The sequence below is a fragment of the Enterobacter sp. AN-K1 genome, from assembly GCF_020971765.1.
Taxonomy (GTDB): Bacteria; Pseudomonadota; Gammaproteobacteria; order Enterobacterales; family Enterobacteriaceae; genus Enterobacter; species Enterobacter hormaechei_C.
Map to the genome: position 1 here is coordinate 2745329 of NZ_CP087390.1, position 57671 is coordinate 2802999.

Annotated in this window: 49 protein-coding genes and 1 pseudogene (1 of these 50 cut by a window edge); 26 read left to right on the forward strand and 24 right to left on the reverse strand. The window is 57.4% G+C overall.

All coding sequences use genetic code 11. From position 1 onward, the window contains the following. Positions 1-480 carry the 3' portion of a LacI family DNA-binding transcriptional regulator gene (locus tag LOC22_RS13160; protein WP_015572495.1) on the forward strand. Its footprint begins 579 nt before the window's first position, so the window shows 480 of its 1059 coding nt (coding positions 580-1059); its start codon lies beyond the left edge, outside the window; the stop codon is at positions 478-480. Here LOC22_RS13160 and msrA read toward each other — a convergent pair whose 3' ends face one another. Next, positions 481-1122 (reverse strand): peptide-methionine (S)-S-oxide reductase MsrA, encoded by a 642-nt coding sequence (gene msrA / locus LOC22_RS13165; RefSeq protein ID WP_006810351.1) that lies wholly within the window; start codon positions 1120-1122, stop codon positions 481-483. Between the two features lie 224 nt (positions 1123-1346). Between msrA and tamA the strand changes: the two genes are divergently transcribed. From tamA to LOC22_RS13180, 3 genes are read left to right on the forward strand one after another with little or no spacing between them, the layout of a single operon-like run. Further along, positions 1347-3080 (forward strand): autotransporter assembly complex protein TamA, encoded by a 1734-nt coding sequence (tamA, locus tag LOC22_RS13170; RefSeq protein WP_017694656.1) that lies wholly within the window; start codon positions 1347-1349, stop codon positions 3078-3080. Continuing rightward, complete coding sequence (gene tamB, locus LOC22_RS13175) at positions 3077-6853, forward strand: autotransporter assembly complex protein TamB (protein WP_032608368.1); 3777 nt, start codon at positions 3077-3079, stop codon at positions 6851-6853. The genes tamA and tamB overlap by 4 nt, the downstream gene beginning before the upstream one ends. Before the next feature lie 2 nt (positions 6854-6855). Then, positions 6856-7200 carry a gamma-glutamylcyclotransferase gene (locus tag LOC22_RS13180; RefSeq protein ID WP_017383925.1) on the forward strand — a complete coding sequence of 115 codons (345 nt, stop codon included), beginning with the start codon at positions 6856-6858 and terminating at the stop codon, positions 7198-7200. A gap of 157 nt (positions 7201-7357) precedes the next feature. On the opposite strand, the gene ppa is transcribed toward LOC22_RS13180, so the two are convergent. Continuing rightward, a complete protein-coding gene (ppa, locus tag LOC22_RS13185; protein ID WP_006810347.1) occupies positions 7358-7888 on the reverse strand; it encodes an inorganic diphosphatase in 531 nt (176 codons plus the stop codon). Between the two features lie 309 nt (positions 7889-8197). On the opposite strand from ppa, the gene ytfQ reads away from it, so the two are divergent. The 5 genes from ytfQ to LOC22_RS13210 all read left to right on the forward strand — a co-directional run bounded on the left by ytfQ (position 8198) and on the right by LOC22_RS13210 (position 14446). Continuing rightward, positions 8198-9154 carry a galactofuranose ABC transporter substrate-binding protein YtfQ gene (gene ytfQ, locus LOC22_RS13190; RefSeq protein ID WP_039271932.1) on the forward strand — a complete coding sequence of 319 codons (957 nt, stop codon included), beginning with the start codon at positions 8198-8200 and terminating at the stop codon, positions 9152-9154. A 103-nt stretch (positions 9155-9257) separates the two neighbouring features. Further along, positions 9258-10760 (forward strand): galactofuranose ABC transporter, ATP-binding protein YtfR, encoded by a 1503-nt coding sequence (gene ytfR / locus LOC22_RS13195; RefSeq protein ID WP_047728131.1) that lies wholly within the window; start codon positions 9258-9260, stop codon positions 10758-10760. Between the two features lie 10 nt (positions 10761-10770). Next, a complete protein-coding gene (gene ytfT, locus LOC22_RS13200) occupies positions 10771-11796 on the forward strand; it encodes a galactofuranose ABC transporter, ATP-binding protein YtfT (protein WP_017694652.1) in 1026 nt (341 codons plus the stop codon). Beyond that, positions 11783-12784 carry a galactofuranose ABC transporter, permease protein YjfF gene (gene yjfF, locus LOC22_RS13205; RefSeq protein ID WP_017383921.1) on the forward strand — a complete coding sequence of 334 codons (1002 nt, stop codon included), beginning with the start codon at positions 11783-11785 and terminating at the stop codon, positions 12782-12784. Before ytfT ends, yjfF begins: the two co-directional genes overlap by 14 nt. A 93-nt stretch (positions 12785-12877) precedes the next feature. Further along, on the forward strand, positions 12878-14446 hold the full coding sequence (locus LOC22_RS13210; protein ID WP_015572503.1) for a methyl-accepting chemotaxis protein: 1569 nt from the start codon (positions 12878-12880) through the stop codon (positions 14444-14446). Positions 14447-14483: 37 nt separating this feature from the next. On the opposite strand, the gene fbp is transcribed toward LOC22_RS13210, so the two are convergent. Next, positions 14484-15482 (reverse strand): class 1 fructose-bisphosphatase, encoded by a 999-nt coding sequence (fbp, locus tag LOC22_RS13215; protein WP_003856070.1) that lies wholly within the window; start codon positions 15480-15482, stop codon positions 14484-14486. Positions 15483-15661: 179 nt separating this feature from the next. Here fbp and mpl point away from each other — a divergent pair, with 179 nt between their 5' ends. Beyond that, positions 15662-17035, forward strand: coding sequence for a UDP-N-acetylmuramate:L-alanyl-gamma-D-glutamyl-meso-diaminopimelate ligase (mpl, locus tag LOC22_RS13220; RefSeq protein ID WP_017694649.1), 1374 nt, complete (start codon positions 15662-15664; stop codon positions 17033-17035). Between the two features lie 105 nt (positions 17036-17140). Here mpl and yjgA read toward each other — a convergent pair whose 3' ends face one another. Then, the gene (gene yjgA, locus LOC22_RS13225; protein WP_017383918.1) at positions 17141-17692 is read right to left on the reverse strand and encodes a ribosome biogenesis factor YjgA; all 552 of its coding nucleotides are present in this window, start codon (positions 17690-17692) and stop codon (positions 17141-17143) included. 95 nt (positions 17693-17787) lie between these two features. Between yjgA and pmbA the strand changes: the two genes are divergently transcribed. Further along, positions 17788-19140: a metalloprotease PmbA gene (gene pmbA, locus LOC22_RS13230; RefSeq protein ID WP_015572506.1), complete on the forward strand. Its 1353-nt coding sequence runs from the start codon at positions 17788-17790 to the stop codon at positions 19138-19140. Positions 19141-19184: 44 nt separating this feature from the next. Next, positions 19185-19571, forward strand: a complete 387-nt coding sequence (gene cybC / locus LOC22_RS13235) for a cytochrome b562 (protein ID WP_010427378.1) — start codon at positions 19185-19187, stop codon at positions 19569-19571. Between the two features lie 70 nt (positions 19572-19641). Here cybC and LOC22_RS13240 read toward each other — a convergent pair whose 3' ends face one another. After that, a complete protein-coding gene (locus tag LOC22_RS13240) occupies positions 19642-19797 on the reverse strand; it encodes a Hok/Gef family protein (RefSeq protein WP_017383916.1) in 156 nt (51 codons plus the stop codon). Positions 19798-20212: 415 nt separating this feature from the next. Here LOC22_RS13240 and LOC22_RS13245 point away from each other — a divergent pair, with 415 nt between their 5' ends. The 10 genes from LOC22_RS13245 (at position 20213) to LOC22_RS13290 (ending at position 28877) form a co-directional block, all read left to right on the forward strand. Next, positions 20213-20551: a PRD domain-containing protein gene (locus LOC22_RS13245; RefSeq protein ID WP_026080657.1), complete on the forward strand. Its 339-nt coding sequence runs from the start codon at positions 20213-20215 to the stop codon at positions 20549-20551. A 10-nt stretch (positions 20552-20561) separates the two neighbouring features. Further along, entirely contained in the window at positions 20562-20924 is a 363-nt protein-coding gene (locus LOC22_RS13250) for an SFCGS family glycine-rich protein (RefSeq protein WP_006810339.1), read from the forward strand. 2 nt (positions 20925-20926) lie between these two features. After that, the gene (locus LOC22_RS13255) at positions 20927-21226 is read left to right on the forward strand and encodes a DUF4312 family protein (RefSeq protein WP_006810338.1); all 300 of its coding nucleotides are present in this window, start codon (positions 20927-20929) and stop codon (positions 21224-21226) included. A gap of 22 nt (positions 21227-21248) precedes the next feature. Then, a complete protein-coding gene (locus LOC22_RS13260; protein ID WP_006810337.1) occupies positions 21249-22025 on the forward strand; it encodes a DUF4311 domain-containing protein in 777 nt (258 codons plus the stop codon). A gap of 13 nt (positions 22026-22038) precedes the next feature. Then, positions 22039-22680 carry a DUF4310 family protein gene (locus tag LOC22_RS13265; protein WP_015572508.1) on the forward strand — a complete coding sequence of 214 codons (642 nt, stop codon included), beginning with the start codon at positions 22039-22041 and terminating at the stop codon, positions 22678-22680. A 42-nt stretch (positions 22681-22722) separates the two neighbouring features. Beyond that, positions 22723-23856, forward strand: coding sequence for an amidohydrolase/deacetylase family metallohydrolase (locus tag LOC22_RS13270; RefSeq protein WP_039271920.1), 1134 nt, complete (start codon positions 22723-22725; stop codon positions 23854-23856). Further along, entirely contained in the window at positions 23840-24958 is a 1119-nt protein-coding gene (locus tag LOC22_RS13275) for a DgaE family pyridoxal phosphate-dependent ammonia lyase (protein WP_017383914.1), read from the forward strand. Before LOC22_RS13270 ends, LOC22_RS13275 begins: the two co-directional genes overlap by 17 nt. Then, positions 24955-25695: a 2-dehydro-3-deoxy-phosphogluconate aldolase gene (gene dagF / locus LOC22_RS13280; protein ID WP_015572511.1), complete on the forward strand. Its 741-nt coding sequence runs from the start codon at positions 24955-24957 to the stop codon at positions 25693-25695. Before LOC22_RS13275 ends, dagF begins: the two co-directional genes overlap by 4 nt. A 115-nt stretch (positions 25696-25810) precedes the next feature. Continuing rightward, complete coding sequence (locus tag LOC22_RS13285) at positions 25811-26947, forward strand: lactonase family protein (RefSeq protein ID WP_023295815.1); 1137 nt, start codon at positions 25811-25813, stop codon at positions 26945-26947. 19 nt (positions 26948-26966) lie between these two features. Beyond that, complete coding sequence (locus LOC22_RS13290) at positions 26967-28877, forward strand: BglG family transcription antiterminator (RefSeq protein ID WP_017383912.1); 1911 nt, start codon at positions 26967-26969, stop codon at positions 28875-28877. Between the two features lie 32 nt (positions 28878-28909). Here the strand turns inward: LOC22_RS13290 and nrdG are convergent, their stop codons facing one another. From nrdG to LOC22_RS13315, 5 genes are all read right to left on the reverse strand, one after another. Then, entirely contained in the window at positions 28910-29374 is a 465-nt protein-coding gene (gene nrdG, locus LOC22_RS13295; protein WP_045344392.1) for an anaerobic ribonucleoside-triphosphate reductase-activating protein, read from the reverse strand. A gap of 105 nt (positions 29375-29479) precedes the next feature. Then, a complete protein-coding gene (nrdD, locus tag LOC22_RS13300; protein ID WP_230238955.1) occupies positions 29480-31618 on the reverse strand; it encodes an anaerobic ribonucleoside-triphosphate reductase in 2139 nt (712 codons plus the stop codon). A gap of 368 nt (positions 31619-31986) precedes the next feature. Further along, positions 31987-32559: a PTS sugar transporter subunit IIA gene (locus LOC22_RS13305; protein ID WP_015572515.1), complete on the reverse strand. Its 573-nt coding sequence runs from the start codon at positions 32557-32559 to the stop codon at positions 31987-31989. A gap of 1 nt (position 32560) precedes the next feature. After that, positions 32561-35158 (reverse strand): glycoside hydrolase family 38 C-terminal domain-containing protein, encoded by a 2598-nt coding sequence (locus tag LOC22_RS13310; RefSeq protein ID WP_047637811.1) that lies wholly within the window; start codon positions 35156-35158, stop codon positions 32561-32563. Positions 35159-35168: 10 nt separating this feature from the next. Beyond that, positions 35169-36566: a PTS fructose transporter subunit IIC gene (locus LOC22_RS13315; RefSeq protein WP_071842881.1), complete on the reverse strand. Its 1398-nt coding sequence runs from the start codon at positions 36564-36566 to the stop codon at positions 35169-35171. Positions 36567-36745: 179 nt separating this feature from the next. Here LOC22_RS13315 and LOC22_RS13320 point away from each other — a divergent pair, with 179 nt between their 5' ends. Then, positions 36746-37405: a MurR/RpiR family transcriptional regulator gene (locus LOC22_RS13320; RefSeq protein WP_049134350.1), complete on the forward strand. Its 660-nt coding sequence runs from the start codon at positions 36746-36748 to the stop codon at positions 37403-37405. An 8-nt stretch (positions 37406-37413) separates the two neighbouring features. Here LOC22_RS13320 and LOC22_RS13325 read toward each other — a convergent pair whose 3' ends face one another. The 4 genes from LOC22_RS13325 to treR all read right to left on the reverse strand — a co-directional run bounded on the left by LOC22_RS13325 (position 37414) and on the right by treR (position 42495). Further along, positions 37414-38160, reverse strand: coding sequence for an oligogalacturonate-specific porin KdgM family protein (locus tag LOC22_RS13325; RefSeq protein WP_017694639.1), 747 nt, complete (start codon positions 38158-38160; stop codon positions 37414-37416). 134 nt (positions 38161-38294) lie between these two features. Then, the gene (gene treC, locus LOC22_RS13330; protein WP_017694638.1) at positions 38295-39950 is read right to left on the reverse strand and encodes an alpha,alpha-phosphotrehalase; all 1656 of its coding nucleotides are present in this window, start codon (positions 39948-39950) and stop codon (positions 38295-38297) included. Positions 39951-40001: 51 nt separating this feature from the next. Beyond that, complete coding sequence (gene treB / locus LOC22_RS13335) at positions 40002-41420, reverse strand: PTS trehalose transporter subunit IIBC (RefSeq protein WP_020480548.1); 1419 nt, start codon at positions 41418-41420, stop codon at positions 40002-40004. 127 nt (positions 41421-41547) lie between these two features. Beyond that, complete coding sequence (gene treR, locus LOC22_RS13340; RefSeq protein WP_017383908.1) at positions 41548-42495, reverse strand: trehalose operon repressor TreR; 948 nt, start codon at positions 42493-42495, stop codon at positions 41548-41550. 386 nt (positions 42496-42881) lie between these two features. On the opposite strand from treR, the gene mgtA reads away from it, so the two are divergent. After that, positions 42882-45590, forward strand: coding sequence for a magnesium-translocating P-type ATPase (gene mgtA, locus LOC22_RS13345; protein WP_020480537.1), 2709 nt, complete (start codon positions 42882-42884; stop codon positions 45588-45590). Positions 45591-45790: 200 nt separating this feature from the next. Then, complete coding sequence (locus LOC22_RS13350) at positions 45791-48175, forward strand: beta-N-acetylhexosaminidase (protein ID WP_047364815.1); 2385 nt, start codon at positions 45791-45793, stop codon at positions 48173-48175. Between the two features lie 85 nt (positions 48176-48260). Here LOC22_RS13350 and gbpA read toward each other — a convergent pair whose 3' ends face one another. The 5 genes from gbpA to LOC22_RS13375 all read right to left on the reverse strand — a co-directional run bounded on the left by gbpA (position 48261) and on the right by LOC22_RS13375 (position 51852). Beyond that, positions 48261-49709, reverse strand: coding sequence for an N-acetylglucosamine-binding protein GbpA (gbpA, locus tag LOC22_RS13355; protein ID WP_230238956.1), 1449 nt, complete (start codon positions 49707-49709; stop codon positions 48261-48263). A gap of 137 nt (positions 49710-49846) precedes the next feature. Continuing rightward, on the reverse strand, positions 49847-50233 hold the full coding sequence (gene ridA / locus LOC22_RS13360) for a 2-iminobutanoate/2-iminopropanoate deaminase (protein ID WP_003863373.1): 387 nt from the start codon (positions 50231-50233) through the stop codon (positions 49847-49849). Positions 50234-50306: 73 nt separating this feature from the next. After that, positions 50307-50768 carry an aspartate carbamoyltransferase regulatory subunit gene (gene pyrI, locus LOC22_RS13365; RefSeq protein ID WP_003863370.1) on the reverse strand — a complete coding sequence of 154 codons (462 nt, stop codon included), beginning with the start codon at positions 50766-50768 and terminating at the stop codon, positions 50307-50309. Positions 50769-50780: 12 nt separating this feature from the next. Beyond that, entirely contained in the window at positions 50781-51713 is a 933-nt protein-coding gene (gene pyrB / locus LOC22_RS13370; protein ID WP_003863368.1) for an aspartate carbamoyltransferase, read from the reverse strand. 34 nt (positions 51714-51747) lie between these two features. Then, the gene (locus LOC22_RS13375) at positions 51748-51852 is read right to left on the reverse strand and encodes a pyrBI operon leader peptide (protein WP_022646880.1); all 105 of its coding nucleotides are present in this window, start codon (positions 51850-51852) and stop codon (positions 51748-51750) included. On the opposite strand from LOC22_RS13375, the pseudogene LOC22_RS13380 reads away from it, so the two are divergent. Continuing rightward, positions 51832-51949, forward strand: a pseudogene (locus LOC22_RS13380) (hypothetical protein). The gene LOC22_RS13375 and the pseudogene LOC22_RS13380 sit on opposite strands and share 21 nt — an antisense overlap. 3 nt (positions 51950-51952) lie before the next feature. Here the strand turns inward: LOC22_RS13380 and LOC22_RS13385 are convergent. The 5 genes from LOC22_RS13385 to arcA all read right to left on the reverse strand — a co-directional run bounded on the left by LOC22_RS13385 (position 51953) and on the right by arcA (position 57228). Then, on the reverse strand, positions 51953-52432 hold the full coding sequence (locus tag LOC22_RS13385; RefSeq protein ID WP_003863366.1) for an arginine repressor: 480 nt from the start codon (positions 52430-52432) through the stop codon (positions 51953-51955). A gap of 80 nt (positions 52433-52512) precedes the next feature. Next, on the reverse strand, positions 52513-53916 hold the full coding sequence (locus LOC22_RS13390) for a YfcC family protein (protein ID WP_230238957.1): 1404 nt from the start codon (positions 53914-53916) through the stop codon (positions 52513-52515). Between the two features lie 46 nt (positions 53917-53962). Beyond that, positions 53963-54967 carry an ornithine carbamoyltransferase gene (gene argF / locus LOC22_RS13395; protein WP_003863360.1) on the reverse strand — a complete coding sequence of 335 codons (1005 nt, stop codon included), beginning with the start codon at positions 54965-54967 and terminating at the stop codon, positions 53963-53965. A 118-nt stretch (positions 54968-55085) separates the two neighbouring features. Continuing rightward, positions 55086-55997 (reverse strand): carbamate kinase, encoded by a 912-nt coding sequence (gene arcC / locus LOC22_RS13400; RefSeq protein WP_045141856.1) that lies wholly within the window; start codon positions 55995-55997, stop codon positions 55086-55088. A 10-nt stretch (positions 55998-56007) separates the two neighbouring features. After that, positions 56008-57228, reverse strand: a complete 1221-nt coding sequence (gene arcA, locus LOC22_RS13405; RefSeq protein ID WP_017383903.1) for an arginine deiminase — start codon at positions 57226-57228, stop codon at positions 56008-56010. Between the last annotated feature and the right edge of the window lie 443 nt (positions 57229-57671).

Here is a 57671-nt window from a genome sequence, read left to right on the forward strand (position 1 = left end):
CTCTATGCCCGGCTGGATGGAATTAAAGAAGCGTACCGGCATTTTCATGTGGCGTTTGAGCCGCAGCGGGATTTACTGGTCACGGAGTGGTTTACCGCTGAAGAGGCTGAGCGCGAGCTGGATGCGTGGCTGTTACGTCACGACAGAGCGCAGTGGCCTGAGGTCATTTTTCCCAACAGCACCAGCATGACCGAGGGTGTGCTGAAGGCGTTACAGCGGCATGGGCTGCGCGTGCCGGAAGACATCTCCATCATCACCACCGATTTTGCGTGGAATTTAGCAAACCGGCTTGAAAAGCCCATTACGGGGATCACGGTGCCCTGTCGGGATTTGGGTATAGAAGCGGTGCATTTGCTGCAAACGCGGCTCAACCGACCACAGGCGCCAGTGTTTAACCTGCTGTTGCAGGGGAAAGTCATTGATTACGGCTCGGTGAGTAATGCCACGCGCCACGCGGCTCGCGTGGCGCTGATGCAGTAATCAGGCCTGCTGGGGAGGCAGGCAAACGCCAATGCCGCCGATACCGCAGTAGCCGTACGGATTTTTATGCAGGTACTGCTGGTGGTCGTCTTCGGCATAGTAGAACGGTTTCGCGGTAGCGATTTCCGTCGTGACCTGACGTTTATCACCGGCCGCCTGCATCGCTTCCTGGAAACGCGTCAGGCTGGCGTGGGCGGCGGCCTCCTGCTCTGGGGTGAGCGGGTAGATGGCCGAACGGTATTGGGTGCCGTGATCGTTACCCTGACGCATGCCCTGCGCCGGGTCATGGTTTTCCCAGAACACCTGGAGCAGCTGTTCATAGCTAATGACGCTCGGGTCATACACCACACGCACCGCTTCAGCATGACCGGTCTCACCGGAACAGACTTCGCGATAGGTTGGGTTAGGCGTATATCCTCCGGTGTAGCCCGCAGCGGTGCTGTACACGCCCGGCAGTTGCCAGAACAGGCGTTCTACGCCCCAGAAGCAGCCCATGGCAAACAGGGCGATCTCCATTCCATCAGGAACGTTTGTCATTGAATGGTTGTTTACGGCGTGTAATGTTGCCACTGGCATAGGGGTGTTGCGTCCCGGTAACGCATCGGCTTGTGATACCAGATGCTTTTTATCGAATAAACTCACGGTGGGGCCTCCCGGGTAGCGTTGTTTCGGTTAAGGTTGTCACGAAGCGTTTAATTGAACACAATAAATGCGATGAATGAGTCTAGATTTAATCATAAGAAATATTTGGGTGTTACACCCTTTTTCAACCCGTAATTTGGGTTTTTGGCTTTCAGGCCGTATTTTGCCGCGGAGCGGCACTGCATTTGCTTCCAGGGTGGAAACAGGGATATTCAGGAGAAAACGTGACAAAGATCCGCCAGTTATGTTTAGTCAGTTTAATGCTGACCAGCGGGATTGCCAGCGCGGCGAATGTCCGTTTGCAGGTTGAGGGGTTATCCGGGGCGCTGGAAAAAAACGTGCGTGCGCAGCTTTCTACCATCCAGAGCGATGAGGTCACGCCGGATCGGCGTTTTCGCGCGCGCGTGGATGACGCCATCCGCGAAGGCTTAAAGGCGTTGGGGTACTACGAACCCACCATCGATTTCGATTTACGCCCGCCGCCGGCGAAAGGACGCCAGGTGTTGATTGCCCGCGTCTCGCCGGGCGAACCCGTCCTGATTGGCGGCACGAACGTGGTGCTGCGCGGCGGTGCGCGCACCGATCGGGACTACCTGGATCTGCTCAGCACCCGTCCGAAAGTGGGCACCGTGCTCAATCACGGGGATTACGATCGTTTTAAAAAATCCTTAACCAGCGTTTCGCTGCGCAAAGGCTACTTCGACAGCCGGTTCAACAAAAGCCAGCTGGGCGTTGCGCTTGAGCGACGTCAGGCATTCTGGGATATCGATTACGACAGCGGCGAGCGCTACCGGTTTGGCGATGTGACCTTCGAAGGATCGCAAATCCGTGACGAGTATCTGCAAAATCTGGTGCCGTTTAAAAAGGGCGACTACTACCAGTCCAGCGACCTGGGCGAGCTGAACCGTCGTTTGTCCGCGACGGGCTGGTTTAACTCCGTGGTGGTAGCGCCGGAATTTGATAAATCCCGTAAAACGAAAGTGTTACCGCTGCATGGCGTGGTCTCTCCGCGCACCGAGAACACCATCGAGACCGGTGTCGGCTACTCCACGGACGTCGGCCCGCGCGTGAAAGCCTCGTGGAAAAAACCGTGGATGAACTCCTACGGCCACAGCCTGACCACCAGCGTCAGCCTGTCTGCACCTGAACAGCAGCTGGACTTCAGCTATAAAATGCCGCTGCTGAAAAATCCGCTTGAGCAATACTACCTCGTGCAGGGCGGCTTTAAGCGTACCGATTTGAACGATACCGAGCAGGACTCGACGACTCTTGCGGTATCACGCTTCTGGGATCTCTCCAGCGGCTGGCAGCGCGCCATTAACCTGCGCTGGAGCCTCGACCACTTTACCCAGGCAAACGTCACCAACACCACCATGCTGCTTTATCCGGGCGTGATGATCAGCCGTACCCGCTCGCGCGGTGGCCTGATGCCGACCTGGGGCGATTCTCAGCGCTACTCCATCGATTACTCCAACACCGCCTGGGGCTCCGACGTAGACTTCTCCGTCTTTCAGGCGCAAAACGTCTGGATCCGCACGCTGTACGACAAACACCGCTTTGTGATGCGCGGTAATCTCGGCTGGATCGAAACCGGTGATTTCGAACGCGTCCCGCCGGATCTGCGCTTCTTCGCCGGGGGCGACCGCAGCATTCGCGGGTATAAGTACAAATCGATCTCACCTGAAAACGACAAAGGCCAGTTGACCGGGGCGTCAAAACTGGCGACTGGCTCGCTGGAGTACCAGTACAACGTCAGCGGCAAGTGGTGGGGAGCGATGTTCGTTGACGGCGGTGAAGCGGTGAACGATATCCGCCGCAGCGATTTCAAAACCGGCGCGGGCGTAGGCGTGCGCTGGCAGTCACCGGTCGGGCCCATCAAGCTCGATTTCGCCGTTCCGGTGGGCGACAAAGACGAACACGGTTTACAGTTTTACATCGGTCTGGGGCCTGAATTATGAGTTTATGGAAGAAGATAAGCCTCGGGGTGCTGATTTTTATCGTATTACTGCTCGGTACGGTGGCGTTTCTGGTGGGCACCACCACGGGCCTGCATTTGCTGTTTAACGCCGCGAACCGCTGGGTGCCGGGGCTGGAAATCGGCCAGGTCACGGGCGGCTGGCGCGATCTGCGCCTGAAAAATATCCGTTATGAACAGCCTGGTGTGGCGGTGAACGCGGGCGAGTTTCATCTGGCGGTCAAGCTCGGCTGCCTGCGGGACAGCCAGCTATGCGTAAACGATCTGTCGCTAAAAGACGTTAACGTGGCGATAGATTCCAAAAAAATGCCGAAGTCCGAGCCTGTCGAAGAAGAGGACAGCGGCCCGCTGAACCTCTCCACGCCGTACCCGATTGCGCTTTACCGGGTCGCACTGGATAACGTGAATATCAAAATCGACGACACGACGGTATCCGTGATGGATTTCACCTCCGGTCTGCGCTGGCAGGAGAAAAACCTCACCCTGACCCCAACCTCCCTGCAAGGGCTGCTGATTGCGCTGCCGAAGGTGGCCGATGTGGCGCAGGAAGAGATCGTCGAGCCGAAGATCCAGAACCCGCAGCCGGAAGAAAAACCGCTGGGCGAAACGCTGAAAGATCTCTTCTCGAAACCGGTTCTGCCGGAGATGACCGACGTGCATCTGCCGCTGAACCTCAATATCGAAGAGTTTAAGGGCGAGCAGTTGCGTCTGACCGGCGATACCGATCTGACGGTCTTCAACATGCTGCTTAAAGTCAGCAGTATCGACGGCAACATGAAGCTCGACGCGCTGGATATTGATACTAACCAAGGGTCGGTCAACGCCTCAGGCAATGCGCTGCTGCGCGACAACTGGCCGGTAGATATTACGCTGAACAGCGCCCTGAACATCGATCCGCTGAAAGGCGAAAAGGTGAAGGTGAAAGTCGGCGGCGCGCTGCGCGAGAAGCTGGAGTTCGGCGTGAACCTCTCCGGACCGGTGGATATGGTGCTGCGCGGGCAAACCCAGCTGGCAGAGGCCGGTTTACCGCTCAACCTTGAGGTTGTCAGCAAGCAGCTTTACTGGCCGTTCACCGGCGAAAAACAGTTCCAGGCTGACGATCTGAAGCTGAAGCTAAGTGGCAAAATGACCGACTACACGCTGTCGTTCCGCACGGCAGTGAAGGGGCAGGGGGTACCGCCCGCCGATATAACCCTGGATGCGAAGGGTAACGAGTTGCAGGTTAACCTCGACAAGCTGACCGTGGCGGCGCTGGAAGGAAAAACCGAGCTGACCGCGCTGCTCGACTGGCAGCAGGCGATCAGCTGGCGCGGCGAGCTGAAGTTGACCGGGATCAACACCGCTAAAGAGGTCCCGGACTGGCCGTCAAAACTGGATGGCCTGATCAAAACCCGCGGTAGCCTGTACGGTGGCACCTGGCAGATGGATGTGCCGGAACTCAAGCTCACCGGCAACGTGAAGCAGAACAAAGTCAACGTAGAGGGCTCGCTTAAGGGCAACAGCTATCTCCAGTGGGTGATCCCGGGCCTGCACGTGGCGCTGGGTCGCAACACGGCGGATATCAAAGGCGAGCTGGGCGTGAAAGACCTCAATCTGGATGCCACCATCGACGCGCCAAATCTCGATAACGCCCTGCCGGGTCTTGGCGGCACGGCGAAGGGGTTAGTGAAGGTTCGCGGTACGGTGGAGGCGCCGCAGCTGCTGGCGGACATCACCGCCAATAACCTGCGCTGGCAGGAACTTTCTATTGCCCGCGTACGTGTCGAGGGAGACGTGAAATCCACCGATCAGATCGGCGGAAACCTGGATCTGCGCGTGGAGCGTATCTCTCAGCCGGACGTGAACATCAGTCTGGTCACGCTGGCGGCAAAAGGTAACGAAAAGCAGCACGATCTCCAGTTACGCGTGCAGGGCGAGCCGGTCTCCGGGCAGCTGCACCTGACGGGCAGTTTTGACCGCCAGGCGACGCGCTGGAAAGGCGTGCTGGATAACACCCGCTTCAGCACGCCGGTCGGCCCGCTGGTGCTGTCGCGGTCTGTCGCGCTGGATTACCGCAACGCGGAGCAAAAGATCAGCATTGGGCCACACTGCTGGACCAACCCGAATGCTGAGCTGTGCGTGCCGCAGACCATTGATGCGGGCGCGGAAGGACGCGCGCAGATCAACCTCAACCGTTTCGACCTGGCGATGCTGAAACCTTTTATGCCGGAAACCACCCAGGCCAGCGGGGTCTTCAGCGGCAAAGCGGACGTCGCGTGGGACACCACCAAAGAGGGACTGCCGCAGGGCAGCGTTACCCTCTCCGGGCGTAACGTGAAGGTGACGCAGGAGGTCAATGACGCGCCGCTGCCGGTGGCGTTCGACACCCTGAATGTGAACGCTGACCTGCGTAACAATCGTGCGGAACTGGGATGGCTGATCCGCCTGACCAACAACGGTCAGTTTGACGGACAGGTGCAAATTACCGATCCGCAAGGGCGGCGCAATCTCGGCGGCAACGTCAATATTCGCAACTTCAACCTGGCGATGGTGAATCCGATCTTCTCGCGGGGAGAAAAGGCGGCGGGGATGCTCAGCGCCAACCTGCGTCTGGCGGGGGATGCGCAAAGCCCGCAGCTGTTTGGCCAGATGCGGTTAAACGGTGTGGACATTGACGGTAACTTTATGCCGTTCGATATGCAGCCAAGCCAGCTGACGATGAACTTTAACGGCCAAAGCTCAACCCTCAGTGGCTCAGTGTTGACGCAGCAGGGACAAATCAACCTGAGCGGTGACGCAGACTGGAGCCAGCTCGACAACTGGCGCGCCCGTATTGCGGCCAAGGGCAGCAGGGTGCGTATCACGGTACCGCCGATGGTGCGCCTGGACGTGTCGCCAGACGTGGTCTTTGAGGCAACGCCGAGTCTCTTCACTCTGGACGGCCGTGTTGACGTACCGTGGGCGCGCATCGTGGTTCACGAGGTGCCGGAAAGCGCGGTTGGCGTCTCCAGTGACGAAGTTATGCTCAATGAAAATCTGAAACCTGTTGAACAGAAGAGCGCTGGCATACCGATCAATAGTAATCTTATCGTGCACGTGGGGAATAACGTGCGTTTGGACGCGTTTGGGCTGAAGGCGAGACTCACGGGTGACCTGAAAGTGGCGCAGGATCAACAGGGACTTGGCCTCAATGGACAAATCAATATTCCTGAAGGGCGCTTCCATGCCTACGGGCAGGATTTGATTGTGCGTAAAGGCGAGCTGCTGTTCTCCGGTCCACCGGATCAGCCGGTACTCAATATCGAAGCGATCCGTAACCCGGAAGCCACCGAAGATGATGTGATTGCAGGCGTGCGCGTGACGGGCTCCGCTGATGAACCTAAGGCAGAGATCTTCTCTGACCCGGCCATGTCGCAACAGGAAGCGCTCTCTTACCTCCTTCGCGGCCAGGGTCTGGATAGCCAACAGGGCGATGGTGCGGCAATGACATCAATGTTAGTCGGTCTGGGGGTTGCACAAAGTGGTCAGGTTGTGGGTAAAATCGGTGAGACGTTTGGCGTAAGCAATCTGGCGCTGGACACTCAGGGCGTGGGTGACTCTTCGCAGGTAGTGGTCAGCGGCTATGTACTGCCGGGTCTACAGGTAAAATATGGCGTGGGGATCTTTGACTCACTGGCTACACTCACGTTACGTTATCGCCTGATGCCTAAGCTATATCTGGAAGCAGTGTCCGGCGTAGACCAGGCACTTGATCTGCTCTATCAGTTTGAGTTTTAGCAATGCGAATATTTGTTTACGGCAGTTTACGAACCAGGCAAGGCAACAGCCACTGGATGACCAACGCCCAGTTGCTGGGAAATTACACAATCGAAAACTACCAGTTGTACAGTCTGGGCCACTATCCAGGCGCGGTTCCGGGGAACGGAACGGTACAGGGTGAGGTTTATCGTATTGATAATGCCACGCTGGCCGAACTTGATGCCTTGCGCACCAGGGGCGGTGAATACGCTCGCCAGTTGATCCAGACGCCTTACGGCAGTGCATGGATGTACGTGTACCAACGTTCGGTCGACGGGTTAACGTTGATTGAAAGCGGTAACTGGTTAGACAGAGACCAGTTCTGAAAAACGACAACGCCACCGTAAGGTGGCGTTGTCGTTTTGCGCCGTAGGCCCGTGCAAGCGTAGCGCCGCCGGGCGATACTCCCCAATCGCACGGGTTACCTGGAGCGACAGGCACAAAAAAGCCCCGACGCGCGGGGCTTAGTCTCAGCAGTAAGAATTACTTCTTAGCAGCACGTTCGAAAGAGGCGATGATTTCTGCTTTCGCCGCTTCTGCGTTATCCCAGCCTTCAACTTTAACCCATTTGCCTTTTTCGAGATCTTTGTAGTGCTCGAAGAAGTGGGCGATCTGCGCTTTCAGCAGCTCTGGCAGGTCGTTCACATCTTTAATGTGATCGTACTCTTTGCTCAGCTTGGTGTGCGGTACGGCAACCAGTTTCGCATCTTCACCCGCTTCGTCAGTCATTTTCAGCACGCCAACAGGACGGCAGCGAATGACGGAGCCTGGCTGCAATGGATATGGCGTTGGGACCAGTACGTCAACCGGGTCACCGTCCAGAGACAGAGTGTGGTTGATGTAGCCGTAGTTGCACGGATAGAACATGGCGGTAGACATGAAACGGTCAACGAACAGCGCACCGGTGTCTTTGTCGATTTCGTATTTGATTGGATCTGCGTTGGCCGGGATTTCGATCACAACGTAGATGTCTTCTGGCAGTTCTTTACCCGCAGGGACGTTGAGTAAGCTCATGTCGGTGTCCTTTAAAATGGATGGTAAACAAGTGGCAGGTATTATAGCCAACTGGCGCTGAAAGTCTCCGCCTGTTTTCGTCTTCTCTCCCTCACGCCTTCACTTTTCAGACCGTTTCCATGACAGGATAATCCATAAACTCAGCCGCATTTTAAATGTTGAAATGAAAGCGATTACAAACTTGTGATTAACGTTTTATTCACTTTTCTGAAGTGTGATGTAACGCAATCCGTAACATATTCCATTGGCTATAGTTCATCCGCGGAACATCTTTTAACCAACAATAACCTACCCTACGAGGACGTTCATATGTGGAAGCGCTTACTTCTTGTTACAGCAGTTTCGGCAGCCATGTCGTCTATGGCGATGGCCGCACCCTTAACCGTTGGATTTTCGCAGGTCGGATCTGAATCTGGCTGGCGCGCCGCTGAAACGAATGTGGCGAAAAGTGAGGCAGAAAAGCGCGGTATTACGCTGAAAATCGCCGATGGTCAGCAAAAGCAAGAGAACCAGATTAAAGCGGTGCGCTCGTTTATCGCTCAGGGCGTGGATGCCATCTTTATTGCCCCGGTTGTCGCCACGGGCTGGGAGCCGGTGCTGAAGGAAGCCAAAGATGCTGAAATTCCGGTCTTCCTGCTCGACCGTTCCATCGACGTAAAAGACAAATCTCTCTATATGACCACCGTCACCGCCGATAACGTGCTGGAAGGCAAACTGATTGGTGACTGGCTGGTGAAGCAGGTGGATGGCAAGCCGTGTAACGTGGTTGAGTTGCAGGGCACCGTCGGGGCGAGCGTGGCTATCGACCGTAAGAAAGGTTTCGCGGAGGCCATCGGCAAAGCACCAAACATCAAAATCATCCGTTCTCAGTCCGGCGACTTCACCCGTAGCAAGGGTAAAGAGGTCATGGAAAGCTTCATCAAGGCAGAAAATAACGGCAAAAATATCTGCATGGTTTATGCCCACAACGACGACATGGTAATCGGCGCCATCCAGGCCATCAAAGAAGCGGGCCTGAAGCCGGGCAAAGATATCCTCACCGGCTCGATCGACGGCGTACCGGACATCTACAAAGCGATGATTGACGGCGAAGCGAACGCCAGCGTGGAGCTGACGCCAAATATGGCGGGCCCGGCATTCGATGCGCTGGAGAAATTCAAGAAAGACGGCACCCAGCCTGAGAAGTTGACCATCACCAAATCCACGCTCTACCTGCCGGACACGGCGAAAGAAGAGTTAGAGAAGAAGAAAAATATGGGCTACTGATCCAGTGAAATTGCCGGGTGGCGCTGCGCTTACCCGGCCTACGATACGCTCTTTTGTAGGCCGGATAAGCGTAGCGTCATCCGGCCTGATGCAGGGGGAAACCATGACCACCGAACAACACCAGGAAATCCTCCGCACAGAGGGCCTGAGTAAATTTTTCCCTGGCGTTAAGGCGCTGGATAACGTTGATTTCAGCCTGCGGCGTGGGGAGATCATGGCGTTGCTCGGCGAAAACGGGGCGGGGAAGTCGACGCTGATTAAAACCCTGACCGGGGTCTATCACGCCGATCGCGGCGCTATCTGGCTGGAAGATAACGCCATTTCGCCCAAAAACACCGCGCATGCCCAGCAACTGGGGATCGGCACGGTCTACCAGGAAGTGAACCTGCTGCCAAACATGTCGGTAGCGGATAACCTGTTTATTGGCCGCGAACCCAGACGTTTTGGCCTGCTGCGCCGCAAAGAGATGGAAGCGCGCGCCGCGAAGCTGATGGAATCGTATGGCTTCTCTCTCGACGTGCGCGAACCGCTGAACCGTTTTTCCGTAGCGATGCAGCAAATCGTCGCGATCTGTCGCGCTATCGATCTCTCGGCGAAAGTGCTGATCCTCGATGAACCCACCGCCAGCCTCGATACCCAGGAAGTGGAGATGCTTTTTACCCTGATGCGCCAGCTGCGTAATCAGGGCGTCAGCCTGATTTTCGTGACGCATTTCCTCGATCAGGTTTACGAGGTGAGCGACCGTATAACGGTGCTGCGCAACGGCAGCTTTGTCGGCTGCCGGGAAACCCGCGAGCTGCCGCAGATAGAGCTGGTCAAAATGATGCTGGGCCGCGAACTCGAGACCAACGCGCTTCAGCGCGCGGGCCGTACGCTGCTGAGCGAAAAACCGATCGCCGCGTTTCACGATTACGGCAGAAAAGGGACCATCGCGCCGTTTAACCTCGAGGTACGCCCCGGTGAAATTGTGGGTCTGGCGGGGCTGTTAGGCTCCGGGCGCACCGAAACCGCCGAAGTCATCTTCGGGATCAAACCTGCCGACAGCGGAACGGCGCTGATCAAAGGCAAACCACAAACGCTACGTTCACCGCATCAGGCGTCGTGCCTCGGCGTGGGCTTCTGCCCGGAGGACAGGAAAACGGACGGGATTATTGCCGCCGCCTCGGTGCGGGAAAACATCATTCTGGCGCTACAGGCCCAGCGCGGCTGGCTGCGTCCGATCCCTAAGCGCGAGCAGAACGCGATTGCCGAGCGCTTCATCCGCCAGCTCGGTATACGTACCCCGAGCGCGGAACAGCCCATCGAGTTCCTCTCGGGCGGTAACCAGCAGAAGGTTCTCCTCTCGCGCTGGCTGCTCACCAAACCGCAGTTCCTGATCCTCGACGAGCCCACGCGCGGTATCGACGTGGGCGCGCACGCCGAAATCATCCGCCTTATCGAAACGCTCTGCGCCGACGGTCTGGCGCTGCTGGTGATCTCGTCTGAGCTGGAGGAGCTGGTCGGCTATGCCGATCGCGTCATCATCATGCGCGATCGCAGGCAGGTGGCAGAGATCCCGCTGGATAAACTGTCGGTTCCGGCGATCATGAATGCCATCGCGGCGTAAGGAGTCAAATGTGATGTCCCGTTCTCTTTCGCAAACTGGCGAAGCAAAGCGCCGCTTCACCTGGCCGACCGGCACGCCGCAAATCGTGGCGCTGCTGCTGGTGCTGCTGGTGGATAGCCTGGTGGCTCCGCATTTCTTTCAGATCGTCGTGCAGGATGGCCGCCTGTTTGGTAGCCCGATCGACATCTTAAACCGTGCCGCGCCCGTGGCGCTGCTGGCGATTGGTATGACGCTGGTCATTGCCACCGGCGGGATCGACCTCTCCGTCGGTGCGGTAATGGCGATTGCGGGCGCCACCGCCGCCTCGATGACCGTCGCCGGGCACAGCCTGCCGGTGGTTCTGCTGGCCGCGCTGGGCTCCGGCGTATTAGCCGGGCTATGGAACGGCATTCTGGTCGCAGTGCTCAAGATCCAGCCGTTTGTCGCGACGTTGATTTTGATGGTGGCCGGGCGCGGTGTGGCGCAGCTTATCACCTCCGGTCAAATCGTCACCTTTAACTCCCCGAGCCTGGCGTGGATCGGCAGCGGTAATTTTCTGTTCTTCCCGACGCCGGTGATCGTCGCGCTGGTGACGCTGGTGATGTTCTGGCTTTTCACCCGCAAAACGGCGCTCGGGATGTTCATCGAAGCGGTGGGGATTAACATTCGGGCCGCGAAAAACGCCGGGGTAAATACGCGGCTGATGGTGATGCTGACTTACGTGCTGAGCGGCGTCTGTGCTGCGATTGCCGGGGTGATCGTGGCCGCCGATATTCGCGGAGCGGATGCCAATAACGCCGGACTCTGGCTCGAGCTGGATGCGATCCTCGCGGTGGTTATCGGCGGTGGATCGCTGATGGGCGGACGTTTTAATCTGCTGCTCTCGGTGGTGGGGGCGTTGATTATTCAGGGTATGAATACCGGTATTTTGCTCTCCGGGTTCCAGCCGGAGCTGAATCAGGTCGTCAAAGCGGTCGTGGTGCTTATCGTACTTATCGTGCAGTCGCCGCGCTTTATCACTCTCATTAAGGGGAACCGCGGTCATGATAAAACGTAATTTGCCGTTAATGATCACGCTGGGCGTGTTCGTGCTGGGGTACCTCTATTGCCTGACCCAGTTCCCGGGCTTCGCCTCCACGCGGGTGATTTGCAACATCCTGACCGACAATGCCTTTTTAGGCATTATCGCCGTCGGCATGACGTTTGTGATCCTCTCCGGCGGGATCGACCTCTCCGTTGGGTCGGTGATCGCCTTTACCGGCGTGTTCCTTGCCAAGGCGATTGGCTTTTGGGGGATTTCGCCGCTGCTGGCTTTTCCGCTGGTGCTGGTCATGGGCTGCGCGTTCGGCGCCTTTATGGGGCTTTTGATCGATGCGCTGAAAATCCCGGCCTTTATCATCACCCTCGCCGGGATGTTCTTCCTGCGCGGCGTGAGCTATCTGGTGTCGGAGGAGTCAATTCCGATTAACCACCCGATCTACGACACGCTCTCCAGTCTGGCGTGGAAAATCCCCGGCGGGGGGCGCCTGAGCGCAATGGGGCTGCTGATGCTGGGCGTGGTGGTGATCGGGATCTTCCTCGCCCACCGTACCCGATTTGGTAACCAGGTTTATGCCATTGGCGGCAGCGCCACGTCCGCGAACCTGATGGGAATTTCCACGCGCAGCACGACTATTCGCATCTACATGCTTTCGACCGGGCTGGCCACCCTCGCGGGGATTGTATTCTCGGTTTATACCCAGGCAGGCTATGCCCTGGCGGGGGTGGGCGTTGAGCTGGACGCCATAGCCTCGGTGGTGATTGGCGGTACGCTGCTCAGTGGCGGGGTGGGGACGGTGCTCGGCACGCTGTTTGGCGTGGCGATCCAGGGGCTGATTCAGACCTATATCAACTTCGACGGCACGCTCAGCTCCTGGTGGACCAAAATCGCCATCGGCATTCTGCTGTTTATTTTTATCGCGCTCCAGCGCGGCCTGACGGTGCTGTGGGAGAACCGCCAGAGCTCGCCTGTTACCCGGGTGAATACATCTTTAACAGAGCGATAACATGCTGAAATTGCTTAAACTCTAAACATTTTCCGGTAGCGGCCGATATTCTTTTTTTATGCCCAGAAATATCTCGCTACCGGAAATAACATCATGCTTAAAACGCTATCGATTCGTACCGGCTTGCTCTCTTTACTGGCCGTTATGACCCTTCTGCTGCTGATTGTCAGCGGCATCGGCATTTATGCCCTTACACAAAGTTCCGCTTCTCTCCAGCGCATCAATCATCTTCAGGGTGAACAGATGGTGCAGCTGAATGCCGGCTATACGCTGATCCTGCGCGCGCGTAACGAAGCGGGGCAGGCCGTCCGCATGATGGAGGTCGGCCTGCTGGACGATGCGGCCAGGGCGGTCAAAACCATTAACCAGGAAGTGGCGCTGGCACAGAAAACGCTGAAGGATGTGATCGGCAGCGGCGTGGCGGATGAGCAGGGGCAAAAGCTGCTGGATAACGTTGCCGCGAGTCTGGCGGTGTACAACCAGCAGGGTATCAGCCCGATGCTGAAAGCCCTGAACGAGCAAAGCGCGGACAGCTATTACGATCTGCTGGAAAACAAGCTGGTCCCGGTGGCGAAGCAGTTTGATAACGATATGCAGGCGTTCCAGGCATGGAGCGAGGCGCGCGGTAAAGCGGAGGTGAGCGCCGTGCAGGCGAGTAAAACCCGCGTGCTGATCCTGATTATCGTCGCGGCGCTGCTGACGGCTGGCATTATCGTGCTGGCCTGGCTGGTGCTGCGCCATATGCTGCTCAAGCCGCTTTCAGCCTCGATTGCCCAGCTGGAACATGTGGCGGCCGGGGATTTAACCCATACCCTGAACGCGCCGGCGAGCCAGGAATTTAATCGCCTTAACGCGGCGATCGAAGGGATGCGCCAGTCGCTGATGGACTCGGTTCTGCGGGTGCGTGACGCCAGCTCGCAGATTGATACCGGCAGCCGCGAGCTGACGGCCGGGAATATGAACCTGGCCCAGCGCACGGAATCCACCGCCACCTCGCTGGAGCAGACGGCCGCCAGCATGGAAGAGATCACCGCCACGGTGAAACTTAACGCCGATAACGCCGAGCAGGCGCACCAGCTGGCGAAGTCGGTCTCCGATACCGCCGATCACGGCAGTGAAATGGTCTGCTATGTCATTGAGAAGATGCGCGACATCTCCGGCAGTTCGGCGCGCATCGCCGATATCCTGAGCGTCATCGACGGCATTGCCTTCCAGACCAATATTCTGGCGCTGAACGCCTCCGTTGAAGCGGCGCGTGCGGGTGAGCAGGGGCGAGGTTTTGCGGTCGTGGCGGGTGAGGTGCGTAATCTCGCCAGCCGCAGTGCTGATGCGGCGAAAGAGATCCGCTCGCTTATCAGCGATTCGCAAACCCACGTGAACGAGGGCAGCGAGCTGGCGCAGCAGGCCGGTGAGACGATGGACGAGATCGCCACCGAAGTACTGCGTATGACCAAACTGATGCGTGAAATTGCGACGGCGTCCCAGGAGCAGAGCCGCGGTATTGAGCAGGTGAATATCGCCGTCAATCAGATGGATGAAACGGCGCAGCAAAATGCGGCGCTGGTCCAGCAATCATCTGCGGCAACTCGTTCCCTGGAGGAACAGTCGCGCGAGCTGATGGAAGCGATGGCCTCCTTCAAGCTGACGATGCAAACGGCCTGAAAAAAAGGGGAGCCTGCCTGGCTCCCCTTTTCGTGCGTTACGCGTCCGGGAATTCGCGGATCATGCGTTCAACGTCATCCACCATATGGCGGTTGCCGACGAAGAATGAACGGCGCTGGTGCAGGCTTTCCGGCACGATATCCAGAATACGCTCTTTACCGTCGCTCGCCTTGCCGCCTGCCTGTTCGGCCAGGAATGCCATCGGGTTGCACTCGTACAGCAGACGCAGTTTTCCGTCCGGGTGGCTGGCGGTGCTTGGGTAGAGGTAAATACCGCCCTTCAGCAGGTTACGGTGGAAATCCGCCACCAGCGAGCCGATGTAGCGCGAGGTGTATGGGCGCTGGGTGGCTTTATCCTCTTCCTGGCAGAATTTGATGTACTTCTTCACGCCGTTCGGGAATTTGATGTAGTTGCCTTCGTTGATGGAGTAGGTGTTGCCCTTCTCCGGGAAGCGCATACGCTCCTGGCACAGGCAGAACACGCCCAGGGACGGATCGTAGGTAAAGGCGTGTACGCCGCAGCCGGTGGTGTACACCAGCATGGTGGACGAGCCATACACCACATAACCGGCAGCAACCTGTTTACTGCCCGGTTGCAGGAAGTCTTCTTCCGTCACCGGTGTGCCAACCGGCGTGACGCGACGGTAGATGGAGAAAATGGTACCGACAGAAACGTTAACGTCGATGTTGGAGGAGCCGTCCAGCGGATCCATCAGAACAACGTATTTCGCGTGTTCACACCCTTCGAATACGACGATCTCATCTTCTTCTTCAGAGGCGATACCCGCAACGATGTCGCGCGCGCGCAGTGCAGCTTTCAGTTTTTCATTGGCGAACAGGTCGAGTTTCTGCTGAACCTCACCCTGAACGTTCTCGGCACCGCTGGCACCCAGGATATCGACCAGACCGGCCTTGTTGATATCGCGGTGGATGATCTTAGCGCCCAGCTTTATTGCCGACAGCAAAGCAGTGAGCTCACCCGTAGCATGAGAGAACTCGTGCTGCTTCTCGACAATAAATTCACCTAACGTTTTCATAACACTTTCCCTGCATCTTATGTTGAGTAAAGCGGTTGATGTCCAACAATCTTAACAAACATTCAAATATTAGCGCAGAGGTGAATCGCGCCAGCAAAATACGGATTTACCTGAAATGCGTTTCACAGCCGCTGACATGTGAGTAAAATGTGCGCCACATTGAAGAAGGATAGTGACGTATGCGCATTCATATATTGGGGATTTGTGGCACTTTCATGGGCGGACTGGCAATGCTGGCGCGCTCGCTGGGCCATGAAGTGACAGGTTCGGACGCCAATGTGTATCCGCCGATGAGCACGCTGCTCGAGAAGCAGGGAATTTCTCTGATTCAGGGATATGACGCCAGCCAGCTGGAGCCGCAGCCGGATCTGGTGATCGTGGGTAACGCCATGACCCGTGGGAATCCATGCGTTGAAGCGGTGCTGGAACGCAATATCCCGTACATGTCTGGCCCGCAGTGGCTGCATGATTTTGTCCTGCGCGACCGCTGGGTTGTCGCCGTTGCCGGGACGCACGGCAAAACCACCACCGCCGGTATGGCGACCTGGATCCTCGAAGCCTGCGGCTACAAGCCGGGCTTCGTGATCGGCGGCGTACCGGGGAATTTCGACGTCTCCGCGCGTCTGGGCGACAGCCCGTTCTTTGTGATTGAAGCGGATGAATACGACTGCGCGTTCTTCGACAAGCGCTCCAAGTTCGTGCATTACTGCCCACGCACGCTGATCCTCAACAACCTTGAGTTCGATCACGCGGATATCTTTGACGACCTGAAAGCGATTCAGAAACAATTCCACCATCTGGTGCGCATTGTTCCGGGTCAGGGCCGCATTATCCTGCCGGAGAACGACATCAACCTGAAGCAGACTATGGCGATGGGGTGCTGGAGCGAGCAGGAGCTGGTTGGCGAGCAGGGGCACTGGCAGGCGAAAAAGCTCAACGCGGATGCCTCCGAATGGGAAGTGCTGCTCGACGGTGAGAAAGTGGGAGAGGTGAAGTGGGGCCTGGTGGGCGAGCACAACATGCACAACGGCCTGATGGCGATCGCCGCGGCGCGTCACGTGGGCGTACTGCCTGCGGATGCCGCCAATGCGCTGGGCTCGTTTATCAACGCCCGTCGCCGTCTGGAGCTGCGCGGTGAAGCCCACGGCGTTACCGTGTATGACGATTTCGCGCACCACCCAACGGCCATTCTGGCGACGCTTGCCGCATTGCGTGGCAAAGTTGGCGGCACCGCGCGCATTCTGGCCGTGCTGGAACCGCGTTCGAACACCATGAAAATGGGCATCTGCAAAGACGATCTCGCGCCGTCCTTAGGGCGTGCCGACGAAGTCTTCCTGCTGCAACCGCAGCATATTCCGTGGCAGGTGGCGGAAGTGGCAGACGCCTGCATTCAGCCGGCGCACTGGAGTGCGGACGTGGATGTCTTAGCGGATATGGTGGTGAAAGCCGCACAGCCTGGCGATCACATTCTGGTGATGAGCAACGGTGGGTTTGGTGGGATCCATCAGAAGCTGCTGGACGGTCTGGCGAAGAAAGCCGCGGCCGCAGAGTAAAAAAAAGCCCGGTGGCGCTAGCGCTTACCGGGCCTACATTTTTTCGCACGACCTTGTAGGCCGGATAAGGCGTTTACGCCGCCATCCGGCGCAAACCCGCACAGATTACTCTTCGTTCTCAGACAGCTCGCGCAGATACTGGAAAATCAGGCGTGCAGACTTCGGCGGCTTATTCCCTTCTTTCTCTTTCTTCGCGTTGCGGATAAGCGATCGCAGCTGCTGGCGGTCGGCATTCGGCCACAGGTTCAGCACTTCAGGTACCGCGTCATCACCTTGGTCGATCAAACGATCGCGGATCTGCTCCAGCTTATGGAACAGCGCAACCTGCTGATTGTGGCGGTTTTTCAGTTTGTCCAGCGCCTGACGGATCGGCTCCACGTCGCGCTGACGCAGCAGTTTACCGATAAGCTGAAGCTGGCGGCGACGCCCTTCTTTCTTGATTTTCTGTGCCAGTTCAATGGCATCACGCAGATCCTGGTCGAGCGGGATCTTATCCAGCGCGTTTTTACCCAGTTCTACCATTTCTGCGCCAAGCTGTTTTAACTCTTCGGCGTCACGTTTAATTTCACTTTTACTGACCCAGATGATCTCATCATCTTCGTCTTCGATGTCATCACCGGGAACGTCGTCGAGCCAGTCTTCGGGCTGCTTAGTCATGTCAGGCTCCTTAAAAAAAGAGGCTAATGTTACCAGTTAAGACGCGCACTGAAAAACGGTTCTCTGTTAGACTTCACTTAACTCTCTCTTACAGTATGGCATTTGCGATGAAAGTAACCTCACAAGTTGAAGCGCAGCGTAAGATCCTGGAAGAAGCCGTCTCCACCGCGCTGACGCTCGCTTCAGGTAAATCAGATGGCGCCGAAGTGGCGGTCAGCAAAACCACCGGCATTAGCGTGAGCACCCGCTATGGCGAAGTGGAGAATGTAGAATTTAACAGCGATGGCGCGCTGGGGATCACGGTGTATCACCAGAATCGTAAAGGCAGCGCGTCGTCTACCGATCTGAGCCCGGATGCCATCGCCCGTACGGTGCAGGCGGCGCTGGATATCGCGCGTTACACCTCCCCGGACCCTTACGCTGGCGTGGCCGATAAAGAGCTGCTGGCGTTTGACGCGCCGGATCTCGATCTGTTCCATCCTGCGGAAGTGACGCCGGATGAAGCCATTGAGCTGGCCGCGCGAGCCGAGCAGGCCTCTTTGCAGGCTGACAAACGCATCACCAATACCGAAGGCGGCAGCTTTAACAGCCACTACGGCATTAAAGTGTTTGGTAACTCCCATGGCATGTTGCAGGGGTACTGCTCAACCCGCCACTCGCTTTCCAGCTGCGTCATCGCCGAAGAAAACGGCGATATGGAGCGTGATTACGCGTATACCATTGGCCGCGCGCTGGGAGATTTGCAGTCTCCGGAGTGGGTGGGAAAAGCGTGCGCCGAACGCACGCTGTCACGCCTTTCGCCGCGTAAACTCTCCACCATGAAAGCGCCGGTCATTTTTGCCAACGAAGTGGCAACCGGCCTGTTTGGTCATCTGGTGGGAGCGATTGCGGGCGGTTCGGTGTACCGTAAATCGACCTTCCTGCTCGACTCGCTGGGCAAGCAGATCCTGCCGGAATGGCTGACCATCGAAGAGCACCCACACCTGCTGAAAGGGCTGGCCTCTACGCCGTTCGACAGCGAAGGCGTGCGCACGGAACGTCGTGATATCGTGAAAGACGGCATTCTGACCCAGTGGCTGCTGACCAACTACTCCGCGCGTAAGCTGGGGCTGAAAAGCACCGGGCACGCGGGCGGCATTCATAACTGGCGCATTGCCGGGCAGGGCCTGAATTTTGAACAGATGCTGAAAGAGATGGGCACCGGCCTGGTGGTCACCGAGCTGATGGGGCAGGGCGTGAGCGGTATCACCGGCGACTACTCTCGCGGTGCAGCGGGCTTCTGGGTCGAAAACGGTGAAATTCAGTATCCGGTGAGCGAAATCACCATCGCCGGCAACCTGAAGGACATGTGGCGCAATATTGTTACGGTCGGTAACGATATTGAAACACGCAGCAATATTCAGTGTGGTTCTGTATTACTGCCGGAGATGAAAATCGCCGGGCAATAATCCCCGTAAAAGCGTGATTAATAATAAAAAAAAGGAAGTGAGCAATGCGTAAACACCTGTTAGCGATCGTCGCGGCTTCAACGCTGGTTCTTGGCTCGTCTGCGTTTGCTGCCGATCTCGAAGACAACATGGACATCCTCAGTGAAAACCTGAAGGTGGTGCAGAAAACGGACAATGCGGCGGACATGAAAGACGCATTGACTAAAATGCGTGAAGCCGCGCTGGATGCGCAAAAAGCGACGCCGCCGAAGCTGGAAAGCAAAGCGGCAGACAGCGCCGAGATGAAAGACTACCGCCACGGTTTTGACGTGCTGGTCGGCCAGATTGACGGCGCGCTGAAGCTGGCGAACGAAGGCAAAGTGAAAGAAGCCCAGGCGGCAGCCGATCAGTTTGTCGCGACCCGCAACACGTACCACAAAAAGTATCGTTAATTGGGTGCCTGAGCTGTACGTCCTCTCCCCGTATGCGGAGGCGCATGATGCGCCCCCGCATCGTTGCTCCCTACTTGCCGGAGCGACAATCCATCCGCGCTGTCACTTCAAGCGAGCCGTTACGAAAACGGATCTCGCACAGTGTTTTCCTCGTCACCAGCGTTAAGATGATTATTGTCAAAGAAATAATCATCAAAACCCCGATACTTGGGTTTCTGCGTTTCATGGATGCCTCCTTGCTTTTAAGCGGGCGAGGTAGCGAACTCCACGGTGTGACGTGTCGTTTCGAGCCCCCGCCCTGATTTTTTATCAGGCGGGGCTTTCCACTTCCGTCCCATGCCTGAGACGGTCAGTCTCAAGCACCCGCCGCCACTCTAGCGGATCCCCATAAGAAAACCTTATCCACGTCACATTTCTACGAGCCTGCTCGTAATCTTTTCCACTCCGCTTACCAGTCTAATGCCGCGTAATAGCGTGATATTCATCACGTAAATCCAGCGATTTATACAGATTCACCGCATTTATGTGGCACAGATCACTGCCGCTGCTCGCCTTTCCACTTCGAAGTGGAAAACAACTCGCTACAAACAATTCCCCCTCGACGTTAGTTTTATTCCAGAGCCATTAACGGGGTAAGACGAGTGATTAACGGAGCGGTAATGAACGACGTTGGGGAACAGGCGGTGCAAACAGAACAGCTCGCGAACACCATGCTTCAGCAGGTCTACGCCCTGCTGGCCCGGCACAACATCATTCCCAACGCGGTACAGGAGCAGATGCTGACCTCCCACGTTCGCGCAATGGCGCACCGGTCCGTGACCGGCGAGCCGCTGCCAGAGGTTGAAGCAGAGCTGTTTGACGAAATTTCACCAGATTCAATGCAACTCGCCCGTGAAGTGGTAGCGCAGTTCGGCAACCTTCCTGATGAAGAGGCCTGGCTGCTCTCCGTTCACTTCGAAGTCGCGAAAGACAACCTTTAAGGAGCAACACATGGAACAGATTACAGTCGTGATTGGCGATCGCCTGGGTAAAGGTCAGAAAGTGGCTGCGGGTGTGGAAAAAGCCGGCGGACGCGCGGTTGTCGTACCGGGCATGGCAGCGGATATGAAGCTCGGTGACGTGATGAAAGCAGAAAACGCCACCTTCGGGATCTCCTTCTGCGGCAGCGGCGGCGCGGGCGCCATCACCGCTCAGACCAAATATGGCTACAAGGCCAAATACGGCATGCGCTCCGTGGATGAGGGGGTGACCGCCATAAACGAAGGCTGCAACGTGCTGGGCTTTGGCTTTATGGATAAAGAAGAGCTGGGCGAGCGTCTGGTACAGGCGTGGCAGAAGAAATACGGCGCGTAAGCATGAAAGAACAGTTCACAACCACGGTGAGAGTGAAGGGGAAGGGCGACGCCAAAGCGCGCGCCTTTGCCGACGCCCTCAACCACGTTCAGGCTGCGGTGATGAAAGCCTCACCGCATATCTTACTGCGTATTGAGCCACAGGATGTGCAGGTTGTTCAGGCGCAAGAAGCGGTGCGAAAAGAAGCGTTTCTGTTCTTCTTTTTGCGCCGGGAAAGACGCACCTACAGCGTGGAGCTGGATGTGACCGTCAACGTGACCGCCATCAATCTCGACCAGGTGGATTTCGTCACGCAACGCTGATTATTCATAAAAGGGCAGACTGATGTTCTTAATTATATTAATAAAATCGCTCATCATTGGCGGCCTGGTTGGCGTCGGTGTTGGCGCCGGGGCTGCACGCATGTTTCATGCGCCTACCACTCAGGGTATGGGCGCGTTTCGTACGTTGGGGGAACTGAACTCCTGCGAAGGGGATCCGGCGTCCCACTTCTCCTTTGGGTTAGGTTTCTTCTTTAACGCCTGGGCCTCTTCCGTGGCCGCAGGTGCCTTCACACAGGACGTTGACCACCGCATCATCCCGAACTGGGGTGCTGCTGCACTGATGATTAAAAACCGTAACGTCGGTGAAACGCTGCATGACCCGCGCAAAATGGCGATTGCCTGCGGCATCATCGGCATGATTGTCGTGACCTTCCTTAACCTGACCGCCTCCTCCGTTCCGGCAGCGCTTCAGGTCACCGCCGTGAAGGTGCTGGTACCGGCGGCGAACCTGCTGGTCAACACCGTGATGCCGGTGATCTTCTGGCTGGCGGCCATCGACGCGGGTAAAAAATCGGGCTTCTGGGCCACCATCTTTGGCGGCGCGGCACAGCTGATCATGGGTAACGCCGTACCGGGTCTGGTACTGGGTATTCTGATTGGTAAAGGTGTTGAAGAGAGTGGCTGGAACCACGTCACCAAAGTGATGATGGCGGCGATCGTTCTGCTCTTCGTGCTGAGCGGCTTCTTCCGCGGCTTCGACATGAAGATGATCGAATCCTTCCATCTGACCGTGCCGAACTGGCTCGACATGATCCACAACTCGCTCAGCGGTAAATAACAGGAGCCTCTAAATGGAACAGAATAAAGGTTTTTGGTATGCCGACTGGTCGTTCCCGATCTTCGTTGGCCTGCTCTCCTCCGGCGTCTTCGCCGGGACGCACATGTACTACCTCTACGGCATCGGCGCGTTTAACGAAGTGGCCTTCGTGGCGATGCTGAAAGCGGGAATCGATACCGGCGTCTACGGCGCGGTGGCGGCGTTCGGTGCTAGCTTCCTGTTCGCCCGTATTATCGAAGGCTCGCTGGTGGGTATTCTCGATATCGGCGGTGCGATCCAGACCGGCGTGGGCCTCGGCGTTCCGGCGCTGCTGCTGGGCGCGGGGATCATGTTCCCGGTGACCAACTTCATTGCCGCGCTGATTACCGGCCTGGTGATTGGCCTGGCGATTGGCTACGTCATCATCCTGGCGCGTAAGTTCACCATCAATCAGAGCAACTCCACCTACGGCGCAGACGTGATGATGGGCGCGGGTAACGCCTCCGGCCGCTTCCTCGGGCCGTTGATTATCCTCAGCGCCATGACCGCCTCCATTCCAATCGGCGTCGGTTCCCTGGTAGGCGCACTGCTGTTCTACATCTGGCAGAAGCCGATTACCGGTGGCGCCATCCTCGGCGCAATGATTTTGGGCTGGCTGTTCCCGGTCGCCCTTTAATACCCGCGGGCGCTTCGGTGCCCGCTTTATCAGGAGATCCTCATGTTTGATTTACTCCTGCGCCGTGCGCGCCTCGCCGACGATACCCTGACCGATATCGCCATCCAGGACGGGAAGATTGCCGCGACAGGCGACATTGACGCTCCCGCCCGCAAAACGGTTGAGCTGAACGGCGACGTGTTCGTCAGCGCGGGCTGGATTGACTCCCACGTCCACTGCTACCCGAACTCCCCGATTTACCACGACGAGCCGGACAGCGTGGGCATTGCCACCGGCGTCACCACCGTGGTGGACGCGGGCAGTACCGGAGCCGACGACGTGGACGATTTTTACGCCATCACCCGCAAAGCCTCCACCGAGGTGTTTGCCCTGCTGAACATCTCCCGCGTGGGGCTGATCGCCCAGAACGAGCTGGCCAACATGGCGAACATTGACGCCGATGCGGTGAAGCAGGCGGTGACGCGCCACCCGGATTTTATCGTTGGCCTGAAGGCGCGCATGAGCAGCAGCGTGGTCGGTGAAAACGGCATCACCCCGCTGGAGCGCGCGAAAGCGATTCAGAAAGAGAACAGCGACCTGCCGCTGATGGTGCACATCGGCAACAACCCGCCGAACCTCGATGAGATTGCCGAACTGCTGAGCTCCGGCGACATCATCACCCACTGCTACAACGGCAAGCCTAACCGCATTCTGACGCCCTCCGGCGAGCTACGCGCCTCCATTACGTCTGCGCTGAAGCGCGGCGTGCGCCTGGACGTCGGTCACGGCACGGCGAGCTTCAGCTTTGAAGTGGCGAAGCGCGCCATTGCGATGGGCATTCTGCCGCATACCATCAGCTCGGATATTTACTGCCGCAACCGCATCAACGGCCCGGTCGGCTCGCTGGCGAGCGTGATGTCGAAATTCCTCGCCATCGGCATGTCATTGCCGCAGGTGATTGACTGTGTCACGGCCAACGCCGCCGACGGCCTGCGCCTGACGCGCAAAGGCCGCATTCAGCCTGGCCTCGACGCTGATCTGACGCTGTTTACGCTCAAGCGCCAGCCGACGGTGCTGACGGATGCCGAAAACGACAGCCTACAGGCTGAACACATTCTGATGCCGCTTGCCGCGATCCGCGCGGGCAAGGGCTACATGACCGAACAAGGGAGCACGGAACATGCCTTCGATTTATGAGAAGTACAACTTAAAGCAGGTTATCAACACCTCTGGCCGCATGACGGCGCTGGGTGTCTCCACGCCGCGCCCGGAAGTGGTGCAGGCGGCGATGGACGGCATGAATCACTATTTCGAGATGAAGGATCTGGTCAATAAAACCGGGGAATACATCGCGAAGCTGCTGGAGGTGGAAGGGGCGACGGTGGTCTCCTGCGCGTCGGCGGGCATTGCCCAGTCCGTGGCGGCGGTGCTGGTGAAAGACAGCGACTGGCTGCTGGAAAACCTGCACGTCACACCGATTGAAAACAACGAAATCGTCCTGCCGAAAGGCCACAACGTGAACTTTGGCGCGCCGGTGGGCACCATGGTGGCGCTGGGCGGCGGCAAGCTTGTGGAGGCGGGCTACGCCAACGAATGCTCTGCCGATCAGCTGGCGGCGGCGATCACTCCGCGCACGGCGGCGATCCTCTACATCAAATCGCACCACTGCGTGCAGAAAAGCATGCTCAGCGTCGAGCAGGCGGCGGTCGTGGCGCGCAAGCACGATCTCCCGCTGATCGTCGATGCGGCGGCGGAAGAAGATCTGCACGCCTACTACCGCTCCGGCGCCGATCTGGTGATCTACAGCGGCGCGAAGGCGATCGAAGGGCCAACCAGCGGGCTGGTGATCGGCAAAACCCAGTACGTTGAGTGGGTGAAGCGCCAGACGGCGGGCATTGGTCGCGCGATGAAAGTGGGCAAAGAGGGTATCCTGGGCCTGACCTGCGCCATCGAACACTACCTGACGGCGACCAAAGAGAGCGGGGCCGAGATGGTGGCGAAGATGACGCCGTTTATCGACGCGTTGAACACCCTGAACGGCGTGACCGCGCGCGTGGTCTGGGACAGCGCCGGTCGCGATATCGCCCGTACCGAGATTAAGTTCGACGAAGCCGCTACGGGCGTCGGCACGGGCGATCTGGTGGCGAAGCTGAAACAGGGCGAATACGCCATTTACTTCCGTGGCTATAAGGCCAACGAAGGGATTATCGAGGCGGACGTGCGCAGCGTGAATGCTGACCAGCTGAACATCGTGTACCGCCGCATTAGCGAAGTATTAGGACAGGAGAAAAAAGCATGAAACTGACCCCCAACTTTTACCGTGACCGCGTCTGCCTGAACGTGCTGGCGGGATCGAAAGCCAACGCCAGCGCCATTTACGAGGCGGCGGAAGGTCACGTGCTGGTGGGCGTGCTCTCCAAAAATTACCCGGACGTAGCGAGCGCGGTTGCGGACATGCGCGAATACGCAGCCCTGATTGATAATGCGCTCTCCGTGGGGCTGGGCGCGGGCGACCCGAACCAGTCGGCGATGGTGAGTGAAATCTCCCGCCAGGTGCAGCCGCAGCACGTTAACCAGGTCTTTACCGGCGTGGCCACCAGCCGCGCGCTGCTGGGGCAGAATGAGTCCGTGGTCAACGGTCTGGTCTCCCCGACCGGCACCGTCGGGATGGTGAAAATCTCCACCGGCCCGCTGAGCAGCGCAGCTATGGACGGCATAGTGCCGGTTGAAACCGCTATCGCCCTGCTGAAAGATTTCGGCGGCAGCTCCATCAAGTACTTCCCGATGGGCGGCCTGAAATGCCGTGACGAATACCAGGCGGTGGCGGAAGCCTGCGCCCGTCACGACTTCTGGCTGGAGCCGACCGGGGGAATCGATCTGGAGAACTTCGAGGCGATCTTGCAGATCGCCCTGGATGCGGGCGTGAGCAAAATCATCCCGCATATCTACAGCTCGATTATCGACAAGGCCAGCGGCGACACGCGTCCGGAAGATGTGCGCACGCTGCTGGCGATGACGAAGAAGCTGGTTAAGTAGAACCTGCCCCTCACCCTAACCCTCTCCCAAAGGGAGAGGGAACCTTTACCCCCTCTCCCTTTGGGAGAGGGCTGGGGTGAGGGGAAACAAACCGCACACACCCGAAGGAGCCACCATGCACACCCGTACCCTGCTTGTCGCTTCACTCTCTTTACTTGCTACCTCTGCAATCGCTCAAACCCAGTACGCCTGGGTGGGCACCTATAATCCGAACGGTGAAGGGCTGTACCGCTTTACCGTCGATCCGCAAACCGGTGCGCTGAACGATAAAACACTGGTGAGCAAACTGCCGAACGCCGCGCAGTTAACCGTCTCACACGACGGCAAAACGCTGTATCTGGCAAGCGAAGTGGAGCAGGGCGTGGTGCAGGCGCTGCGCATCGGTGATAACGGCGCGCTGAGCGAGCTGAATCAGGTGTCCTCCGGCGGCGCGGGGCCGGTGTATCTTTCCCTGACGCCGAACGGCAAACATCTGCTGGTGGCAAACTACGTCAGCGGAACTGTCGCGGTGCTGCCCGTTAACGCAGACGGCAGCCTGGGCGATGCTACGGACACCCATCAGGACAAAGGCGAACCGGGCGCGGCGAAGCCGGAAGCTGCCGTCGAGGGCAGTTTCGCCATCAGCGATCATAACGGCCCACATGCGCACATGATCGCCGCCGATCCGGGCGGGAAATACGTTTTTTCCACCGATCTGGGGCTGGATCGCATCTATCAGTACCGTTTTGACGATCAAACCGGGAAGCTGACTCCGAACGATCCGCCATTTATCAGCGCCTCCTCAAAAGGGGCCGGGCCGCGCCACTTCGTCTTTACGCCGAAAGGCGATGCCCTGTGGCTGATTAACGAAGAGGCGTCTACGCTCACCCATTATGCGCTGGACAGTAATGGCAGGCTGAAAGAGGGTAAAACGGTTTCAGCCTTGCCGGACGGTTATAAAGGCACCAGTTTTGCTGCCGGGCTGGCGCTAAGCGCCGACGGGAAACAGCTGTATGTCGCTAACCGTTTGCATAACAGCATCGGGCACTTTACCGTAACGGCGGAGGGTACGCTGACGCATCAGGATGATGTCTGGACGCGCGGCGACTATCCGCGCACCCTGACGCTCGATAAGCAGGGTCGCTGGCTGTACGTCATGAACCAGCGCAGCGACAACATTACCCGTTTCCGCGTGGCGCCGGACGGCAAGCTGAGCGCCGAGCCAGACTATACCCCGGTCGGCAGCCCATCCCAGATGGTCATTTCACCCTGAGCAGTAAGAGGACAACGACGTGCGATTTCCGAACCAACGTTTAGCGCAACTTTTCGATCTGTTGCAAAACGAGACGCTGCCACAGGACGAGCTGGCGCAGCGGCTGTCGGTCTCCACGCGAACCGTCCGGGCGGATATCACCGCCCTGAACGCGCTGCTGGCCAGCCACGGCGCGCAGTTCATTTTGAGCCGGGGCAACGGCTATCAGCTCAAAATTAATGATGTGGTGCGCTATCAACAATTGCAGGCGTCCCACCCGCGCGCGCTGCGTATTCCGCGAACCGGACCGGAGCGCGTGCACTATCTGGTGGTGCGTTTTCTGACGTCAGCCTTTTCCCTCAAGCTGGAGGATCTGGCCGATGAGTGGTTCGTCAGCCGGGCCACGTTGCAGAGCGACATGGTGGAAGTGCGTGAGTGGTTTCACCGTTACAACCTGACGCTGGAAACCCGCCCGCGCCACGGGATGAAGCTGTTTGGCAGCGAGATGGCGATCCGCGCCTGCCTGACCGACCTTCTGTGGGAGCTGGCGCAGCAGGACAGCCTGAACCCGCTGGTGACCGACGTGGCGTTGAACGCGGGGGTGGCGGAAAAGATGGTGCCGGTGCTGCACGATGCGCTGACGCGCCATCACATTCGCCTGACCGATGAAGGCGAGCTGTTCCTGCGCCTGTACTGCGCGGTGTCGGTGCGGCGCATCAGCGAGGGGTATCCGCTGCCGGAATTCCACGCGGAAGACGTGGAAGAGAACGTGCGTGAGGCGGCGAAAGATATCGCGGTGGCTATCCAGGAGCTGGCGGGCAAAGCGCTGTCGCCGTCAGAAGAGAGCTGGCTGTGCGTGCACATTGCGGCGCGGCAGATCCAGGAGATCGCCCCCAGTGCCATTAACGCCGACGACGACGAAGCGCTGGTCAACTACATTCTGCGCTACATCAACACCCACTATAACTACAACCTGCTGAGCGATGAGCAACTGCATGCAGATCTGCTCACGCACATCAAAACCATGATTACCCGCGTGCGGTATCAAATCATGATCCCCAATCCGCTGCTGGATAACATCAAGCAGCACTACCCGATGGCGTGGGATATGACCCTCGCGGCGGTGTCGAGCTGGGGCAAATACACCCCGTATGTGATCAGCGAAAACGAAATTGGTTTTCTGGTGCTGCATATCGGCGTCGGGCTGGAGCGCCATTACAATATCGGCTACCAGCGCCAGCCGCGGGTGCTGCTGGTGTGCGACGCCGGTAACGCGATGGTGCGCATGATCGAGGCGGTACTTCAGCGTAAATATCCGCAGATTGAGGTGACGCGCACGCTCACCCTTCGCGAGTACGAGCTTGCCGATGCCATTGGCGAAGACTTCGTGATCTCCACCGCCCGCGTGAGCGAAAAATCCAAACCGGTGGTGATGATCGCCCCGTTCCCGACCGATTATCAGTTAGAGCAGATCGGCAAGCTGGTGCTGGTGGATCGCACCCGCCCGTGGATGCTGGAAAAATACTTCGACGCGGCCCATTTCCGCATTCTCGACAAGCCTGTCGACCAGCAAACGCTGTTCCGCGAACTGTGCGGGCAGCTTGAAGGGGAAGGTTTTGTCGGCGCGGAGTTTCTGGAATCGGTTATCGAGCGTGAAGCCATCGTCAGCACCATGCTCGGCGACGGCATCGCGCTGCCGCACTCCCTCGGGCTGCTGGCGCAAAAAACGGTGGTCTACACCGTGCTGGCGCCGCAGGGCATTCAGTGGGGAGATGAAACCGCCCATGTCATCTTCCTGCTCGCCATCAGCAAAAGCGAGTACGAAGAGGCAATGGCGATTTACGACATCTTTGTCACCTTCCTGCGTGAACGCGCGATGGCGCGCCTGTGCCAGTGCGAGAATTTTGCGGCGTTTAAGGCTGAGGCGATGGAGAGTTTGAGTCGGTTTTGACGTTCAGGCGGACAGAGGATATCCGCCTTCATTCAACGCAGATGATGCACAACCTGGTTGCTGCTGCCGCGCCAGATAAGCATAGGATCTTTTAGATCCTGCACGAACTTGCCGTCGACCAGGACGTTAATCAGATCCACCACTTCCATCTGCTGCGCATTCAGTTCATCCAGCTTATAGCCCGTCCAGACCCAGATGTCTTTTCCTGCGCACTCGCGGCGGATGCGTTTTACCAGCTTCAGGATCTCCGGCACGTTTTGCGGATGGAGCGGGTCGCCGCCGGAGAGCGAGATCCCTTGGCGTTTGATGCGCGTGTCGTTCAGGTCGTTGATGATGCGGTCTTCCATCTCAGCGGTAAACGGCATACCCGAGTTCAGGCGCCAGGTGCTTTTGTTGTAGCAGCCGGGGCACTCGTGAACGCAGCCTGATACAAACAGGGTACAGCGGGTGCCGGGGCCGTTGACGATGTCGACGGGGTAGTACTGGTGATAGTTCATCGCGAATAACCACGCCGGGTGGCGCTGCGCTTACCCGGCCTACAAAAGAGAGCGGTCCGTAGGCCCGGTAAGCGCAGCGCCACCGGGCATTAACGTGGCAGCGGATTACCCGATCTGCCCATTCCCCAGATGTTTCACCCTGCGCTTCACCTCTTCCTGCTTACCGGCGTTAAACGGACGGGCATCCGGGCTGCCGAGGTAGCCGCACACGCGGCGGGTCACGGAGACGCGGGCTGCGTCGTGGTTACCGCATTTCGGGCAGGTGAAGCCTTTGCTGGTGCATTCGAACTCACCGGTAAAGCCGCACTCGTAGCACTCGTCAATTGGCGTGTTGGTTCCGTAGTACGGCACGTGCTGATAGCTGTAATCCCACACGTCTTCCAGCGCCTTCAGGTTGTGCTGAATGTTCGGGTACTCGCCGTAGCAGATAAAACCGCCGTTCGCAATGGGCGGATAGGCCGCTTCAAAGTCGATCTTGTCGTACGGGTTCACCTTCTTCTCCACATCGAGGTGGAAGCTGTTGGTGTAGTAACCTTTGTCGGTCACGCCTTCCACGATGCCGAACTCGGCGGTGTCCAGACGGCAGAAGCGATCGCAGAGGTTTTCGCTCGGCGTGCTGTACAGGCTGAAACCGTAGCCAGTTTCCTCTTTCCACTGGTCTACCGCATCGCGCAGGCGCTGCACAATCGCGATACCTTTCTCACGCAGGGCGTCGTTGTCATAGATGTGCTTGTCGCCAAACAGCGCGTTAATCGTTTCGTGAATGCCGATATAGCCAAGAGAGATCGATGCGCGACCGTTTTTGAAGATCTCCGACACATCATCGTCCGCCTTCAGGCGCACGCCGCAGGCTCCTTCCATATAGAGAATTGGCGCGACGCGGGCTTTCACCCCTTCAAGACGGGCGATGCGGGTCATAAGCGCCTTACGTGCCAGCTGTAAACGTTCATCCAGCAGCGTCCAGAAGGCCGCTTCATTCCCTTTAGCTTCCAGCGCGATGCGCGGCAGGTTCAGGCTGATGACGCCCAGGTTGTTGCGCCCGTCGTGGATCTGCTCGCCGTTCTCATCTTCGTACACGCCGAGGAAGCTGCGGCAGCCCATTGGCGTTTTAAACGAACCGGTGACTTTCACCACCTGGTCGTAGTTGAGTATGTCCGGGTACATACGCTTGCTCGCGCACTCCAGCGCCAGCTGCTTGATGTCATAGTTCGGATCGCCATACTTGTGGTTCAGGCCGTCGCGAATGGCGAACACCAGTTTCGGGAACACCGCCGTTTTACGGTTTTTACCGAGGCCGGAGATGCGGTTGCGCAGAATAGACTGCTGGATCAGGCGTGATTCCCAGCTGGTGCCGAGGCCAAACCCGAAGGTCACAAACGGCGTCTGGCCGTTGGCGGTGTGCAGCGTGTTTACCTCATATTCCAGCGACTGGAACGCGTCGTAGCACTCTTTCTCGGTGCGGGAACGGGCGTAACCGTCGGCATCCGGGATCTGCCACTCTTCCGCCGTTTTACGGTGTTTGTTGAAGCTCTCGGCCACGAACGGGGCCAGCACTTCATCGATGCGGTTAATGGTGGTGCCGCCATAGATGTGGCTCGCCACCTGGGCGATGATCTGCGCCGTGACCGCCGTCGCGGTGGAGATGGATTTCGGCGGCTCAATCTCGGCGTTACCCATTTTAAAACCGTGGGTCAGCATGCCTTTCAGGTCGATCAGCATGCAGTTAAACATCGGGAAGAACGGCGAGTAGTCGAGATCGTGATAGTGGATCTCACCGCGCTCGTGCGCAGACACCACGTCGCGCGGCAGCAGGTGCTGGCGGGCATAGTGCTTGGCGACGATACCGGCCAGCAGGTCGCGCTGGGTTGGGATCACTTTGCTGTCTTTGTTGGCATTTTCATTGAGCAGCGACGAGTTGGTTTGCTCTACCAGGCCGCGGATCTCCTGGTTCAGGCGACCGCGTTTCTCACGCTGGACGTCACGGTCGTGACGATACTCAATGTAGGCGCGCGCCAGCTGCTTGTACGGACCAGACATCAGCTGGTTTTCAACCGCGGTCTGGATCTCGTTGATATCCACCTGGCTGCGTTCATGCATCTGGCTGCTAACGACTTCTGCGACGGTGGCGCAGTAATCTGCGTCATCGACTCCCGCTGCTTTAGCTGCACGCAGAATGGCTTCTTTGATGCGCTCTGATTTAAACGGCACTTTACAGCCATCACGTTTCATCACATGCGGTGTCATGATCACTCCATTTTAAAAACAGGTTATCCACAAAGGTGGAGAAGTATTCACCGGACGTATTCCTCGCCGCGGCAAAGACTTCCCGCGTGCCCAGCTCGTGTTATCCACAATTCCGGCCAGCGTTCGCGCCGTCTTGTTGTTGGAATAGTAGACGATAAATACAAGATGTTGGGTCGGCGTGCATTTTAAGTGCTACATATAGTGATTTGCATCAAACAAGTTTGCGATTTTTTTGATGCAGAACAAAGTAAAAAGACGAGAGTACAAACGGCGGGCGCTGGGGCAATTGTAAAGACTCGAAGGAAAAATCTGATTAATTATTCAACAAAAACAAGCGCTCAGCAGAGCCTGTGCTGAGCGCTGCTCGATTAACTCACCCCGCAGGCCCAGCTCAACCCTGCCTGCAAAAAGGCTACGGTAACGATGCAGCCCAGTACCAACGGGATGAGAAGAGAGCTTTCGGGGGCATCGTCCTGTTTTTGAGAACCTTCATTACTCAGCGCAGACATCGCCTCTTCCCGCGTACGCGCCGCCAGCAATTGCTCACGCACCCGCTCATCCGTGAGTCTGCTGGTCAGCGTCGTCAGCAGGTGCATATGCGTACTGCCTGCTTCCGCTGGCGGAATGGCGAGCAGGAAAACCATCCTCACCTCTTCATCACCCTCCAGCCCCGGCCAGCATATCGGATCGTCAAAGAGCGCCAGACAAAATGCCGCCTGTTGCACCGCCTCGGTTTTACCGTGCGGGACGGCGAGCGCTTCACCCAGCGCGGTAGGGCCTTCACTTTCACGTTGTAAAACGCTTTCGATAAATGCCTCTCGATCGTTGATGACCTTCCGCCTGGCGAGCGGCTCGGTGAGCCAACGGATCACTGCTTCCGGCGTGCGTTGGGGCGGGTTGATAAACACCAGATCGGGATGCGTCAATGCCAGCAAGTTCATATTAAGCCTCAATCAAAAAATCGCAGGTTGCGGAGGGGAGGATCGCCGTTACCGGTTGCATCGGCTCTTCCAGATAGTTGATCTGCCGTAACACTGCCAGACTTTCCGGGACGGGAGCCGGTTGTGTCCCGGCGTTAAATACGCGTAAGACGGTGCCATGCAGCAGCTGCGCATGGGGCAGAGCGGAAAGGATGAGCGGCTCCGGCACGGTCAGTAGCGAGAACTCTGCCGGAAGCCTGCGCTCGGGCAGACGCAACGAAAAACGCTCAAGACGGTGATCGAGCGTGTGTAGCGTTTGCCGTTGGTAGGTGAAGGGCTGTCCAGCCGCCTGATTTTCCAGCTGGCGCAGCGTGAGGTGGTCGGCGTTGTCGGCCAGCGCGACGGTGAATGAAAAGCGCAACGGTTTCAGCAACTGGGCATCAGGAGTCTCAACCACCGTATTATTGATGCCGGAGGCCCGACCCGGTCGCCATTCGAGATCGCTGCGTCCGAGCACGCCCGTCGATTTAAACATCGTCAGGGCAATAGCAGCGGGTTCGCTGCCGATAATCTGAAATTCTTTCATGCCACGGCTAGTCACAACCAGCGCTTTACCCGGTTCCGTGACAGCGATAATGCCCTCGCTGGTTTCGATATCCACGGGCTTCTCGCGATAGCGTTCTTGCCAGTGTTCACCGTCATATCCCGTTTCGCGCTGGATGATTGCGAAGGGCTGTGAGGCGATAGCGTGACGGGTGTGAACATCGCTGCCGATCAGTAAACGTAGCCGGTGATCGCAGTGGCTGTTTTCCAGCGAAGCCTCGACATACAGATTCGGATCGTCGTGGCGTAATTCGCAGACCAGACGAATGGATAACGGCGTTCGGGCCGTATCCTGACGGCTGGCGAGATCCTGCGGAAGACGCATTGTGGCCTCGACGGTCAGCTTTTCGACAAGCGGCGTTTTTACGCCGTCGACGAGCGTAAAATGCGAACAGCGCGTCGGCGCGTCGCCCGCAAGCGGTGAGAAATCGTAGCTGTCGCCCGCGTCCGCGCAGTCTTCAAAGGTAAAGAAAGAGGGGATACGTCTGCCGCTGCGTTTGTCATGCAGGGTAAGCGTTCCGGCATCCAGCGACAGTCGATAATGCGCATTCTCAATCTCGCTGCCCTTTATCTTTTCAGACGCCAGGAAAGGTGCAGGGTCTTCTTCAACGTTAACGGTGAGATAGCCGATCGGCGGCAGAACCGGTGTCTTTACCGCAACGTGCCAGCGGTAATAAGGGAGAAGGGGCGTCTCGCACTCGCCCTCGGCGGTAAGGGAGATCGCCGTTCCGCCGGGCAGAATGTCTCTTTCCAGGACGTCGAAAGGGATGGGCTGCCCCTGATGCGTCAGGGCGATATTATCCGCCCGGCTATACAGGGTGGTTATCACCACGCGCTGCGTTGGGGTAGCTAGCGGGTTAAAGATCAGCAGGTCGCCATCCTGAACGCAGGCGGCGGCCAGGGTTTTCACCACCAGATTCCACAGGCTATGGCACAGCTGTTCGGTTTGTTCCAGTCGATGCAGAATGTCGCGGTTGGTGGCATCGCTATTACAGCCGCCAATGGAATCGTGGGCATGGTTTCGCAACAGCTTTTTCCAGAGGGTGTCGACTACCGCGAGGTTGACCGGAATCCCCTGGTGACGCGCCATTGCGATTGTCGGCTCCAGCTGTCGCAGGATGAACTGTTCAACCTCATCGTTTTTCTTTTTGATGTCGTAGCGCACGGAGCCGATCGTTTTATGGATGCGGGTGTAGCGCGGCGATTTCAGCTCCCCTTCCAGGAGCTCAAACTGTTCACGCTGCGCGCGAAGGGTTTCTACATAACGCTCCAGAGAGCTGATGAAGTAACGGTCCTGATCCGGGGACTGTGCGCTGGCGACCTCCAGGATTTTCGGCAGCGCCGGGTCGATGCTGACCTGATCGCCGCCGCAGGGCAGGAGCAGGTCGTTTAGACCGGCCCGTGAACGCAAAAGTGTGGTCATCGGGTAGATTTTTCCCCGGAGATGGGAGGCTTCCGAACGCATGTTTTTAGCCGCGCCATAACCGAGCGCCATCGCACAGGCGATGACGGTCGCACCTGAGGGTGCGCGCCAGAGGAACTGGCTGCTTTTGGCGTGCCTGTCGTGATCGATACCGCGCCAGAAGACGATATTGTCGATATTGCAGCCCTGCAAGATCGTGGGCATTTGCGCATTGTGGCCAAAGGTATCCGGAAGATACCCAACCTGCATCGCATGCCCCAGCGTCCGGGCAGAAAAAATGCCGTACTTCAGGTTGCGGATAATCGATTCGCCATGCACGTTGTAGGTGTCCGTCTGGGTATACCATGGCCCTACGAAGATCCTTTTTTCCCTGACCAGCTTTTCCAGCCTGGCGCGATAATCAGGATTGATGGCGAGAAAGTCCTCCACTACCGCCATCTGTCCGTCAAGGTGATAGCAGGTGTAAGCGGAGTCCTGCTCCAGCGTGTTGATGACGTCCGCAAAATTATATGACGCCAGCACCATGCTGTCCTGACGGGTGAAATACCACTCCTGATCCCAGTGCGTATGGGCAATGACGTGGATCTGATTCATGACGTTCCCCTTATCTGGCGTTCTTTGGGCTGACATAGAGCACGCCCAGGGCGCAAATCAGTGCGCCAATAAAGACGCTCGCCAGGTAGCCCGCCACGTTGGTTGCCAGCGGCCAGCCCCAGACGGCTGGCAGAGGCAGCGTCTGCTTCACGCCAAGGGTAATGGCGACCAGCGCGCCGGCGACGGCACCGGTCATGAACACCGGGATCAGACGTGGGTTTTTCAGGATGAACGGGATCGCGCCTTCGGAGATCCCAATCACGCCCAGCAACAACGAGGTGCTACCGACGGTTTTCTCTTCCTGGCTAAAGACATCCGGTAATCCAAAGCGGCCGTTGAGGAACGCAGCAAAGCCGACGCCAATGGAGGGGATCACGATGGAGAGTTCGCGGGCGGTTAAATCAAACGTCTCGCTCATGCCATTCAGGCCGAGCGCGACCGAGCCTGCCGCCTTGTTGACCGGACCGCCCAGGTCGAACGCGGTGCCCGCGGCAATCATCGCGGAATAGAACCCGCGCCCGGTGTCACCTGCCGAGGTAAAAAAGACCACCATCAGCTGGTTAAGCGAGCCAAAAATCGGGTTAATCAAATATTCCATGACCATCACCAGCGTAATGCCGGTGATCAGCGGGACGAGCAGCATGGTTTTAATGGTGGTGAGCTGCTGGCGGACGTGAATCGAATCATTGAGCCAGCGCACCAGATAGCCCACAAAAAAGCCGATACCAATGGCGCCGAAAAAGCCGGATGGCATAAAGCCTTCGATATCAAAGAAGCGCTTATAGACTTCGTCTGACATGATGCCGCCAATAAGACCGGGGATGAGTGCCGGTTTACCGGCAATGGAAAACGCCAGATACATCGCAAAAACGGGATACATGAACTTAATGGTCATAAAGCCCACTTTATCCAGCACGCTGAACGGCGAATGTTCGATGTTAATAAACTGCCCGGTTATTTTGGCCGTCGCCATCATCAGCCCGCCCATCACCACCACCGGCAGCATATAGCTGATGGCCGCCATAATATGGCCAATAAAAATCTGGTAAGCCGAACGCTGAAGATCGTCTTCTTGTGCGACAGTGGTGACGTTTTTTTCCTTTGCCAGCGCCTGACGCAGATAGCGATCGGTATGTTTGATCAGCTCTTGTGTGCGGGTTTGAAGGTGAGGAATGTTTTCAAAACGCTCGGCATCCTGAATGGGAACGTCGGTTGCCAGAATAATGGCCGTGGCGGAGGCGATATCCTGTTTTGTTAAGCGGTTTTTAACGCCGTCGCTGCCCTGCGTTTCGACCTTTACCTCGATATTGTGCTCGTTAGCCCATGCAATAATTTTATTCGCCGCCATAAAGGTGTGTGCGATACCTGTCGGGCAGGCCGTTACCGCGACAACTTTTTGTTTCGTCATTGTCATAATTCCCTGGATGTGAAAACAGGGGAAGTATAAAGAGAACCTAAAACAGTTTTTAATGTTTGCTAATACTAATTACGTATCGTGATACGCGTAAATGCAATGTGTGAAGCGCCTTCCAGAGACTATTTCTCTGTTGTGTTAATATCATCTCGGGATTAAACGGGGCGTAATAGATGAATTCATTCCAGGGAAGTGAACGTTTGATATTTGAATACATTCAGCATCATGCGTGTAATATTTCTAATATATCGGCAAAAGAGATTGCCCGTGATACCTTTACCACGACAACATCCGTTAATCGTGTATGTAAAAAAATGGGCTATAAAAGCTATACCGAGCTTCGGTACCGTTTTTTACGCGACCATTTTACACCTGCACCTGCTACACCCGACGTGGGGCCGCAGCCGGATAATATTGTGACAGACGTGTCCAGGTTGCTTACGCATTCCAGCCATATCTATCTTTACGCACGGGGAGCCTCGCTCACCAGCCTCAACTACCTGTCGCGCTTTTTGTCGCTGGCGAGCCTGCCGCACCTTATTTTGAATGACATGCACCAGTTGACACGCGTATCGAAGGGGACGCTGGTGTTGATCAGTAAATCCGGGGAGACGCAGTCGCTGATTGAAATGGCGCGTAACGCGCTGCGCAAAGGGTTGAAGATTATTGCGATTACCCGTCAGGGGTCGACACTGGCGTCGATCTCAACGCTATGCTGGCCGTTACCAATCGACATTAATGCGGTTTCGCTGTATCAGCGGGAAGGGCAGCTTGAACTGTTAAGCGCCGTGGACCGTATCGGCTGTAGGCTGCTACAGCACGATACGGTGTAGTCAGGCCGTCAGAGCTGCTTCACTATTCCCAGACGTACGGCATAATCATTTTCATGGTTGCCGTCATTATTGATGTACGTTTTATCCAGTGAAACCAGTTCGACGTATGGCGTCCAGCCATCGTCGAGCTTGTAGTTGAACGCGACGGTATGCTCCCAGTAGGTGTCATCCCCGGTTCCCTGATCGACGTTATCCTGCCAGCGGAAGCGCGGGTTATAGGACATACCGAATTTGCCGATGTTATACGCGAACCAAATGTCGAACTGGTGTGACTGGCGGCGAGTATAACCGCTGCCGTCGAGTTCTTTATCGCTGTGCGCGTCATTGACGGTGTTATAGCGGTAACGGGCGGAGAGATTCAGACCGTTATCGAAGGCTTTCCAGCCCTGAATGAAGGGGCGGTAATGCGTATTGCTGGCGGTGAAAACCGTCACCATGCCAGGCGCAACGGCGAAACCATTTCCCAGATCGAAACGCCAGCGCGTTTCGATTTCCTGTGCCGCTTCCGTTAACCCCTTGTCGTCGGGATTATATCTGTCGGTATCACCAAAAAACGTATCATTATGGTTTTGTGCGGCTTCAACGGAGAAGTAAAAACCGTTATTCGCCTGATGCATGACCTTAATGCGTGAATCATTTACGTCTGAGCGCGTATTATGACCAAAGCGAAGGTCGACGGACGTATTTCCGCACCATCCCTGCGTGCTCAATAATAATGCGCTAATACACGTTGCTTTAATAATTATCTTTTTCATAATATCCTGCCGAGGTTATTTAATTGGCAGGCTATTTTTATTTTGAGTGCGCCATATTGTAAAAGTTATCGTCGTACATTTAGCGTATCGCTAAACATAAAAAAAGAGATACAGCATGCTGTATCTCCTGAGGTTTATTCCTGCACCCACCAGATAGCTTCAAACGGGCGCAATAGCAACGTATCGGGTCGGGAGGGAACCTCGTCATAGTTACTGAGTGCCACCCGCCATGCTCCCTCTACGGGGACGGGCTGCCACTGCTGGCGCGCGTGGCTCAGGTTCGCCACCACCATCAGCGTTTGTCCCTGCCACTGGCGGCGGTAGCACCACAGGGAAGGGTGATCCGGAAGCAAATCTTCATAGTCTCCCCACGTCAGTACCGACAGGGTTTTGCGCAGGCGAATCAGCGACTGATAGGTGTAAAACACCGAATCGGGGTCGTCCAGCGCCGCGCGGGCGTTCACGGTTTCGTAGTTGTCGCAGACGCCAATCCACGGCTCGGCCTCGGTAAAGCCCGCATTATGCGAGGCGTCCCACTGCATCGGCGTGCGGCCATTATCGCGTGACTTACTCGCCAGAATCGCCAGTAGTTCATCCGTATCGCGACCGTTAGCCCGCTGTTCGGCGAACATGTTCAGGCTTTCCACGTCGCGGTAGTCGGTGATACGGCTGAAATGCGGGTTGGTCATACCCAGCTCTTCACCCTGGTAGATATACGGCGTGCCCTGCATCCCGTGCAGCACCATGCCGAGCATTTTCGCCGCCGCCACGCGGTGTTCCCCTTCGTCACCAAAGCGCGACACGATGCGCGGCTGGTCATGGTTACACCAGAACAGCGCGTTCCAGGCTTTGTTGTGCATCCCCTGCTGCCAGTGGCGGAAAAGGGTTTTTAGCGCCACGAAGTCCGGCTTCGCCTTCGTCCATTTTTCGCCGCCGGGGTAGTCTACCTTGAGGTGGTGGAAGTTAAAGGTCATCGACAGCTCGCGGCCGTCAAGAGACGCGTACTGTTGGCAGTTATCCAGCGAGGTGGAGGACATCTCGCCCACCGTCATCAGATTACGCGGCGTAAAGACGTCGCGGCTCATCTCCTGGAGATATTCGTGGATGCGCGGCCCGTCAGTGTAGAAGCGGCGACCGTCGCCGAGGGTATCGTCCGGGAAATCCTGATCTTTTGAAATCAGGTTAATCACGTCCAGACGCAAGCCGTCCACGCCGCGATCGGCCCAGAACTCGCACACTTTTTTCAGCTCGGCGCGCACCGCCGGGTTTTCCCAGTTGAGATCCGCCTGCTCCGGTGCGAACAGGTGCAGATAATACTGCTCGCTTTCGGCGTGCCAGCGCCAGGCGTTGCCGCCAAATTTGGAGCGCCAGTTGTTGGGAAGCGTATCCGGCGTACCGTCGCGCCAGATATAGAACTGGCGGTACGGACTCGCTTTATCCAGCGACTCACGGAACCAGGCGTGCTGCGTGGACGTGTGGTTAAAGACCATATCCAGCACGATGCGGATGCCGCGTTCATGCGCCCGGGCAACCAGCTCGTCAAAGTCGTCCAGCGTGCCGTAGGTCGGATCGATGGCAGTGTAGTTCGCCACGTCGTAACCGTTATCCACCTGCGGGGAGATATAAAACGGCGTCAGCCAGATGGCGTCAATGCCGAGGGTTTTCAGGTAGTCCAGGCGCTGTGTCACGCCGCGCAGATCGCCCGTGCCGCTGCCGGTGGTGTCCTGGAAACTCTTTGGGTAAATCTGATAGATGACGCCGTTCTGCCACCAGTGAGGAAGGGTATTCATAGTACGTTCCTGCAAATGCGAAGGGGCGCAACTGCGCCCCGAAAGAGAGAATTAAACAATCTGCAACGTGCCCTGACGGAACTTACGCTGGTAAACCACAGTAGTCAGCGCCATTGGGATGATAATCGCCACCGCCATCGCCAGCGCAAATACCTGCCAGAACGCGGGCTGGATGGAGAGGATACCCGGCAGGCCGCCGACGCCAATCCCGTTCGCCATCACGCTGTTCAGGCCGCACAGCAAGCCCGCCAGACCGGAGCCGATCATCGCGCAGAGCATCGGGAAGCGGTATTTCAGATTGATACCGTACATCGCCGGTTCAGTGACGCCGAGGTAAGCGGAGATGGCAGCCGGAACGGAGATCTCTCGCTCGTTGTGCTTACGGCTGACGATGATGATGCCGGTTACCGCCGAGGCCTGCGCAATGTTAGACAGGGCGATGATCGGCCAGACAGGCGTACCGCCGAGGCTCTGGATCATCTGCATATCAATCGCCAGCGTGGTCTGGTGCACGCCGGTGATCACCAGCGGAGCGTAGAGGAAGCCAAACAGCGCGGCACCGATTGGCGCGAAGCTGCCGGTCATCAGGTGACGGACCGCGAAGGCCACGCCGTCGCCAATCATGCGGCCAAACGGACCGATAAAGGCGTGCGCCAGGAACACCGCCAGGATCAGCGAGCAGACCGGGACCACCACTAGATAGAGGTAATCCGGCACGATGCGCTTCAGGCGCGTCTCAATAAAGCCCAGCGCCAGGCCCGCCAGCAATGCCGGGATCACCTGCGCCTGATAGCCGACTTTGGCGATGGTAAACAGGCCGAAGTTCCACACCTCTGGCGTTTGCTGACCAAGTAAGTAAGCGTTCATTAACTGCGGAGAGACCAGCGTCACGCCGAGCACGATACCGAGAATTGGCGTTCCGCCCATCTTGCGCACCGCGGACCAGCAGATCCCGACTGGCAGATAGAAGAAGATCGCTTCGCCAATCAGCCACAGGAAGTCATAGATGCTTTGCAGCGCCGGGTACATCTGCGCCAGGGTTTTGCCGTCGCTCATTGGCACATCGCCGATGACGTTACGGAAGCCCAGAATTAAGCCCCCGCTGATCAGCGCTGGCAGCAGCGGGAAGAAGATCTCCGCAAAATGGGAAATCAGCTGCTCATGCCATTTCATATTCTGGCGCGCGGCCTTCTTCGCCTGCTCTTTATCGGCGGAAGAGTGCCCGGTAGTCGCCAGCAGAGCCTGATAGTAATCGCCCACTTCGGTACCAATCACCACCTGAAACTGCCCGGCGTTGGTGAAGCAGCCTTTAACCATAGAAAGCTCTTCAATGGCCTTCGGGTTGGCTTTGGCCGGATCGTTCAGCACGAAGCGCAGGCGGGTAATGCAATGGCTGACGGTGGCGATGTTATCGCGTCCGCCGACCAGGACGATCAGCTGATCGATATCTGTTTGTTTGACTTTACTCATCATGAAACCTCATGACAGATGGTGATAGGGGTTATGACCTGTGCGCAAGCCTACTCCTTCAACGTGACGGCGAAAATGGGAACGTTCCCGAAATCGGGCGAAGATCACAATAATCTATTCAAAAGAATTATGAGAGATGGGCTGGAATAACGATCTGACGGGGCTCGGTACGCCCGGTAATCTGCTCGATCAGCTGCGCGGCAGCCTGCCGGCCAGACTCGGCGTAACCCGGATCAACGCTGATAATCTCCGGGTGTAAGAACTTCATCAGCGGCGTGCTTCCCACGCTCGCTAATTGCAGTTCCCCGATGCGCTGCTCCTGCAAATATTTGCTCGCACCCAATGCAAGGGTATCCGTGGCGCATACCAGGGCGGTGGTTTGTGACGTCAGCACGCTGGCGACCTGTTCATATCCCTGTTTCATACCCAGACCGGGCAGCGCGGCCACGGCGGGAAGATTGTGTTTTTTACAAAACGCCAGGTACGCTTCATGGCGACGCTTGCCGGTGGTGATGTCAGCATGCGGCACGCCGAGATAGCTAATATGCCGATGGCCCTGTTCATACAGGCGCTGCATCAGGATCACGATCGCCCCTTCGTCATCGTAACAGACAGAGGCAAACCCGCTGGCGTCGCGCGCCAGCAGCACCAGTGACGGCTGCCAGGGTTTAAGCACGTCCTCTTTTAGGCCGGTAAATCCGAACAGCACCACCCCATCAATATTACGGCGCTGAAGCATGCCGAGATGCTCCTCCACCATTTGCGCGGAGAACTTGCTCTCCATCATGATCGGATCGTAGCCCTGCTCGTAGAACGCGGGCAGCATCGTCTGTACGGCGAGGTTTTCGGAGAGGGAATCCAGACGCGAGACAATAATGGCGACCACTTTATCGCTCTGCCCGCGCATGGCGCGCGCGGAGCGGGAAGGGGAAAAACCGTGCTGATTCATCACCGCCTCGACGCGCTCGCGTGTGCGCTCGCTGACACCGCTTTCGTTGTTCAGCACGCGTGAGACAGTCGATTTCCCCACGCCGCTTAAACGCGCGATATCTTTAATCGTAAGGCGGTTCTGCATGCTGTATTCCCTGTAACAACGATAAAATAATCAATTGAGCCTAATGCTATCCTGCGAATTCGCTATGGGCAAAGTCTGGTTTACGTTCGGTTTATTTGCAGGGCGTTATAATACCGCCCGATTAGTCACAAACGGTATGGATAAATCACTATACTGCGTGCCGATACCCAACTTTTTACTTACCGGAGGCCACATGGATCCCGATCCCACACCTCTCCTGACCAGGAGAAAACCTTCTTTCCGGTAAGCCAGCCTTTTGCTGTCTCACCGGCGTGAGGCAGCAACGTTCATACGTTCCTGCTTGATAAATTAAGTGCCTGACAGGTACGGCTTTGCCACGCCTGCGGGAAAACTGCGTCCGCCTTTGCGGATGCGGGGGAATGACTATGCTGAAAAATATCACCCGGCAGCTGCAAGCGCTGCTGAGCCGTCACCTGCCACATCGCCTGATTGCGCGCGATCCGCTGCCAAATGCCAACACCATGGCGGGAGCGGCAATCCCCGCTTCCCTGACCGAGCGCTGCCTGAACGTGGCGGCGATGGATGAAAACGAAGTCTGGCGCGCCTTTGGCGGCCACCCGGAAGGGCTGAACGCGCAAGAAGTGTCAAAAATCCGCGCGGAACATGGCGATAACCAGATCCCGGCGCAGAAACCCTCTCCCTGGTGGGTCCACCTGTGGCTCTGCTACCGCAATCCGTTCAACCTGCTGTTGACGGTGCTCGGGATTATCTCTTACGCCACTGAAGATCTGTTTGCCGCAGGCGTGATTGCCCTGATGGTGGGGATCTCCACGCTGCTGAACTTTATTCAGGAAGCGCGCTCCACCAAAGCGGCGGACGCCCTGAAAGCGATGGTCAGCAACACCGCCACCGTGTCGCGCGTGATTAACGACCTCGGCGAGAACGCCTGGATTGAGCTTCCCATTGACCAGCTGGTGCCGGGCGATCTGGTGAAGCTGGCGGCGGGGGACATGATCCCGGCGGATTTACGCGTCATCCAGGCGCGGGATCTGTTCGTCGCGCAGGCGTCACTCACCGGTGAGTCCCTGCCCGTAGAGAAGGTAGCGCGGACCCGCGATCCGCAGCAGATGAACCCGCTGGAGTGCGACACCCTGTGCTTTATGGGCACCACGGTGGTCAGCGGCACCGCGCAGGCGATTGTCACCGCCACCGGCGGCAATACCTGGTTTGGACAGCTTGCCGGACGCGTCAGCGAGCAGGAGAGCGAGCCGAATGCGTTCCAGAAAGGCATTGGCCGCGTCAGCATGCTGCTGATCCGCTTTATGATGGTCATGACGCCGATTGTCCTGCTGATCAACGGCTACACCAAAGGCGACTGGTGGGAAGCGGCGCTGTTCGCGCTCTCCGTGGCCGTTGGCTTAACGCCGGAAATGCTGCCGATGATTGTCACCTCCACGCTGGCGCGCGGGGCGGTCAAACTCTCTAAACAAAAGGTGATCGTTAAACACCTCGACGCCATCCAGAACTTTGGCGCGATGGACATCCTTTGCACCGATAAAACCGGCACCCTGACGCAGGACAAAATCGTGCTGGAGAACCACACCGACATCGCCGGAAAAACCAGCGAGCGCGTGCTCCACAGCGCCTGGCTGAACAGTCACTATCAGACCGGGCTGAAAAACCTGCTCGACGTGGCGGTGCTGGAAGGGGTGGACGAGGAGTCTGCCCGCACGCTCTCCGGTCGCTGGCAGAAGGTGGATGAAATCCCGTTCGACTTCGAGCGCCGCCGCATGTCGGTGGTGGTCAGCGAGCAGGCGGACGTACATCAGCTGATCTGCAAAGGGGCATTGCAGGAGATCCTGAATGTTTCCACGCAGGTGCGCCATAACGGCGAGATCGTGCCGTTGGATGAGACCATGCTGCGCCGCATCAAACGCGTCACCGATAACCTGAACCGTCAGGGGCTGCGCGTGGTGGCAGTAGCCAGCAAGTTCCTGCCTGCGCGGGAAGGTGACTACCAGCGTATCGATGAATCCGATTTGATCCTCGAAGGTTACATCGCATTCCTCGATCCGCCGAAAGAGACCACCGCGCCGGCGCTAAAAGCGCTGAAAGCGAGCGGTATCACCGTCAAAATCCTCACCGGCGACAGCGAGCTGGTGGCGGCCAAAGTGTGCCACGAAGTCGGTCTGGACGCGGGCGACGTCGTCGTGGGGAGCGACATTGAGCACCTGTCCGACGATGAGCTGGCCGAGCTTGCCCAACGCACCACGCTGTTTGCCCGCCTGACGCCGATGCATAAAGAGCGCATCGTCACTCTGCTGCGTCGCGAAGGGCACGTAGTGGGCTTTATGGGCGACGGCATCAACGATGCGCCAGCCCTGCGTGCGGCGGATATCGGTATCTCCGTGGACGGCGCGGTGGATATTGCCCGCGAAGCGGCGGATATCATTCTGCTGGAAAAGAGCCTGATGGTGCTGGAGGAGGGCGTCATCGAAGGGCGTCGCACCTTCGCCAATATGCTCAAATACATCAAAATGACCGCCAGCTCCAACTTCGGCAACGTGTTCAGCGTGCTGGTGGCGAGCGCGTTTCTGCCGTTCCTGCCGATGCTGCCGCTGCATCTGCTGATCCAGAACCTGATGTACGATGTCTCTCAGGTAGCGATCCCGTTTGATAACGTGGACGACGAGCAGATCCAGAAGCCGCAGCGCTGGAACCCCGCCGATCTGGGGCGCTTTATGCTGTTCTTTGGGCCGATCAGCTCTATCTTCGACATTCTGACCTTCTGCCTGATGTGGTTTGTGTTCCATGCGAATACGCCAGAACACCAGACGCTGTTCCAGTCCGGCTGGTTCGTGGTGGGACTGTTGTCTCAGACGCTGATTGTGCACATGATCCGCACCCGCCGCATTCCGTTCATCCAGAGCCGTGCCGCGTGGCCGCTGATTGTGATGACGGGGATTGTGATGGCGCTCGGGATCGCGCTGCCGTTCTCGCCGCTGGCAAGCTACCTGCAACTTCAGGCGCTGCCGCTGAGCTACTTCCCATGGCTGGTGGCGATCCTCGCGGGCTACATGGTGCTGACGCAGATGGTGAAAGGGTTCTATGCGCGCCGGTATGGATGGCAGTAACGGCAAGCCCGGTGGCGCTGCGCTTACCGGGCCTACGATCCGAACGTAGGCCGGGTAAGGCGAAGCCGCCACCCGGCAGCTGGCTTTCCTCCCAAATTCAACAACCTGTGATCTCCGTCGGCGCATTCGCTTGACGACAATTTGAGCGCATGTTAACAGAATGTTTTGCCTGTATTTGGCCCGTCAGATAAGGAACATTCATGTTACGGTACAGCCTCTTAACCGCCGGGCTCATGCTCGGCGCCTCCGCCTTTGCCGCCCCGGCAGGTGACCTTCCCTTAATGCCCTGGCCTGCGAAGGTTGAACGTCCGACCACTCAGGGCGCGCTGGTGCTTAACAATCAACTCTCTGTGAGCGTCAGCGGCGACGATCTGGGGGATGCGGTCAACCGCCTGCGCCAGCGCATTGCGCTGCAAACCGGCTGGACGCTACAGCCGCAGGCCGAAAAACCTGACAAGCCGACCATCCGCATCGCCATCGCCAAAAAGGTGAAGCCGCAGCCGCTGCCGGACAGCGATGAGAGCTATAAACTCACGGTGGACGCCAACGGCGTAAATATCTCTGCCAACACCCGCTTTGGCGCGCTGCGCGCCATGGAAACCTTGCTTCAGCTGATGCAGAACGGCGCCGAAAACACCTCGATCCCGTGGGTGACCATTGAAGATTCGCCGCGCTTCCCGTGGCGCGGGCTGCTGCTCGATTCGGCGCGCCACTTCCTCCCGATTCCGGATATTAAACGCCAGATCGACGGCATGGCCGCGGCCAAACTCAACGTCCTGCACTGGCATTTGACGGACGATCAGGGCTGGCGCTTTACCTCGAAACGTTATCCAAAATTAACCCAGCTTGCCAGCGATGGGCTGTTCTACACCCCGGAGCAGATGCGCGAGATTGTGCGTTACGCTGCCGAGCGCGGCATACGCGTGGTGCCGGAAATTGATATGCCGGGCCACGCCTCGGCGATTGCCGTCGCCTACCCGGAGCTGATGAGCGCGCCGGGGCCTTACGCCATGGAGCGCCACTGGGGCGTGCTGAAGCCGGTGCTGGATCCAACCAAAGAGGCAACTTATACCTTTGCCGACGCGATGGTCAGCGAACTGGCGGCGATCTTCCCGGATCCGTATCTGCATATTGGCGGCGATGAGGTTGACGACAGCCAGTGGAAAGCGAACGCTGCGATCCAGACGTTTATGCGCGACAACAAACTGGCGGACAGCCACGCGTTGCAGGCGTATTTCAACCGCAAGCTGGAGACGATCCTTGAGAAGCACCACCGGCAGATGGTTGGCTGGGATGAGATCTACCATCCCGATCTGCCGAAAAGCATTCTGATCCAGTCCTGGCAGGGACAGGACGCGCTGGGGCAGGTGGCGCAGAACGGTTATAAGGGCATTCTATCAACCGGTTTCTACCTCGATCAGCCGCAATCCACCGCCTACCACTACCGCAATGAAATTGTGCCGCAGGGGCTGAACGGCGTGGATGTGATAGCGGACACCGACAGCGTCCAGAGCTGGGCTTTCTCCATGCCGCGTCTGAAAGGCAAGCCGGTGGAAGGCAGCTTTACGCTGGTGAAAGGCGATGCCGGGTGGCGTGGATTTATTGATTTTGCTGGAAAATCGCGTCGGGCGGTGGATAACATTCAGTGGCGGGACGACAACCAGGTAACGTTTACCGTTGATACCTGGATGGGTGAAACGCGTCCGGTCGTTTCTGTTGAGAACGATAAGCTCAGCGGCTATTTCCTGGTGGGTAACGCCCGCTACCCGATCGACGGCACGCGTCTGGACGCGGTGCCAAAAGGCATACCGCCGGTGGTGCCGGACCCGGCGAACGAGGCTAATCTGCTCGGCGGTGAAGCCGCGCTGTGGGCGGAAAACGTGGTCGCGCCGGTGCTGGATATCCGTCTGTGGCCGCGCGCCTTTGCGGTGGCGGAGCGGCTATGGTCGGCAAAGGACGTCAACGACATCGACAACATGTATACCCGGCTCCAGGCGATGGACAGTTGGTCCACGGTGTCGGCTGGACTACAGCAGCATACCCAGCAGCAGGTGCAGTTCACGCGCCTCGCCAACAATGCGGATACCCTTCCGCTGCAAATTCTCGCCCAGGCGCTTGAACCGGCGCAGTATTACACCCGCCAGCATCTTAAGTTCCAGGCCGGAAACTATCATCAGTTTGAGCCGCTCAACCGGCTCGCTGACGCGCTAAACGCGGAAAGTGCGACCGTGCGTCAGATGAATAAATGGGCGGACCGTCTGGTGAGCGACGCGGAAGACACGGAAAGCGCCGACGCGCTGCGCCACGTCTTTAACCGCTGGCAGAACAACACCAGCGATGCGCTGGCCTTGAGTGAAAACAGCTATCAGCTGAAGGCCATTAAGCCGGTGATCCAGGAGGTGGATAAACTGGCCTCGATTGGCCTGAGGCTGACGGATCTGGTGGCGCGTCAGGGCACGCTGGACGACAACGAGATCGCGTCGATCCAGAGCGAACTGGATAACGCGGCGACGATCCAGGACGAGGTGGTGATTGCGGCGGTATATCCGCTGGAGACGCTGCTTAGGGCGACGCGGAATCAGTAACAAATGCGCCCGGTGGCGCTACGCTTACCGGGCCTACGTGACGTGTAGGCCCGGCAAACGAAGTGCCGCCGGGCGTGAAGGCAACTCAGTTCTTCAGCACCCACGCCTCTTTCCAGTGCGCGCCCACGCCCGGCTCAAACTGGTTTGCGGTTGGGCTGTACTGCACGCAGTAGCCGCTATACGGGAACGGTTTACACTCGTAGGTCTTACCGTTTTTAGGCTGTAACACCACGGTGCCCGGTTTGTAGGAGGCAATGCTGTCCGGGAAGATAAAGTCATGCGGGCCGCTGCTGTCCGCCGCGTCGCTTTCCAGCATCAGGTTTAGCACGTCCTGCGCGAACAGGGTGCCGTCTTTGTTGGTGGCGTAGTATTTCAGCATATGGTGGCCCGCCGTGACGTCAGTCAGCGTCATGGTCACGTTTTGATTGACGTTATTCATATCCTGCTTCAGGTAACCTTTTTCGGCACCGTGGTGGTTCATCACGTGCGCTTCAAAATTAACGTCACCCTGCGTGTTCACATGGAAGGTCACAATCACATTGCCATGTTCGATTTTGCTGTATTGCAGATCGGAAACGGCGATGGTCTCGCTCACCTGCGCCTTTTGCTCTTCATAAGAGATGGCAACGGATCTCAGCGTGCTGCCGTCTTTCACGAATACGCTGTTGGCGCCGTGAATCGGGCTGATTTCACCGGCTTCATCTTTCACACCGACGCGGACATCGCTATGAGCGGTGTTGATCTTCTGCGCCAGATCGTAGGACCACTGGTTAGCGTCGCCTTGTTCTGAAGAGCCGGTGGTCATTTCAGTACGCAGGGCGGCAACTTCCCCGTTGGCGTCGAAGAAGCGTGCAATCACTTTATCGCCCACGTTCAGGTTATTCCCGGCAATCTGTCCGCTCAGGGTTTTACTCCACTGGGATATTACCGCTGGGGTATCGTCCGGCGTGACGTTGCCGCCGTTACCGAAATCAACGTCAATGGCCTGATAGAAACTGTTTGTGGTATCCGCAATTTCCCACACGCCATAAATAACCTGGTAGCCCGTACGTTCCGGGACATTACAGGTCATGGATTTTGTCATGGACGGTGCCTGACCATTCCCGTTAATAGTACAGAACGGCGTTAATTCGAACTGGTCACGGGTCAGCGGTTTATTGGGGTCCCAGTTTTGTTTGGTAATGTAATAACGCCAGTTGGTGGTTTTATGCGGCGCGGTATGGTGCCAGACAAATTCATGCGGGCCTGCCGTCATGGGGCTTTTAGTCCAGGCGTTCAGGCTCTGCTTATCAAGCTGGGAGTAGCTGGCAATACCGGCGCTGGCAAGCTGGCCGTCAGGCGGCATTGCGCCCGTCGGGAAGCCGGAGGTCTTTTCTACGCTCTGCGGTTCATATTGTACAGAGCCACAGTCAATATTCTGGCCGAGCTTACACATATAAGCGCGGCTGGCGGGGGATTCTATATATCCGTGTGCAAGTGCGGAAGACGCAACCGCTAATGTGGCAACGGCCAGCGCGATCTTAGAGAGTTTCATTCTTCATCCATTAATTAGAATATAACAAGGCAGCGTCAGTCTATTAATGGAGTGGGGGATGCGTCATTGCCTGGAGAGAGTAAAAATGGTCGCAATAAAAAAGGCAGCCTGAGCTGCCTTCTTTTTATTGAAATAAATTAGCGACGTACGGCAATCGCTTCAATTTCAATTTTTACGTCTTTTGGCAGACGCGCCACTTCCACACAGGAGCGCGCCGGGAAGGTGGCGTTGTGCTCGGTGAAGAACGCTTCATAAGTGGCGTTAACGGTGGCGAAATCGTTCAGATCTTTCACGAACACGGTGGTTTTGACGATATCGCCCACTTTCAGGCCGGCAGATTCGACGATCGCCTGCACGTTTTCCAGCGACTGACGCGCCTGCGCCGCTACGTCGGCTGGCACTTCACCGGTTTTTGGGTTCACTGGGATCTGACCAGAAGTGATGATCATGCTGCCCAGATCAACGCCCTGAACGTATGGGCCGATAGCCGCTGGTGCATTTTCCGTCGCGAGTACTTTGCTCATTTTTTCTCCAGAATTACAGCGTTAAGAATGTTCCCGGCCATTATAACAGCCGGGATTTCATTACCAACCTCAATTAGTTGGCCAGCACCACATAATGAGAAAACTCTTTTTCGCAGTATTTGCATTTGAGTGCAATGTCATTGGCGCGCTTTTTCACTGCGAAACTGGAGGAAACCGGCTCAGCATGACTGATGCAGTTGCTGTTCGGGCAGACCAGCACGCTTTCGATGCGATCCGGCAGGCTTGGGCGGGATTTGCCCACCACGTCGTAATCGTCGATGCGGTTAACCGTGGCGTCCGGCGCGTACAGAGACAGCTGGTTGACCTGCTCGTCGGTCAGGAAAGTGTTCTCGATCTTGATCAGGTCTTTACGGCCCATTTCGCCCGACGGCAGGTTCAGGCCGATGGTGATGCGCTGGTCGGTTTCAGTCAGTTTGAACAGCGTCAGCAGCTTAAAGCCCACCTGCGCAGGGATGTGGTCAATCACGGTGCCACGCTTGATGGCTTCAACCTGGAGTTTGTTATCGTGTGTCATGGTCGTCTCCCCTTACAGAGCTAATTCGCGATTCAGAACCAGTGCCAGTAACGCCTGGCGGGCGAAGATGCCGTTTCCGGCCTGCTGGAAGTACCAGGCGTGCGGCGTTTTATCCACGTCTGTGGTGATCTCATCGATGCGCGGCAGCGGGTGCAGCACCTTCATGTTGTCGCGCGCGCCCTCGAGGTCGCTGGCGCGCAGGACGAACTGCGCCTTCACGTTGGCGTACTCGGATGGGTCAAGACGCTCTTTCTGCACGCGGGTCATGTAGAGAATATCCACGTTGCCCATCACTTCTTCTATGCTGGCGTGCAGGCTCCACGCGATGCCTTTTTCGTCCAGCATATCGAGAATGTACTGCGGCATCGCCAGCGCGTCCGGCGCGATGAAGAAGAAGCGGTTGCCGTTAAATTTCGCCAGCGCCTGGGTCAGGGAGTGGACGGTGCGGCCATATTTCAGGTCGCCGACCATGGCGATGTTCAGGTTCTCAAGCGTGCCCTGCGTCTCCTGAATGGTGAACAGATCCAGCAGGGTCTGCGTCGGGTGCTGGTTGGCACCGTCACCGGCGTTCAGCACCGGAATGCCGCCGGAAAACTCGGTCGCCAGACGCGCCGCGCCCTCCTGCGGGTGGCGCATCACAATCGCGTCCACGTAGGTACTGATAACCGAAATGGTATCCGCCAGGGTCTCGCCTTTTTTGCCCAGCGACGTGTTGCTGCTGTCCGAGAAGCCCACCACGCTCGCGCCCAGGCGGTGCATGGAGGTTTCGAAGGAGAGGCGGGTGCGGGTCGAGGCTTCGAAGAAGCAGCTCGCAATCACCTTGTGCTTCAGCAGCTCCGGTTGCGGATTGGCCTTCAGTTTTGCCGCGGTTTCCAGAACCAGTTCCAGCTCTTCGCGGCTGAGGTCGTTTATGGAAATGATGTGTTTTTGATAAAGCGGATTCATGTTTATCTCCTGACGCCGGGCAAAAAAAAGCCCCTCAAATGAGGGGCTCTGGGAATAGGTTTAGCAACGGGAAGAAAAACGGCAGGCCAGCGTCTGATTTCAGACGCGGTAAGACGTTATGTCGTACACGCTTGACCATGCTTCCTCCCGGCAAATTGTCGGGCATTATACGCAGCTCGCTTTTGGGATCAAGCGATTTAATGCACGCTTTACTCAATGCAAACGGTTCTTTATGAATATTAATGCGTTCTGAGTAAATAATTAATTTGCTTATGCACCAGCGCGGTGCGCTTCACCACGCGGGGCGCGACCCAGACAATACTGCTTCCGGCCACCACGCCTAAAATTTCCGGTAACTGGTGATAATCCAGAATACGCGCCACCGCGCGGCCATATCCGGCGACGGTATGGATAAGGATAAATTCGCTGTTGTGCTCCACGCTCACCACCATTTCAGAGACGGTACGCGCCGCGTCGGGGGCCGGGCGCAGCTGGGGATTCAGCGAATAAATCTTTAGCCCTTTGGCATTGCGAATTTTTATGACACCGAGCAACTTGAGCAGACGTGAAACGGTGGACTGGCTGATGGTCTCAAAACCCCGCTCCTGTAAGTCGCGGCGGATCTCCTCCTGGGAGAGATAGCTCTTTTCCGCGATCAGACGCTGGCAGACCGTTAGCTGTAGTTGCTCTTTGGGAGAGTACTCTTCGTAATCCATCATAGTTCCCATATCAGTTCCCGAAATAACCGGTGGCACCGCACCGATCCGTAGGCCGGATAAGCGCAGCGCCATCCGGCAAATTACAACAGGGCGCCCAGGCTTAACGCCACCATAATCACCACCGTTAAAATCCCCAGCAGCGGCGCGACCCATTTCAGATAGCGCACGTAGGGCACGCGGGCGATAGCCAGCCCGCCCATCACGACGGCAGAGGTGGGAGTGATCAGGTTAACGATGCCGGACGCCGACTGGTAAGCCGTAACCACCAGGTCGCGGTTGACGTTAGCGAAATCGGCAAGGGGCGCCATGATCGGCATCGTCAGAACGGCCAGGCCGGACGAAGAAGGCACAAGAAACGACAGCACCACTTCCAGCCAGTACATCACGTTGATGAACGCCACCGTCGACAATCCGGTGACCATTCCCTCGGCGCTGTGCAAAATGGTGTGGGTAATCATGCCCTTATCCATGATCACTACGATACCGCGCGCGATGCCGATAATCAGCGCGACGCCCAGCAAATCTCGCGCGCCGTTGATAAAGGTTGAGGTCAGCTCCTCTTCGCTCATGCGGGCGATCAGCCCGACGATAATCGCGCTGGCGAGGAACACCGCCGAGATCTCCGCCATCCACCAGCCCAGCACCGCCACGCCGTAGATCATCACCGCGAAGGCGAGGGCGAAGATCACCAGGATGAGTTTGCGCACCGGGGTAAACTCCAGCGACTGCTCGCCCTTGTTGCCGAGGAAGTGGGCGCGGTTCTCTTCCTGCTTATCCGCCACGATCGACAGCGACGGATCCTTGCGCACCTTGCGGGCATAGCGCATTACCCACGCCACGCAGATGATCCAGCCGATCACCAGCAGCGCGATGCGCAACATGATGCCGTTGGTGAAGGGGATCCCGGCGGCGTTGGCGGCGATCACCGTGGCGAACGGGTTGATGGTGGAGCCGAGGGTGCCGATCCCCGCGCCGAGCAGCACGGTGGACGCAGCAACCACCGGATCGAACCGCGCCGCCAGCATCACCGGCACCAGTAAGGTATAGAAGGGCAGCGACTCTTCTGCCATGCCGTAAATCGTGCCGCCTGCGGCAAACAGCGCCATCAGGATCGGGATCATCCACTCTTCGCGGCCGCGTAGTCGGGTGGTGACGCGCTCGATCCCGGCGTCTATCGCCCCGGTTTTAGTGACGATCCCGAGGAATCCCCCGATGATCAGAATAAACAGCGCCACGTCGATGGCCCCGGCCTGGCCGGACTCCGGATCGTACAGCCCGGCAATCGGCGCCATCAGCACCGAAACCAGCCCCTGCGGGTGCGCTGCCACGTGCGCGTAGGTGCCAGCAACCGGCACTTCTTTACCGAGCGCCTCGTTCATTGCCATATGGTACTGCCCGGCCGGAATAATCCACGTCAGCACGGCAACCACGGCAATCAGAAAAAAGAGAATGGTGTAAGCGGAGGGAAACTTGAACTTGCCCATGATGTTCTCCTGAACCCGGCGCACCCCGCGGCGCGCCGGGCGGTGATTAGTCGCCGAGTGTCGCCACCATGACCGCTTTAATGGTGTGCATGCGGTTCTCTGCTTCGTCGAAGACGATGGAGTTCGGTGATTCGAAGACCTCTTCCGTCACTTCCAGCCCCTTCAGGCCGTACGCCATTTCGATTTCGCGGCCCACTTTGGTGTGCTCGTTGTGGAACGCTGGCAGGCAGTGCATGAACTTGACGTTCGGGTTACCGGTGGCCTTCATCACGTCCGCGTTAATCTGATAAGGCTTCATCAGGCTGACGCGCTCGGCCCAGGCTTCCTTCGGCTCGCCCATGGAGACCCACACGTCGGTGTAGAGGAAATCGGTGCCCTGCACGCCTTCCTCCACGTCGTCGGTGAGGGTGATGCGTGCGCCAGTCTCTTTGGCGATGGCGCGGCACTGCTCAACCAGGCCCGCCTCCGGCCAGAAGGATTTCGGCGCCACAAGGCGGATATCCATCCCCATTTTGGCCGCGCCGACCATCAGGGAGTTACCCATGTTGTTCCGCGCGTCGCCGAGATAAGCAAAGCTCAGCTCCGGCAGGGTTTTGCCCGGAGAGTGCTCCAGCATGGTCATCAGGTCGGCGAGAATTTGGGTGGGGTGGAACTCGTCGGTCAGGCCGTTCCACACCGGCACGCCCGCGTACTCGCCCAGCTCTTCAACGATGGCCTGGCCGTAGCCACGGTACTCGATGCCGTCATACATGCGGCCCAGCACGCGGGCGGTGTCCTTCATCGACTCTTTGTGGCCAATCTGCGATCCGCTTGGGCCGAGGTAGGTGACCTGCGCGCCCTGGTCGAACGCACCCACTTCGAAGGCGCAGCGGGTGCGGGTGGAGGTTTTTTCAAAGATCAGGGCGATGTTTTTCCCGACCAGGGTTTGTTTTTCGCGTCCGGCTTTTTTGGCGGCCTTCAGCTCGATGGCGAGATCGATCAGGTACTGGATCTCCGCCGGGGTGTAGTCCAGCAGTTTCAGGAAGTTGCGGTTTTTCAGGTTAATGGTCATGGGGAAATCCTTTTTAAAATTTAGCTTCTGATGCCCTCACCCCGGCCCTCTCCCACAGGGAGAGGGGGCGTACATTCCCTCTCCCTTTGGGAGAGGGTTAGGGTGAGGGGAAAACGACTCAGTTACGAATCAACGTGCCTTTCTCGCCCGCCAGGATCTCCGCGCCGTCATTCAGCGCGCCGATCCCGGCAATGCCGTTGCAGGCCTCAACAAACTCGCGGCAGGCGGCCACTTTCGGCCCCATCGATCCGGCGTCGAACTGCATGCCTCTGAGCAGCTCCGGCGTCACCTGCGCCAGCGGGCGCTGGGTTGGCTTGCCCCAGTCGAGGTACACCGCGTCGGCATCGGTGAGGATCAGCAGGGCATCGGCCTCGATCTGGCGCGCCAGCAGGGCGGCGGAGAGGTCTTTGTCGATCACCGCCTCGATCCCGCGATAGCCGTTGGCGTTTTCCACTACCGGCACGCCACCGCCGCCGTTGCAGATCACCAGGTGGTCGCGCTGAATCAGCGCCGTGATGGCGTCGCTCTCGACGATGCGCTTCGGCTGCGGCGACGGCACCACGCGGCGGAAGTAGCTGCCGTCGGCCTTAAACACCCAGCCTTTTTCCGCGGCCAGCGCTTTAGCCTGGGCTTCGCTGTAGACCGGGCCGATGTACTTGGTCGGGTTGCTGAACGCCGGGTCGGCGGCGTCCACTTCCACCTGCGTGAGCAGGACGCTGACCTCGCGCTGGGGCAGATTGTTTTTCAGCGCCTGCTGGAGCATGTAGCCGATCATTCCCTGGCTTTCGGCGCCAAGAACGTCCAGCGGGTAGGGAGTGACTTTGTCGTAGGCGCTGTTTTGCAGCGCCAGCAGTCCGACCTGCGGGCCGTTGCCGTGCACCAGCACCACGCGCCACTGTTCCGTTAAGCCGGCGATGGTGCGGGCGGCCTGCTCAATGTTCTGGCGCTGGATGTCCGCTTCAAGCGGCTCGCCGCGCTTGAGCAGCGCGTTGCCGCCAAGGGCCACAACCAGAGTGGGTTTTCGTTCCATGATGGCTCCTTTAAATTCCGTCGCGTTCCAGTGGGCAGCTCATGCAGCGCGCGCCGCCGCGACCACGTCCCAGCTCGTCGCCCGGGATCGGCAGCACGGTGATGCCTGCTTTGTCGTACTTCTCGTTGGTCCAGACGTTGCGCTCGTAGCCGATCACCACGCCCGGGCGGAGGGTCAGGACGTTGTTAGCGTCGTTCCACTGCTCGCGTTCGGCTTCAAAGGCGTCGCCGCCGGTGGTGATCAGGCGGACGTGGTTAATGCCGAGGGCTTTCTCGATGGCGTGCAGCAGGTCGGTTTCCTGGGTGCGCAGCAGGCCGCCGCGTCCGTCCGGGGTGAGCGTCCAGCACTGGGCGTCCTTGCGCACCACTTCCGGGTAAACGGAGAAGGTGTCCACATCGATGTGGGTCATCACGGTGTCGAGGTGCATGCAGGAGCGGTGTTTCGGCAGCTCAACGGCAATCACGCGCTCGGCCTGGCGATGTTTAAACAGGCTGTTGGCGAGGAACTCCACGCCCTGCGGCGTCGTGCGCTCGGACATGCCGATCAATACCGCCCCGCGGCCAATCACTAATACGTCGCCGCCTTCTAATGTGGCGTGGTCGTAATTAATATTCTCGTCGCCGAAATACTTAATAAACTCGCCGTCGGCAAATGCGGGGTGCCAGCGATATATTGCCCGCAGGTTATTGGTTTCACGCTGGCGGGCGGGTTTCGCCATCGGATTAATGGAGACGCCGTTATATATCCAGCATGAGGTATCGCGGGTAAATAAGTGGTTCGGCAGCGGCTTCATAATAAAATCATTCGCCGTGTGGGTATCGACCACCATATTTTTAATGGCCGCCGGAATTTCACCGTAGGTTAATCCGCCGCTTAATCTGCGCGCCAGTTCGCGGTGCGGCATATCCGCCAGCCAGCCGCGCACGTCGGCGGCAAAGGTTGGCCCCAGGCGATAGTCGGAGATTTGTGTTTCAAGAAGCCAGGCTTTTGCTTCAGCAATATCAAGCGTTTGCGTAAGAAGGTCGGTCAACAGCAGGACTTCCACACCCTGCTCGCGCAGCGTGTTTGCGAAGATGTCATGCTCTTCACCCGCCCGTTCAACCGAGAGCACGTCATCAAATAGCAGCTCCTGACAGTTTGAGGGGGTTAACCGTTTCAGACTTAAATTAGGACGGTGCAGCATAACGCTACGCAATTGACCAATTTCAGAACCGACGTAATGCTTTTCCATAATTATTCCTTTAACTTTTTTTCAGAATAAAAAGGGCATGCGCCATGTGATGTGTTTAATTTCATGGCGGCTAAGCTCAATTGATTTCGTGATTTATAGTAGGCGCTTAAATAATGGTTATTGTGACATTGCTCACGCGAAAACCGATATTGAGCAGTTTATTTTCAATTGCATGATTCGTATCAGATAATGATTAATTTCATATTATTAAGGGATGAATAGCTAAGCAGGAACGGGTGGCAATATTTGAAGTTGTTATTATTTTGTAGAATCACACGCTTTGAAATATTTAGTTATGTTGTTGATTTTAATGGATAAAATGTTGTCACGGGAATAGCTATGCAATAATGACAGTTAACTATTTTTCACTTAAGAGAAATCAATAAATAATTATGGATTTTTAAAGGAAATAACCAAAGTGGTAAAGTGTGATACACCAACAG

Bases quoted from the DNA above. Each gene is read 5' to 3' on its own strand.
- LOC22_RS13350 (WP_047364815.1), top strand. From the start codon at position 45,791: ATGTTACGGTACAGCCTCTTAACCGCCGGGCTCATGCTCGGCGCCTCC.
- pyrB (WP_003863368.1), bottom strand. From the start codon at position 51,713: ATGAATCCGCTTTATCAAAAACACATCATTTCCATAAACGACCTCAGC.
- LOC22_RS13375 (WP_022646880.1), bottom strand. From the start codon at position 51,852: ATGGTCAAGCGTGTACGACATAACGTCTTACCGCGTCTGAAATCAGAC.
- treR (WP_017383908.1), bottom strand. From the start codon at position 42,495: ATGCAGAACCGCCTTACGATTAAAGATATCGCGCGTTTAAGCGGCGTG.
- ytfQ (WP_039271932.1), top strand. From the start codon at position 8,198: ATGTGGAAGCGCTTACTTCTTGTTACAGCAGTTTCGGCAGCCATGTCG.
- mpl (WP_017694649.1), top strand. From the start codon at position 15,662: ATGCGCATTCATATATTGGGGATTTGTGGCACTTTCATGGGCGGACTG.
- tamB (WP_032608368.1), top strand. From the start codon at position 3,077: ATGAGTTTATGGAAGAAGATAAGCCTCGGGGTGCTGATTTTTATCGTA.
- pmbA (WP_015572506.1), top strand. From the start codon at position 17,788: ATGGCATTTGCGATGAAAGTAACCTCACAAGTTGAAGCGCAGCGTAAG.
- dagF (WP_015572511.1), top strand. From the start codon at position 24,955: ATGAAACTGACCCCCAACTTTTACCGTGACCGCGTCTGCCTGAACGTG.
- LOC22_RS13265 (WP_015572508.1), top strand. From the start codon at position 22,039: ATGGAACAGAATAAAGGTTTTTGGTATGCCGACTGGTCGTTCCCGATC.
- LOC22_RS13310 (WP_047637811.1), bottom strand. From the start codon at position 35,158: ATGAATCAGATCCACGTCATTGCCCATACGCACTGGGATCAGGAGTGG.
- pyrI (WP_003863370.1), bottom strand. From the start codon at position 50,768: ATGACACACGATAACAAACTCCAGGTTGAAGCCATCAAGCGTGGCACC.
- arcA (WP_017383903.1), bottom strand. From the start codon at position 57,228: ATGGAAAAGCATTACGTCGGTTCTGAAATTGGTCAATTGCGTAGCGTT.
- LOC22_RS13315 (WP_071842881.1), bottom strand. From the start codon at position 36,566: ATGACGAAACAAAAAGTTGTCGCGGTAACGGCCTGCCCGACAGGTATC.
- yjgA (WP_017383918.1), bottom strand. From the start codon at position 17,692: ATGACTAAGCAGCCCGAAGACTGGCTCGACGACGTTCCCGGTGATGAC.
- LOC22_RS13240 (WP_017383916.1), bottom strand. From the start codon at position 19,797: ATGAAACGCAGAAACCCAAGTATCGGGGTTTTGATGATTATTTCTTTG.
- treB (WP_020480548.1), bottom strand. From the start codon at position 41,420: ATGAGTAAAGTCAAACAAACAGATATCGATCAGCTGATCGTCCTGGTC.
- ridA (WP_003863373.1), bottom strand. From the start codon at position 50,233: ATGAGCAAAGTACTCGCGACGGAAAATGCACCAGCGGCTATCGGCCCA.
- LOC22_RS13270 (WP_039271920.1), top strand. From the start codon at position 22,723: ATGTTTGATTTACTCCTGCGCCGTGCGCGCCTCGCCGACGATACCCTG.
- LOC22_RS13275 (WP_017383914.1), top strand. From the start codon at position 23,840: ATGCCTTCGATTTATGAGAAGTACAACTTAAAGCAGGTTATCAACACC.
- LOC22_RS13180 (WP_017383925.1), top strand. From the start codon at position 6,856: ATGCGAATATTTGTTTACGGCAGTTTACGAACCAGGCAAGGCAACAGC.
- LOC22_RS13325 (WP_017694639.1), bottom strand. From the start codon at position 38,160: ATGAAAAAGATAATTATTAAAGCAACGTGTATTAGCGCATTATTATTG.
- argF (WP_003863360.1), bottom strand. From the start codon at position 54,967: ATGACCATTAACCTGAAAAACCGCAACTTCCTGAAACTGCTGGACTAC.
- LOC22_RS13260 (WP_006810337.1), top strand. From the start codon at position 21,249: ATGTTCTTAATTATATTAATAAAATCGCTCATCATTGGCGGCCTGGTT.
- gbpA (WP_230238956.1), bottom strand. From the start codon at position 49,709: ATGAAACTCTCTAAGATCGCGCTGGCCGTTGCCACATTAGCGGTTGCG.
- fbp (WP_003856070.1), bottom strand. From the start codon at position 15,482: ATGAAAACGTTAGGTGAATTTATTGTCGAGAAGCAGCACGAGTTCTCT.
- LOC22_RS13255 (WP_006810338.1), top strand. From the start codon at position 20,927: ATGAAAGAACAGTTCACAACCACGGTGAGAGTGAAGGGGAAGGGCGAC.
- arcC (WP_045141856.1), bottom strand. From the start codon at position 55,997: ATGGAACGAAAACCCACTCTGGTTGTGGCCCTTGGCGGCAACGCGCTG.
- treC (WP_017694638.1), bottom strand. From the start codon at position 39,950: ATGAATACCCTTCCTCACTGGTGGCAGAACGGCGTCATCTATCAGATT.
- mgtA (WP_020480537.1), top strand. From the start codon at position 42,882: ATGCTGAAAAATATCACCCGGCAGCTGCAAGCGCTGCTGAGCCGTCAC.
- LOC22_RS13285 (WP_023295815.1), top strand. From the start codon at position 25,811: ATGCACACCCGTACCCTGCTTGTCGCTTCACTCTCTTTACTTGCTACC.
- yjfF (WP_017383921.1), top strand. From the start codon at position 11,783: ATGATAAAACGTAATTTGCCGTTAATGATCACGCTGGGCGTGTTCGTG.
- LOC22_RS13210 (WP_015572503.1), top strand. From the start codon at position 12,878: ATGCTTAAAACGCTATCGATTCGTACCGGCTTGCTCTCTTTACTGGCC.
- LOC22_RS13320 (WP_049134350.1), top strand. From the start codon at position 36,746: ATGAATTCATTCCAGGGAAGTGAACGTTTGATATTTGAATACATTCAG.
- LOC22_RS13305 (WP_015572515.1), bottom strand. From the start codon at position 32,559: ATGAACTTGCTGGCATTGACGCATCCCGATCTGGTGTTTATCAACCCG.
- LOC22_RS13390 (WP_230238957.1), bottom strand. From the start codon at position 53,916: ATGGGCAAGTTCAAGTTTCCCTCCGCTTACACCATTCTCTTTTTTCTG.
- cybC (WP_010427378.1), top strand. From the start codon at position 19,185: ATGCGTAAACACCTGTTAGCGATCGTCGCGGCTTCAACGCTGGTTCTT.
- nrdG (WP_045344392.1), bottom strand. From the start codon at position 29,374: ATGAACTATCACCAGTACTACCCCGTCGACATCGTCAACGGCCCCGGC.
- nrdD (WP_230238955.1), bottom strand. From the start codon at position 31,618: ATGACACCGCATGTGATGAAACGTGATGGCTGTAAAGTGCCGTTTAAA.
- ytfR (WP_047728131.1), top strand. From the start codon at position 9,258: ATGACCACCGAACAACACCAGGAAATCCTCCGCACAGAGGGCCTGAGT.
- LOC22_RS13250 (WP_006810339.1), top strand. From the start codon at position 20,562: ATGGAACAGATTACAGTCGTGATTGGCGATCGCCTGGGTAAAGGTCAG.
- LOC22_RS13385 (WP_003863366.1), bottom strand. From the start codon at position 52,432: ATGATGGATTACGAAGAGTACTCTCCCAAAGAGCAACTACAGCTAACG.
- ppa (WP_006810347.1), bottom strand. From the start codon at position 7,888: ATGAGCTTACTCAACGTCCCTGCGGGTAAAGAACTGCCAGAAGACATC.